Raw genomic sequence first — 53593 nt, 5'->3', positions numbered from 1 at the left:
CCCACCGCGACCGGGCGATGAAGAAGAACAACAGGGTCGTGATGGTGATCGTGCCGGTCACCGCCATGCCGAACGCGAACGCCAGCGCCGTCGAGCTGCGGAACGCGAAGACCAGCGTCAGCACCGAAACCATGAGCAGCCAGTTGATCCACGGGACGTAGATCTGGCCCCGCTCGGTCTCCGACGTGTGCGCGATCCGCAGCCGCGGCAGGTAGCCGAGCTGGGCGGCCTGCGCGGCGACCGAGTACGCGCCGGTGATCACCGCCTGGGAGGCGATCACCGTCGCCGCCGTCGCCAGCACCACCATCGGCAGCCGGCCCCAGCTCGGCACGAGCAGGAAGAACGGGCTGCTGATGTTCGCCCCGTCCTCGAGGATCAGCGCGCCCTGCCCGAGGTAGCTGAGCACGCACGCGGGCAGGACGAGGAACAACCAGCCCCGGGTGATCGCCTTCCGGCCGAAGTGGCCCATGTCGGCGTACAGCGCTTCGGCGCCGGTGACCGCCAGCACGACCGCGGCCAGCGTGAAGAACGCGATGTCGAAGTGCCCGGCCATGAAGCCGATCGCGTACGTCGGCGAGAGCGCCTTGAGGATCTCCGGGTGCCCGGCGATCCCGGCCACGCCGCACGCGCCGATCACCCCGAACCAGGCGATCATCACGGGCCCGAACACCCGGCCGACCGCGGCGGTGCCCCGCCGCTGCACCAGGAACAGCCCGATGATGATCACGGCGGTGATCGGCACGATCCAGGCGTCGAGGCCGTCCGAGACGACCTTGAGGCCCTCGACCGCGGACAGCACCGAGATCGCCGGGGTGATCATGCTGTCGCCGAAGAACAGGGCGGCGCCGAAGATCCCGAGCCCGGCCAGCACCAGTGCGGTCCGGCCGGTCCGCGACCCGCGCCGCAGCTGGGTGATGAGGGCCATGATGCCGCCCTCGCCGTCGTTGTCGGCGCGCATGGCCAGCAGCACGTAGGTGACGGTCACGATGACCAGCACCGACCAGAAGATCAGCGAGACCACGCCGAAGACGTTGTCCGCGCTCACCGGGACCGGGTGCGGGTCGCTCGGGCTGAAGACGGTCTGCAGCGTGTAGATCGGGCTGGTGCCGATGTCCCCGAACACGACGCCGAGCGCGCCGACCACCAGCGCCGGGCGCACAGTCTCCTGGTTCACGGGACCGGACCCTACTGGTCCCCTTCGGCCGGGCGCGGCCTTCCGCGCCGCGCCGGGGAGGGGTTCCCCCGATATTTACGGTTTCTTAGCGCCGGTTCACCCGCCGGGGAAGTCCGGCGCCATGGGTCGCCCCGGCGCGTTACGGTGGCCGGGGAGGTCGGGATGAGCGGGTTGAACGGGCAGACGGTCGTGCTGGTCGGCGGCAGCGCGGGGATCGGTTTGGAGACGGCGCGGCTGGCCCGCGCCGAGGGCGCCGAGGTCGTGCTCACCGGCCGCGACCCCGGCAAGCTCGCGCAGGCGGCGGACGCCGTGGGGGCGCGGAGCACGGCTGCGTTCGACGCCACCGACCCGGCCGCGGTGGCGAGCTTCTTCGCGGACCTGCCCGGGACGGTCGACCACGTCCTGGTCACCGCGGGCGGCCCGCACTACGGGCCGCTGCTGGAGATGACCGCCGACGACGTGCGCACGGCGGTCGGCGGCCACATCTCGGTCGCGCTCGAGGTCGCCCGCCACGCGGCCCCGAAGATGCGCCCCGGCGGCTCGCTGCTGCTGATGGGCGGCACCGGCGGCCGCCGCATCGGGCACGGGCTCGGCATCGTCTCGGCCGCGACCGCCGCAATGCCACCGTTCACCGCGGCCCTCGCGCTGGAACTGGCGCCGGTGCGCGTCAACCTGATCGCCGCGGGGTTCGTCGACACGCCGTTGTCGGCGACGCTGCTCGGCGACAAGCTGGAGGAGCGCCGGGCCGAGCTGCGGGCGACGCTCCCGATCGGCCGCGTCGTAGGCCCCGCGGACGTCGCCGCGCTGGCGGTCCACCTCATGACGAACACGGCCCTCACCGGCGCGACCTACGACATCGACGGCGGTCAGCAGTTCGTCTGGTGACGCTCGGGCCCGAGGGCCTCGACCAGCTCGGCCACCCGGTGGTGCGCCTCGAGCGGGTGACGCAGGCGGCTTTCGGGGTGGATCGTGTAGTGGTTGCGCCGGCCCACGCGCTCGCGTTCGACGTACCCGTCCGCGATCAGGTCCGCGAGGATCAGCTGCACGCCCCGTTCGGTGATGCCGACGCGCTCGGCGATGTCGTGCAGCCGGTGGTCCGGGTTCTCCGCCAGGCACAGCAGAACGTGCGCGTGGTTGCTCAGGAACGTCCACGTGGCCATCGTCGCAGCATAGCCGTCCACACTTGACAGACGAAGCGCAGTTCGTCATTCTGGAGGAGACGGAGGGGAGTACCCGCTCGGTCCGGCATCGTCAATACGGCTGCCTCTGCGCAGACCCGGTGCCGGCGCCACCTTCTGGGTGGTCGGGAAGACCTCCGGTTCGCCACCGAACCGGAGGAGTGTGCCGTGACCGTCCCCATCTGGGCCTGGGCCGCCGTGCTGGGCGTCATCCTGCTGATGCTCGCGGTCGACCTGTTCGCCCACCGCAAGGCGCACGTCGTCGGCGTCCGCGAAGCGCTCACGTGGTCCGCGGTGTGGGTCGCGCTGGGCGTCGCGTTCGGCGCGGTCGTCTGGTGGGTCTGGGGCGGGGAGCTCGCCGGCCAGTACTTCGCCGGCTACGTGATCGAGAAATCCCTGGCCGTCGACAACGTCTTCGTGTTCGCGATCATCTTCGGCTACTTCGCCGTGCCTCGCGAACACCAGCACCGCATCCTGTTCTACGGCGTCATCGGCGCCCTGGTCTTCCGGGCGGTGTTCATCGCCGCCGGCTCGGCGCTGCTCGCGAGCTTCGCCTGGATCCTCTACGTGTTCGGCGCTTTCCTCGTCCTCACCGGCATCCGGATGGGGCTGCACCGCTCGGAGACGGTGGACTACGACCAGAACGTCGTCCTGCGCGTCTTCCGCAGGCTCGTCCCGTCGACGGATGTCCACCACGGCAAGAAGTTCCTCGTCCGCGAGGCGGGCCGCTGGGTGGCGACGCCGCTGCTCGCGGTGCTGGTGCTGATCGAGGTCACCGACGTCGTCTTCGCGGTCGACTCGATCCCCGCGATCTTCGCCGTGACGCAGGAACCGTTCCTGGTGTTCACGTCGAACGCGTTCGCCATCCTCGGCCTGCGCGCCCTGTACTTCCTGCTCGCCGACCTCATGCACCGGTTCGTCTACCTCAAGTTCGGCCTGGCGATGGTGCTCGTCTGGGTCGGCGTGAAGATGCTGCTGCTGGAGATCTGGAAGATCCCGACGGCGCTTTCGCTCGGCGTGGTCGGCCTCATCCTCGCGACGGCGGTCGCCGCCAGCCTCCTCAAGACGCGCAACGTTCCGGTCGAAGGGAAAACCCGATGAAACGACTCACGACGGCAGCCATCGCCGGCGGTCTCCTGCTGGCTCTCGCGGGCTGCGGCCAGGCCTCCGAAACCGCCGGCCGCGTCGGCGACGCCGCCACGACGGTCAGCGTCTGCACCGAAGCGGTCCGGATCGCCACCGCCACTCCCGACCTCGCCGACCCGCAAGCCGCGGCGGACCGCGCGCACGAGGCCGGCCGGGAGCTGACGGCCCTCGCGGAACGGGCCGCCGGCACGACCGCCGGCGAGGCGATCGGCTCCCTGGCGACCACGCTGCGCGAGACCACGGTCGACGACCTGGTCACCGGCCCGGCGGACTGGGTGCGGCGCAAGTCCGAGCAGGTCGCCGCGCTGACCAAGGCGTGCGGCCTCTGAGCGGACCCGTGTCCCGAAAGGCAGCACGCGTGATCCGGCGGGCATCACGCGTGACTGGCGGGGCATCACAGCACGGCCAGCCGGTCCAGGAGCCGCTCGGCCTGCTTGATCTCCGCGCTGAGCGGGTGGTCCTCCGGGATGTGCGGGAGGCCGCCGTCGGCGAGGCGGAACGCCTCCCGCAGCGGCGTGTCCGGTAGCCGGACCCCGGACAGCCGCAGCGCGCGGATCGCGGCGAGCAGCTCGCACGCCAGCACCGTCCGGTACGCGGCGGTGGCGGCGACGGTGCTGCGGACGGCGTGCGTCGAGAAGCTCGCGTGGTCCTCCAGCCCGCGGGAGATCACCGCGGTCCCGAGCGTGACCGGCGAGGCCGCGTGCCGCAGCGTGCCCAGCGCGTCGTGGGCGACGTACTCGAGGATCATGATCCCCGAGCTGCCCGCCGGCCCCTCGGCGAGGAACGGCGGCAGCCCGCTCAGGTCCGGCTCCACCAGGTCGCCCAGCCGCGCGGTGGACAGCTCCGCGACGTGGTGCAGCGCCGCGCGCAGCTGGTCGAACGCCAGCGCCACGTGCGCGGTCGAGAACTGGCCGTGGTGGTAGGCCTGCTCGGTCTCGACGTCGATCAGCGGGTTCTCCGCGGCGGCGTTGATGTCGATGGCCAGCACGCTTTCGACGGCCGCCACGGCGTCCAGCGCCGGGGCCTGCACCTGCGGGAACGCCCGTAGCCCGAACGGATCCTGCAGCCGCCGCCCTTCGGCGGCACCGGTGAGCAGGCGGCGCATTTCGGCAGCACAGTGGACGGCGCCCGGGTGCGGCCGCGCGGCGTGGACGCGCTCCGAGTACGCCTCGGCCGAGCCGCCGAGCGCGCAGAACGTCAGCGCCGTGACGACGTGGCTCGCGGCGAGCAGCCGGCTCAGGTCGTGCCAGGCCAGGACGGCCTCAGCGAGGGTGGCGGCGTTGCTGGAGATGAACGCCAGCGCGTCGCCCGGGCTGATCGCGACCGGGTCGAGGTCGCCCGCCGCCCACGGCAGCTCCCCCGCGAGCGTCAGGGCGATCTCCGCGAGCTGGGCGAGGTCACCGGTGCCGATGGCGCCGCGCGAGTGGACGTGCGGGAGCGCCCCGACGCGCAACGCCGTCTGCAGCACCTCCAGCAGCCGCGGGTGCACGCCGCTCCCGCCGGCGGCGAGCTGGTTGAGGCGGATGGCCATCACCGCGCGCACGGCGTCGTCCGGCAGCGGGTCGCCGGTCCCGCCCGCGTGGCTGCGCAGCAGGCGCAGGCCGTGGTGGTCGGCCGACTCCGGGTCGACGACGGTGTGCCGGTTCGCGCCGACCCCGGTCGTGCGGCCGTAGACCGCGCGCTTCGCGCCCAGCTCGACGGCCAGCTGATAGCTCGACTCCGCCCTCTTCAGCGCGTCGGCGCCGAGCTCCGTCGACGCGCTGCGCCGGGCCACGCGCACCACGTCGGCGCACCGGAGGCCGGTCCCGCTGATCTCGATGCGGTTGGTGTCGGTCATCGCCACCTTCCTTAACAAGCGCTCTTGACAAGTTTTCATTCATTCTTAAGGTGACATGAAACTACTCATTCACACAAGGACGGAGACCCGGTGCCCCGGTCGCTGCACGAGCTGCTCACCGCCCACCGGCTGACCCCGGCGCAGCGGCGCATCGCCAGCTACCTCGCCGACCACGCGGCCGAGGCCGTGGCGCTCACCAGCGCCGAGCTCGCCGAGTACGCGCAGGTCAGCCAGCCGTCGGTCACCCGGTTCGTCGCGTTGCTCGGGTTCGACGGCTATGCCGGGTTCCGCCGCTACCTGCGGGAAGCGGCGGCCGAGCCCGAGCCGGAGTGCGGCGGCAACAAGTTCCAGGACGCGATCGACGCCGACGTCCGGAACCTGGGCGCACTGCGGGCGCAGCTGGCCGACGACACCCGCCTGCGGACGCTCGCGGCGGGGCTCATGGAATCCGTCCCGCTCGTCGTGGCGGGCTACCGCGTCTCCGCGGCCCAAGCGGCCGCTTTCGCTTACCTGGCCACGAAGATCCACCCGGACGTCCGGCTGCTGACCGACTCCGGCAGCGTCTTCGGCGACTCCCTGCGCCACGCCCACCGGTGCGGCGCGCGAACGCTGGTCCTGGTCGCGCTCCCCCGCTACCCGCGGGAAAGCGCCGCCGCGCTCGAGCAGGCCCGCGCGCTGGGCCTGCGCACCCTCCTGATCACGGACCGGCCCGTCACGGCGCTGACCCCCCTCGCCGACGACGTGCTCAGCGCGGGCGTCGCGTCGGAGTTCGTGTTCGACTCCCACGCCGCGGTCGTCTCGCTGACCGTGGCGCTGGTCGAGGCGATGGCCGACGCGGCCGGCGCCACGGCCCGGCAACGACTGGAAGGCTTCGAAGACTATGCCGCAGAGCAAGACCTCTTCCTCCCCGAGTGAGGCGGTCACAGCTTTCGACGACGTCCCCCTCAACCGGTTCCACCTGCGCATCACGGCGCTGACGTTCTGCGCCAACTACTCCGACGGCTACGAGCTGGGCATCATCAGCATCGCCCTGCCGGTGATCGCGTCCTCGCTCGGGTTCGGCGCGGTGTGGGAGGGCCTGCTCGGCGCGTCGGCGCTGATCGGGATCTTCCTCGGCAGCGTGCTGGTCGGCTGGGCGGCGGACAAGATCGGCCGCCAGCGACTGTACACTGTGGACTTCCTGCTGATCGCCGTCGCGTCGGCCGCGGAGTTCTTCGTGCAGGATCCCGTGCAGCTGTTCATCCTGCGGCTCTTGATCGGGATAGGCATCGGTGCCGACTACGCACTGGGGCCGACCCTCGTCGCGGAGTTCGTCCCCCGCAAGTACCGCGGCGGGCTGCTGGCGTCGTTGACGGTGCTGTGGACCGTGGGCTACGTCGCGGCGTTCTTCCTGGGCAACTACCTGGTCTCCCTGGGCGGCGACTCGTGGCGCTGGCTGCTGGCGACGAGCTGTGTCCCGGCGATCGCCGTGGTGCTGCTGCGCATCGGCGTCCCCGAGTCCCCGCGCTGGCTGCTGACGCAGGGCCGCCTCGACCAGGCCCGCGCGGTGGTGCGCCGGCTGCGCGGCGACGCAGCGGCGTTCGAGCAGCTGGTGGCCACCCACCGCCCGGAGCGGCGGGCGCGGTACCGCGAGCTGTTCGGCAAGCAGTACCGGCGCGCCACCGCGTTCGGCGCGATCTTCTACAACGCGCAGGTCATCCCGTACTTCGCGATCTACACGTTCCTGCCGCTGGTGCTGCTCAAGATCGGCATCGGCGAGGAGGACACGACCAGCGACGGCATCCTGAACCTGTTCCTGCTGCTGGGCAGCTTCGGCGGCCTGTGGCTGGTGGCGAAGATGACCCGCCGCGGCCTGACGATCTGGTCGTTCGTGGTGCTGATCGTGACGATGGCCCCGATGGCGGTCTGGCCGGACGCCCCGACGGCGCTGCTGTTCCCGCTGTTCCTGGTCTTCACGTTCACCATGTCGGCGGCGGTCAACCTCGACCAGGTGTACCCGCCGGAGCTGTTCCCGACGGACCTGCGCAGCTCGGGCGTCGGGCTCCTGAACGGACTGAGCCGCGTGGGCTCGGCGATCGGCACGTTCCTGCTGCCGCTGGCCCTGGACGGAATCGGCTATTCGCCGACGATGCTGATCCTGACGCTGGTCCTGGTGGTCGGGCTCGTGGTGTCGGTGAAGTGGGCCCCGGAGACGAAGAACTCCATGCTGGACTGACCGGGTCGTCAGCCGAGCTTGGCGCGCAGCGCCGCCGCGATCTCGCCCGCCGCCGTGATCTGCTCCGGGGTCAGCGCGTCCACGAACAGCTCGCGGACCGCCGTCAAGTGCGGCACCGTCGCACCCCGGAACGCCGCCGAGCCCTCCGTCGTCAGCACCACCTCGGCCCCCCGGTTGTCCGTCCGGCACTCCTCGCGGCGGATCAGGCCACGCTTCTCCATCCGGCCGAGGTGGTGGGACAGGCGGCTGCGCTCCCAGCCGATGTCGTCGGCCAGCTGTGACGACCGCAGCCGCTGCCCCTCGGCCTCGCTGAGCGCGAGCAGCACCGCGTAGTCCCCCGGTGAGAGCCCGCACTCCGCTTGCAGCCGCGCACCCAGCTCGGCACGCACGGCTTCGGTCGTCTCGATGAACCCGCGCCAGACGCGCAGCTCCTCCGTGGTCGGCAGCACGCGCCGCCGTGTCGTCCGGGTCACCTTGCCTCCTAGTTGACACGTCAATCATATCGGGCGGATGATTGACGTGTCAATCAAAGGAGGCACCATGATCGAGCTGGGCCTGAACTCGTTCGGCGAGGTCGCCACCGACGACGGCCGCGAGCTGAGCGACGCGGAGACCGTCCGGCTGCTCGTCGAGGAAGCGCGGCTGGCCGAATCGGCGGGGCTGGACGTCTTCAGCGTCGGCGAGCACTACCGCGAAGGGCACACCGACAGCGCGGCGCCCGTGCTGCTGGCGGCGATCGCCACGGCGACCGAGCGCCTCCAGCTCGGCACCTCCGTGACCGTGCTGAGCACGAACGACCCGGTGCGGCTCTACCAGGAGTTCTCCACCCTGGACGCCGTCTCGGCCGGACGCGCCCAGCTGGTGCTGGGCCGGGCGTCGGCGACGGAGTCGTTCCCGCTGTTCGGCTACGACCTCGCCGACTACGAGCACCTCTTCGAGGAGAAGCTCGACCTCTTCGTGCGCCTGCAGCGCGAGGAGAGCGTCACCTGGTCCGGGACGGTGCGGGCGCCGTTGACCGACGAGACGCTGCACCCCCGGATGCGCCCGGGCGGGATCCCCACCTGGATCGGCGTGGGCGGCAGCCCGGACTCCGTCGTGCGCGCGGCCCGCTACGGCCTGCCGCTCATGCTGGCGATCATCGGCGGGCACCCGCAGCGCTTCGCCGGTCACGTGGAGCTGTACCACCGCGCGCTCGAGCAGTTCGGGCAACCCGTTCAGCCGGTCGGCCAGCACTCGCTCGGCCTGGTCGCCGACACCGACGAAGAAGCCGTCGAGACGTGGTGGCGGTACTGGGAACCGGTCGTGACGCGGATCGCCGCCGAGCGCGGCTTCTACGAACCGGACCGGCGGCGCTACCTGTCCGAAGTGGACACCGGCGCTCTGTTCGTCGGCTCCCCGGAGACCGTCGCCCGCAAGATCGCGACCGTGGCACGGGACCTGCGCCTGAGCCGCTTCGACCTCAAGTACGACATCATGCACCTGCCGCGGGCCGCGCGTGCGCGGACGATCGAGCTGCTCGGCCGCGAGGTCGCGCCGCGGGTGCGCGAACTGCTCGCGAAGGAGCCCTCCCGTGTCTGATCTCCAGTTCGGCCTCGACACCTTCGGCGACGTCCCCGAGGACGACGCCGGCCGGCCGCTCTCCCACGCCGCCGCCATCCGGCAGGTGGTGGCCGAAGCCGTCCTCGCCGACGAGACCGGCGTCGACGTGCTCGCCCTCGGCGAGCACCACCGTCCCGAGTACTCGATCTCCACGCCCGAAACCGTGCTGGCCGGCATCGCGACCCGCACGTCGCGCATCCGGCTGTCGTCCGGTGTCACGGTGCTGAGCTCGGACGACCCGGTCCGGGTGTTCCAGCGCTTCGCGACGGTCGACGCGCTCTCGGCCGGGCGCGCCGAGGTGATCCTCGGCCGGGGTTCGTTCACCGAGTCGTTCCCGCTGTTCGGCTACGACCTGAGCGACTACGACGCACTGTTCGAAGAGAAGCTCGACCTGTTCGTGCGGCTGCTCGACGAGAAACCCGTGAGCTGGCAGGGAAAGCTGCGGCCGGCCCTGGAGAACGCCGACGTCTACCCGAAGACCGACTCCGGCCGGCTGACGACGTGGGTCGGTGTCGGCGGCTCGCCCCAGTCGGTGATCCGGACCGCGCACCACGGCCTCCCGCTCATGCTGGCGATCATCGGCGGGCCGCCCGGGCGGTTCGCGCCCTACCTCGACCTGTACCGCCGGGCGGCCGCGCAGTTCGGCACCACCGCCCACCCGGTCGGCATGCACTCCCCCGGGTTCGTCGCCGACACCGACGAGCAGGCGCGCGAGGTGTTCTGGCCGCGCTACCGCGTGATCCGCGACCGGATCGGCGCACTGCGGGGCTGGGCGCCGATCAAGCGCGAAGAGTACGACCACGAGATCGAGCACGGTTCGCTGTACATCGGCTCGCCCGAAACCGTCGCCCGCAAGATCGCCGGCGCGGTCGCGGAGCTGGGCGTCGGCCGCTTCGACCTGATCTACAGCTCCGGGTCGCAGCCGGCGAGCGCCCGTCTGCGGGCCGTCGAACTCTACGGCACCCGAGTGATCCCGATGGTGCGTGACCTGCTTTCGGAGACGAAATGATCATCGGCATCCTCGGCGCGGGCAAGGTGGGCACGGTCCTGGCCCGGCTCGCGCTCGCCGCCGGGCACGACGTGCTCGTGGCCGGCTCGGGCACGCCGGAGAAGATCGCGCTGACCGTCGACGTCCTCACGCCCGGCGCGATCGCGGCGACCGCCGAGGACGCAGCGGCGAAGGCGGACGTCGTGGTTCTCGCGCTGCCGCTGGGCAAGTACCGCACCATCCCGGCGGCGGCGCTGGCCGGCAAGCTCGTCATCGACGCGATGAACTACTGGTGGGAGGTCGACGGCCACCGCGACGACTTGCGCGTATCGACCAGCGAGACGGTCCAGTCCTTTTTGGACGGCGCGCACATCGTGAAGGCGTTCAACCACATGGGTTACCACGACCTGGAGGACGAGGCACGCCCGGCGGGGAGCCCGGGCCGCAAGGCGATCGCGATCGCCGGCGACGACCCGGCCGACGTGGCCCGCGTGGCGGAGCTGGTCGACGCGTTCGGCTTCGACCCGCTGCTCGCCGGTCCGCTGGCCGAGGGCGTCCGCCTGGAGCCGGGCGCCGAAGCCTTCGGCGCGAACGTCGGCGCCGCCGAACTGCGCGCCATGCTCGACCGGTTCGGCTAGACCGGGAGCACCGCCGCGGCCCGCTTCGCCCGGACCGTCAACGCCGCGATCGCCGCGGCACCGACCAGGGACACCGCGATGCCCACGAGGACCGCGGTGTTCCAGCCCGCGGTCAGGGAGGCCGGCGTCGGCGCTGCGTGGACCGCCAGGACGCTGACCACCGTGACGCCGAGCGCCGCGCCGACGTACCGGCTCGTGTTGTTGATGCCGCTGCCCATGCCGGCGCGGTGCGGCGGCACGCTCGCCACGGCTTCGCGCCCCAGCGACGCGTTCACCACGCCGGTGCCGAGTCCCGCCACCAGCAGGCCCGGGAGCAGGGACGCCGGGTTCGAGCCCGGGGTGACGAACGCGAGCGGGACGAGTCCCGCGGCCACCACGACCAGGCCGCCGCTCAGCCGCGTACCGCCGGAGAGGGTGACCGGGAGCCGGCGCGTCAGCAGGGCCGAAAGCACGCTCGTCGCCGACCAGGCCAGCACCACCAGCGCCGCCACCAAGGGGCTGAGCGCGAGGCCGTTCTCGAGCATCGTGCAGAGGAACGCCATCAGCGCGGTGACCCCGGCGCCCGCCACGAACGCGCCCGCCGTGGCCGACACCAGCGCGGGGCGGCGGAAGAGCGTGAGGTCGAGCATCCCGCCGCCGGACGAGTTCTGGTGGGCGAAGAACGCGATGAGCAGCACGACCGCCGCCGCGATCAGCGCCAGTTCGAAGGGGCTCGTCCAGCCCTGCCTGCCTTCGGTCAGCGCCGCCAGCAGTGCCGCGAGCCCGCCGCCCAGCAGCAGCGCGCCGGGCAGGTCGATCGTCCGCGCCCGCCCCGAAACGGACTCCTCCAGCAAGACCCGCCCGAGCACCGCGACGCCGAGCGACAGCGCCGTGATCACGAAGTAGAGCACTCGCCAGTCGTCGTCGAGGGCCGCGCCGGCCAGCGGGCCGATCGCGATGCCCGCGCCGAGGCAGGCACCCCACAGGCCGGTCGCCCGGGCCCGGCCGGCGGCGTCCGGGAACGCGGGCCCGAGCACCGCGAGCCCGCACGCGATCAGCGCGGCGCCGCCGAGGCCTTCGACGACGCGGCCGGCGATGAACGTCAGCGGCCCGGGCGCGACCGCGCACAACACGGACCCCACGGCCGTCACGAGGGCGCCGGCGACGAAGACGCGCCGCCGGCCGAAGTCGTCGCCGACCGCGCCGGCCGGCAGCAGCGCGACGGCCAGGCCGAGGCTCATCGAGCTGAGGATCCACGACGTCGCGACCGCGCCGGCCCCGAGGCCGCCGGCCACGGCCGGGACGATCGAGAGCGGCGCGGTGAAGACGAAGAGCGCGAGCAGGGTCGCGCCGCCGGAGGCGACGAGGACGGCTCCCGGGCGGCTGGCCATGCGGACTCCCTTTGATTCGGTCACCGAACTCTTCCGCCGGAAGGCTAGCACGGTTGGTTCGATGAACGAACTCTTTTGTGGCAGACTGGCACGCATGGCACTCCCCCGCGAATACACGAACCAGGCCTGCTCGATGGTCCGCGCCCTGGAAATCGTCGGAGAGCGCTGGACGCTGCTGATCGTCCGCGACGCCGTGTTCGGCGTCCGCCGCTTCAGCGACTTCGTCGAGCACCTGGGCATCCCGCGCGCGGTCCTGACCGAACGGCTGGAGTTCCTGATCGGCGAAGGCGTGCTGGCGCGGGTGCCGGGGCCCGGCAAGCGCAGCGAGTACGAACTGACGGCCAAGGGCCGCGGGCTCTGGCCGGTCGTCCGCGCCCTGTCGGCCTGGGGCGACGAGCACTACGCACCGGGCGGACGGCGGCGGGTGTTCGTCCACGCGGGCTGCGACGGCGAAGTGCCGCAGTCGGGCACGTGCCTGCGCTGCGGCGCCGAGGTCACGCTCGCCGAGACGGTGATGACGCCAGGCCCGGGGCTGACTCCGCCGTCGCCGGAAGAGGGCCAGGTCAGCGCCGTTCTCGCGCGGCCGCGTCCGCTGCTCCAGCCGGTGCACTGAGGGACGCCTCTGGCGTCTGTACCTACTGGTATGTACAGTGCTCGGCGTGGACACCAGGGACCAGCTCGTCGCCAGCACCCGGGCGCTGCTGTGGGAACGCGGCTACGTGGGCACCAGCCCCAAGGCCATCCAGCAGCACGCCGGCGCCGGGCAGGGCAGCATGTACCACCACTTCTCCGGCAAGCGGGAGCTGGCGCTGGAGGCCGTGCGGCGCAGCGCGGACGAGCTGCTGGCCGCCGCCGAGGCCCAGCTGAACCGGCCCGGGACCGCCGTCGAGCGGATCACCGCGTACCTGCGTCGTGAGCGCGAAGTGCTCAAGGGCTGCCCCATCGGCCGGCTCACGCAGGACCCCGAAGTCGTCGCCGACCCGGAGCTGCGCGCCCCGGTCGACGAGACCCTGACGCGGCTGCGCGCCCGGTTGGCCGAAGTCCTCGACGAAGGCAAGGCGGCGGGCGAGCTGCCCGCCGGGGTGGACACCACCGCCCTGGCCGCCACCGTCGTCGCCGTCCTGCAGGGCGGCTACGTCCTGGCTCGCGCCGCGAACGCGCCCGAACCGTTCGACCAGGCCGTCTCCGGCGTCCTGGCCCTGCTCACCCGCTGAGGAGTCCTTCGTGCACGTCCTTCCCGCTCCCCCGGCAAGCACCGCCGCCCCGGCCGAAGCGATCACCGGCAGCGCGTGGGTCACGGCGCTCGCCGAGCCTGACGGCCCGTCGCGCACCCGGGTCGACCGCGTGCAGTTCGCGCCGGGGGCCCGCACGCGCTGGCACCGGCACCCGCTGGGCCAGGTCCTCGTGGTCACCGACGGCACCGGCTACGTCCAGCGCCGCGGCGGCCCGGCCCAGCTGGTCCGGCCGGGCGACACGGTCCGCGTCGCCGCCGGCGAATGGCATTGGCACGGCGCGACGGACACCAGCGCGATGACGCACCTGGCAATCGAAGAAATCCCCGAAGACGGCACGTCGACAGAGATCGGCGACCCGGTGGGCGGCGCCGACCCCGCACCGGTCCCCGCCGCGCCGGTCACGCGGACGCTGGTGCTGGAGCAGCAGCTCCCGGCTCCGCGGGTGGTCGACCACGTCGAGATCCGGCGGATCACCATCGCTCCCGGGTACGGTTCGGGGTTGCATGTCCACAATGGACCGGTGTTCGGCAGCATCGAGGCGGGGTCGGCGATCTACCAGATCGAAGGCGAACCCGAGACGCTGCTGCGCCCCGGAGACGTGTTCTACGAGCCGGAAGCGGCGCGGATCGCCCGCTTCGACGCCCAGGACGACGGCGTCACCTTCATCGCCCACTTCCCCGCGGGGCCGGGCGAAACCCCGCGTCTCGACCCCCTGGACAGCTAGGCGAAGTAGTCGCCGGTTTCCAGGTCTTCCAGCAGGCCCGGATGCGTCGGCTCCCAGCCGAGCAGTCGCGTTCCGGCGCTGGAAACCGGCCCGTCGAAGGCGAAGACCCGGGCCATGAACGGACTCGGGAAGTGCGTCGCGGCCTCCTCCGGCGTCAGGGCAACCGTGGGCACGCCCAGCTTGCGGCCGATCGTCTCCGCGATGCTCTTGAACGGCACGTTCTCCGCCACGCCGTGCAGCACGCTCCCGGCGGGAGCCCCTTCCAGCGCCAGGCGGAACAAGACAGCCGCGTCGCGCCGGTGGACTGCGGGCCAGCGGTTGGCGCCGTCGCCGACGTACGCCGACACGCCGGACTGGCGCGCCGTGGTGATGAGCATCGGGACGAACCCGTGGTCCTCGGGACCGTGGACAGTGGGCGCGAGCCGGACGACCGTGCCGCCGAAGTCCAGGCACAGCCGTTCGCCCGGGATGCGGAAGCCCGCGATGCCCTGTGCGTCGGGCTCGTCCCGCTCGGTGCATTCCCGGCCGCCCGGCAGGACGAGCGTCCCCGATGTGCTGACGAACCGCTTGCCCACGCGGCCGAGTGCCTCGATCGCGGCCGTGTCGCGGCGGGTCAGGTCGTCCGGGTCGGCGAAGTCGCCGCCGAAGGCCATGTGCAGGACGCCGTCGGCGGCTTCGGCGCCGCCGCGCAGGCTGCCGAGGTCTTCCAGCGAGCCGCGGAGTGCGGTGGCGCCCAACGATTCCAGCCGGGCGGCGGCCGCGTCCGAGCGCGCGAGGCCGGTGACGGTGTGGCCGGCCGCGAGAAGCCCGGCGACGACGGTGGGACCGGTCTGGCCGGACCCGCCGGTGACGAAGACATGCATGCGAACACTCCCGTTAGCGCCAGTGACTGACACTACCGACCCTACGCGTAGCGCCAGTCACTGACGCAACGTGACGCCAGTCACTGACGGAATGCGGTAGCCTCGGCTCGTGCCACGAAGCGGAGCGGAAGCGCGCCGCCGCCTCCAGCAGGCGGCGCTCGAGCTGTACGGGGAACGCGGGTTCGACCGGACCACCACGGCGGAGATCGCCGCGCGGGCCGGCCTCAACGAGCGCACGTACTTCCGGCACTTCCCGGACAAGCGCGAAGTGCTCTTCGACGGCGAAGCCGACCTGCGCGACACGATGACCCGGGAAATCGCCGAAGCCCCCGACGGCCTCACGCCGTTCGAGATCCTGCTGCGCGCGTTCCGGAAGGCCGCGCGGATCCTCGAAGCCAACCGCCCGTTCTCCGAGCCCCGGCTGGCGATCATCGCCGCGACCCCGGCGCTGCGCGAACGCGAACTGGCCAAGCACGCGTCCCTCACCGACGCACTCGCGGAGGCGCTGCGCCGGCACGGCGTCCCCGGCGGGCCGGCGGGGCTGGCCGCACAGACCGGCTGGGCGACCTTCCACCACGCGGCCCAGTCCTGGATCGACAACCCGTCGCAGACCCTGGATGTCCATCTCTCGCAGGCTTTCGACGACCTGCGTGCCCTGTCCGCCACCCCGGGAGCCGACCGATGACCGACCGGAAATGCGTGCTGGTGACCGGCGGGTCGCGCGGCATCGGCCGGGCCACCGCCGTGGCCTTCGCCGCGCGCGGCTACCGCGTCGCGGTCCACTACGCGACCCAGCGCGATGACGCGGAGACGACGGTGCACGAGCTGACCGGCTCCGGGCACACCTGCCTCGGCGGCGACCTGGGCGATCCGGCCGTGGCGCGCCGGGTCGTCGACGAGGCGGTCGCGGCGCTCGGCCGCCTCGACGTGCTGGTCAACAACGCCGCCCAGGCCCCGACCGAGCAGAACCGCCACGCCGTCGCCGAAGTCGGTTACGACGAATGGCTGGCCGCCTGGCGGCGCATGATCGACGTCAACCTCCTCGGCAACGCGAATGTCAGCTGGGCGGTGGCCCGGCACCTGATCGAGCACGGCCGCCCGGTCAGCGTCGTCAACGTCGGTTCGCGCGGCGCGTTCCGCGGCGAGCCCGAGTACCCGGCCTACAGCGCGAGCAAGGCGGCGCTGCACGCGTTCGGCCAGTCGATGGCGATCGCCTTGGCACCGCACGGGATTTCGGTGACGTCGGTGGCCCCGGGGTTCGTCGCGACCGCGCGCCAGGAGGCCAAGCTCGCCGGTCCGGGCGGCGACGCGCTGCGCGACCAGAGCCCGTTCGGCCGCGTGGGAACGGCCGAGGAGGTCGCCGCGGCGATCGTCCACCTCGCCTCCCCGGAGGCGGCGTGGAGCTCCGGCGCGATCCTCGACGTCAACGGCGCCTCGTACCTGCGCTGACGCCGGTCACGCCCCGGCCGGCGGGACCAGCACCTCCACCATCCCCCCGGCTTCCCGCACCACCAGGTGCGGCAGCGGCGGCGGCGTCACCGGCAGCTGGTGCATGAGGACCGCGCCGTCCACCGCGAACGACGTCCGGTGGCACGGGCAGTTCAGCCGCCGCGCCGGGGCGTCCAGGTTCAGCCGGCAGCCCAGGTGCGTGCAGGTCGCCGAAACCCCGCGGACCTCCCCGCCCGTGCGCTGGACGAACCCCGCCACCGCACCGAAGTCGAACGGCAGCACCCCGCCTTCGGGCAGGTCGTGCGCCGCGACGACGGCCCGCCATTCGCCGTTCTCCGGCCGCAGCGTCTCTTCCGGCGCCGCCGCCGGCTCGGCGCCGGACGTCACCAGGTACTCGACGCCCGCGCCCGCCGCGGCCGCCACCGCCGCGGCCGAGGACACCTGGATGAACCGGCGGCGGTTGCCGCCCCGCGCGGGTGCCGGTTCCCCGAGCTCCTGGGCCAGCCGCCGGTGCAGCCCGGCGACGAACTCTTCGCTCGCCGCCCCGGCTCCCGGCCGGGCCGCGCGCAGCAGCACCGCGGTCCGCAGCTCGGCTTCGTCGCCCGGACCGGCCTCGAACGCGCGCGGCCGGCGCCGGCGCAGGAGGTCCTTGACGTACCGGCGGACGCCTCGAGTGGTCACGTGTCCGTCCCTTCCGCCAGCTGGGCCGCCTGCCGCAACGCCCGGTGCTGCAACACCTTCGCGTTGCCGACGGTGATGCCGAGCTCCGCCGCCGCTTCCTTGAGCGAGCACGCCTGCAGGAACCGCAGCCGCAGGATGCGGCCGTACCGTTCGGGCAGCCGCGCCAGGATCGCCTCGGCGCGGGCCGGCGTCCGCGGGTCGATCGCGTCGGCTTCGAAGGCCGCGATGTCGCGTTCCTCGTCCAGGGTGGTGATCTCCCGGCCGAGCGTGCGCCGCCAGTGCCCGGCCAGCACCGTGCGCGCGGTGGCCAGCAGGTAGGCCCGGACCTCGCCCACGCTCGCCGAGACGCGCAGCGGCCGCAACGCCGTCAGGAAGACCTCCGTGGTCAAGTCTTCCGCGTCGGGCCGGTTGCCCACCTTCGAGAACATCAGCCGGTACAGGCGGTCGACGTTGTCGCGGTAGACCGCCTCCCAGTCCGGGTAGACGTCCGCGCCGACCACGTGCAGCCGTGCGGGCGGCGCCGCGCCCGGATCGTCCTCTTCGGCGCGTCTGCGCCGGAATCGCTGTGCCACCGGCACCGCCCGCCTTCTCCCCTGCCGATTCTTGCCGCCACCCGAGGGATACGCGACCGGGTTACGCGTAACCGGCGGCCGTATCGGCAAGCGGACCATCCGCCGAACCCGGGGAGAGAAATGACCACATCGATGTCGCGCCGCCACCTGTTCGCCGCCGGCGGGGCGGCGGCCGCCGTGCTCGCCACCACCGGCCTGCCCACACCGGCCACGGCGGCCCCGGCCCCGGTTCGGCGGAGCGGCGCGGACCTCGTCCTCGCCTGGAACCGTGAGCTGCTGACCACCGTGCGCACGGCCGGTCTCCAGCCGGCGACGGTGCACCCGACCCGCAGCTTCGCCCTGCTGCACGCGGCGGTGCACGACGCCGTCGTCGCGACGGCCGGGATCGGGCGGCCGTACCTGTTCACGGTCGACGTCGCGGGCGCGGCGGCCCCGGAAGCGGCGGCCGCGCAGGCGGCGCACGACGTCCTGGCCGCGCTCTACCCCACCCGGGCCGGTGAGTACGGGACTCTGCTGGCGGGCCAGCTCGCCGCGATGACCCCGGCCGGGCGGGACGCCGGCGTGCGCGCCGGGCGGCTGGTCGCCCGGCTGCTCCTGGGCCTGCGGGCCGACGACGGCTCGGCCGCGGTGCCGCCGGTCCTGGCACCGGGGACGGCGCCGGGGCAGTACCGGCCGACGCCGCCCGCGTTCGCGCCCGCCGCGTTCACCCACTGGGCCGCGGTGACGCCGTTCGTGCTCGACCGGGCGAGCCGGTTCCGGCCCGCGCCCTACCCCGCGCTCGGCAGCGCCCGCTACGCCCAGGCGCTCGGCGACGTCGCGGCGGCCGGGCGCGACACCAGCACCACCCGCACCGCCGACGAGACGGTCCGGGCGCGGTTCTGGGCGGCGCCGATCTGGAACTACTGGAACGAGATCGCGCAGTCCGTCGTCGGCGGTTCGCGCAGCAGCCTGCCGGTGGCGGCCCGGGTGTTCGCGCGGCTGAACCTGGCGTTCGCGGACGCGGTGATCGCGTTCTACGAAGCGAAGTACCACTACCGGATCTGGCGGCCGATCACCGCGATCCGGCTGGCCGGCACCGACGGGAACCCGGCGACGGACGGCATTCCGGACTGGTCGAGCCTCGCCACCACCCCGGCGGATCCGGCCTACCCGGGCGCGCACAGCATCATCTCGCAGGCGGGCGCCCTCGTGCTGCGGCAGGAGTACGGGCCGCGGTGGCAGCTCGCCGTGACGTCCGAGGCGCTGCCGGGCACGGTCCGGCGGTTCGCGACGTTCCAGGACGTGGCCGACGAGGCCGGCCTGAGCCGCATCGTCGCCGGCGTCCACACCCGCCTCGACCACGAAGCCGGGCGGCAGCTGGGCCACGACGTCGCGGGGTTCGTCCTCCGGTCGTGACGTGGCCGAAGGCCTGGCCGGCGCCGGTCAGGCCTTCGGCCGCTTGAGAACCTCGGTGGGCAGCCCCAGGTTCTCGACGATCCGCTCGACGGCCTCGCCGAGCCGCACGAAGTCGTCACCGAGCGGGTCGACCACCAGCCGCCGCACGTTCGCCACGTGCGCGGGCGACGCGGCCGCCAGGTGCTCGCGGCCGGCGTCGGTGAGGGTCGCGATCGTGAAGCGCCGCCCCTGACCCGTGCAGACCTTCCGGGTCACCCACCCGCGATCCTCCAGCCGGGCCACCGCGTGGGAAATCCGCGGCAGGGACCCGTTGGCCATCTCGGCGATCTCGCTCATCCGCAGGTTCTCCCCCGGCACCACCGAAAGCCGCGCCAGGATCATGTAGCCCAGCAACGTCAGGTCGGCGTCGCGCAGCAGCTGGCTCTCCAGTGCTCCCGGCAGGGTGAGCAGGACCTTCGCCAGGTTGATCCACACACGCCGTTCCTCTTTGCCGAGCCGCTCGAACGGCTCCTCTGCCTGCTCGTCCACCACTTGACTTTAACACGCAACTCAATCTACTTTGGGTTTAACACGCAACCCAAGGAGGAGCGATGACCACCACCGCCACCCGGACGTCCGCTACGGCTCTCCGCCTGGGGGTCGCCGTCGTGGCGGCCGCCGCCGTCAACACCGTCATCGCCTTGACGGCGTCCTCGCTCGACGACGGCGGGATCGGGATGGGCCTCAACGCCGCGTCCTACCTGCCGGCGACCGTGGTCGGGCTGCTGCTCGGCACCGCGGGCTGGATCCTGATCGCCCGCCGGGCCCCGCAGGCGCTGCGCGTGGTCGTGCCCGCGGTCCTCGTCCTGACCTGGGTCCCGGACCTGCTGATCCTGAACATGGGCGCCACCGCGGCCAACGTCGTGGGGCTGATGATCATGCACCTGGTGGTCACGACGGCGGTCGTCCTCGCGCTGCGCCCGACCCTGCGGGGCTCAGCCGCGGTGCCAGTCGCGGAAGGCGTCCAGGAGGTCCGCGCGCACCGCGGGTGAGAGGGAATCCGGGGGCAGCTCGCCCAGTTCCGCGATCGTGGCGCGGAACTGGGCGAGGTAGCGTTCGCACCCGTCGCAGCGGGACAGGTGCTCGACGAACCGGTCCTCCGTCGCCGGGTCGAGCGCGTCGTCGAGGAACGCCGTGACCAGCTCGACGAACTCGTCGCAGGTCATCCCGCCGCCCCCAGGTAGCCGGCCAGGCGTTCCCGGACGACCGCGCGGGCGCGGTGCAGCAGCACCCGCTGGTTCGCCGCGGTGATCTGCAGGATCTCGCAGACCTCCTCGGCGGTGTGGTCGGCGACGTCGCGCAGGCTGATCACGGCGCGCTGCCGCGCGGGCAGCTCGGCCAGCGCGCCGGTGATCACCTCGCGGACTTCCAGTGCCAGTGCGGTCTTCTCCGGCGACGCCCACGCTTCGGGGACTTCCCGCCACTGCCCGGCGCCGCCCGGCCCCCGGACCAAGCCGGGATCCACCGTCGGGCCGTGGTCCTCGTCGCCGGGCAGCAGGCTCGTCCACGGGACGCTGCGCTTCTCGCGCGCCCCGCGTTTCTTGGCCGTGTTGACCAGGATCCGGTACACCCACGTCTTCACCGACGACCGCCCTTCGAAGGCGCCCAGGCCTTGCACGACGGCGAGCCAGGTGTCCTGGACGACCTCCTCGGCGGTCGCGTGCGTCGAGACGAACGACCGGGCCAGCCGCAGCATCGACGACGACCAGGCGTCGAGCACGTCCGCGAACGCCGCGCCGTCGCCGGCCCGCAGCGCCGCGACGAGCTCGTCGTCCGGGGGCAATTCGGTCACGACCCGAGCGTATCCCTTGCGGGGGCGGGAAAAGATGACCGGCATCTTACGGCCACCCGGTCCGGCACACCGCGTCGCTCAGCGGTATTCGGGGTTGACGAAGTCGAACCGGCAGCCCGCGTCCCACTCGCTGCGCTGGTTGCCGTGCGCCGGGATGCCGCCCGCGTCCTTCAGCATCCTCGCCAGGTGCAGCAGGTTCCACGTCATGAACGTGGTGTTGCGGTTGGTGAAGTCGTTCTCCGGGCCGCCGGAGCCGGGGTCCAGGTAGGACGGTCCCGGGCCCGCTTCGCCGATCCAGCCCGAGTCCGCCTGGGGCGGGATCACGTAACCGAGGTGCTGCAGGCTGTAGAGGACGTTCATCGCGCAGTGCTTGACGCCGTCCTCGTTGCCGGTGATCAGGCAGCCGCCGACCCGGCCGTAGTAGGCGTACTGCCCGGCGTCGTTGAGCAGGTGCGAGCAGGCGTAGAGCCGCTCGATGACCAGCTTGGTGACGGAGCTGTTGTCCCCCAGCCAGATCGGTCCCGCGACCACCAGGATGTCCGCCGCGAGCACCTTCTCGTAGATCGACGGCCACTCGTCGCTCGCCCAGCCGTGCTCGGTCATGTCCGGCCAGACGCCGGTGGCGATGTCGTGGTCGATGGCGCGCAGCACGTCGACGCCGACGCCGTTCTTCTCCATGATCCGGCGGCTGACGTCGATCAGGCCTTCGGTGTTGCTGCGCTCGGGCGAGCGCTTGAGCGTGCAGTTCACGAACAGGGCACGCAGGTCGTCGTAGCGGGGCATGGTCGTCCTTTCAGAGGAGTTCGGCGTCCTGCTCGACGCAGAGCAGGGTGGGTCCTTCGGCGGCGAACAGCGCGGCCATGGCCTCGTCCAGCTGTTCGCGCCCGGTGACGGCGATCCCGGTGGCGCCGCAGAGCTCGGCGTAGGCGGCCCAGTCCGGGTTGACCAGGGACGTCTGCCACACCGGGTAGTCCCCGGCGAGCTGCTCCTTGCTGATCTTGCCGAGCGCGTTGTTGTTCAGCAGCACGTGCTTGACCGGGATGCCGTACTTGACGGCGGTGGTCAGCTCGGTCGCGTACTGCCCGAACCCGCCGTCCCCGGTGACCGCCACGACGGGACGGCCCGGGGCGGCCGCCCACGCGCCGAGCGCCGCCGGGTAGCCGAACCCGATCGAGCCGAGGTAGCCCGACATCAGCACCGGCTGGCCCTTCGACTCCAGGTAGCGGCCCAGCGAGTAGGCGTGGTTGCCGACATCCACGGTGACCACGGCGTCGGCGGGCAGGTGCCGGGACAGCGCGTCGAACACCGCCGCGGCCGACACGCCCCGCCCGCGGTCGTCGGCGACCCGGCGGGCCTTCTCGGCGCGCCAGATCGCCCAGCGGGCGGCGACGTCGGCGCGCTGGTCCTCGGCCTTCGGCTCCCCCAGTTCGGCGGCGAGGGCGGCGAGGGCGAGCCGCGCGTCGCCGAGCAGCGACGTCGTGACCGCGTCGAACCGGCCGATCGCGGCCGGGTCGTCGTCGATCTGCAGGATCGGCTTGGAGGCGGCGATCCCGGTGTGGTTGCTGAACGACGCGCCGACGGCGATCAGCACGTCGGCTTCGTTCATCAGCCAGCTGGCCACCGGCGTCCCGCTGCGGCCGAGCACGCCCGCACCGAGCGGGTGGGTGTCGGGCACCAGGCCCTTGGCCTTGAACGTGGTGAGGACCGGGGCGCCGAGACGCTCGGCCAGCGCGGTGACCTCGGCGGCGGCGTCGCGGGCGCCGTGCCCTGCCACGAGCACCGGGCGCCGGGCACCGCGGACGAGCGCGGCCGCCGCGGTGACGGCGGCGGCACCGGGCGGCCCGGCCCGGCCCGCGCGCCGGCCGTCCGGTGTGGCCGGTCCGGCACCGCTGGGCTGCACCTGCACCTCGTCCGGCAGGACCAGGTGGGCGACGCCGCGCCGGTCGAGGGCGTGCTTGACGGCCAGCGCCGCGAGCTCGCCGTGGTCGCTTCCGCTGTGGACGGTCGTGGTGGACACGGCGACGTCGCGGAACACCGCGGAGAGGTCGACGTCCTGGAACGCGCCGCGGCCGAGCACCTTCGACGGCACCTGCCCGGAGATCGCGAGCACCGGCGCCCCGTCGAGCTTGGCGTCGTAGAGCCCGGTCAGCAGGTTCGTCGAACCCGGCCCGGCGATCGCGAAGCACGCGGCCGGCCGCCCGGTGAGCTTGCCGTACGCGCTCGCCGCGAACGCCGCCGCGCCCTCGTGGCGGATCCCGAAGTACGTCAGCTCGCCGCGGGCCTCGGCCCGCCGCAGTGCCTCGGCGAACCCGAGGTTCGAGTGCCCGACCATGCCGAAGACGTGCCGCACGCCCCAGGCGACGAGCGTCTCGACCAGGACGTCGGCGACCGTCCGCACCGGCGGCGCCGGGTCCGGCAGGCGGACGAACACCCCGTCCGCGCGTTCCTCGACCGGGTAGGTGGTGACGGCGTCCCCGAACCCCTCGGGCGGCTGCCCGGTCACCGGGTCGTAGTCGTAGCCGTGCCACGGGCAGCGCAGCCAGCCCTTCTCGATCGAGCCTTCGCCGAGCGGCCCGCCCTGGTGCGGGCAGTGGTTTTCCAGCGCGCCGAGCCGCGCGCCGCAGCGCGACAGGGCGATGCCGCGGCCGTCCACGGTGACGCTGCGGACCCGGCCGTCCGCGGGCACGTCCGCCGGGTCGACCCGGTGCCAGCCGTTCTCCGCCATGTAACGCCTCCAGGGTTCGGGGACACTGCTTCGACGGCAGGCTCAGTGCCCGGAACCCTCCCGGGCGTTACACGAGGAGTTCGGATGGACTGGAAACCGACCAGGCGATCACTGCACGGCGTCGCGGAGTTGCTGCTGGCGGGCCCGCAGCACCGCGCGACCGGGCACATCGAGCTCCGGGTGGTCGAGGGCGGATTCGCGACCGTGACCGGGCCCGCCCTGCGCGTCGAAGGTGCCGAACTAGTGACGGACTCCGCCCGGGTGCCGCTGGCCGGGCGGACCTACGCCGACGTCGCGGCGGAGGCCGGGCTCGAGGCGGGCGAACCCGTGGGTGTCTACTCCGGCGGTCCGGGCGTCCGGCCCGGCGAGACGATCACGTTCGCCGCGGACGCACTGAACGGCCTGCTGACCGCCTTCGCCGACGGCCACCGGGCGCTGCTCGAGTTCGCCCCGGCCGTCACGTCGGTGCTGTGGCCCGAGCACTTCGACGTCGCGATCACCCTCGACGAGGTCAACTACGGCGTCTCCCCCGGCGACGGCTACCTGGGCGAGCCGTATGCCTACGTCGGCCCGTTCGAGCCGCGGGAGGGCGAGTTCTGGAACGCGCCGTTCGGGGCCGCCCGCCCGGTGCGCGAACTCGGCGGCGAGATCACGGCGTTCTTCCGCACCGGCCGCGAACGGCTCTAGTGTCCGCGGTGGTGGTTGTAGGTGTGCCGACACCCGGAGGCCCTCCCGCACACCAAGATCATCCGATCACGCGTCGCACCCTCCCCGGACAGAACACCTAGGCCGCGGGCGACAGCCGGGGGAACAGGCGGGCGCCGTTGCGGGTGGTGAGCTCCCGCCACGTCGTCCCCGCCGGTTGTGCGGCCGCGTCGATGCTCGCCAGCTGCGCGTCGACCGCCGCCGGTGGGGTCCAGCAGAAGTCGCTGCCGTACAGCAGCCGGTCGGTGCCGAACGCACGCCCGGCCGCCGGGACCTGCTGCGGGAACGGCGTTCCCGCGATGTCGAACCACAGCTCGCCGATCTGCTCGGGGACCGTCGGCCCGCCGGCGTCCCCGGTGAACGCGGTGCGGAACAGCTCCAGGCGATCGGCCAGCAGCGGCAGCACTCCGCCGCCGTGGGTGAAGATCCACGGGATGCCCGGGTACCGCCGCAGAGTCCCGGTGAAGACCAGGTCGCTCACGGCCCGGCCGGTGTCGAAGAGGAACTCCAGCATCGGCCGCGGCCGGCCGAGCGCGATCGCCTCGGCGTGCGGCGGGGACGTCGGGTGGACGAACACCGGGGTCCGGCGGCGGGCCAGCTCCGTCCACAGGGGAGCGAACGCCGGATCGCCGGGGTAGCGGCCGCCGGCGTTGGTCTCGATCGTCACGCCGTCGCAGCCCAGCTCGTCGACCGCGTACGCCAGCTCGGCGAGCGCACCGTCCACATCGGGCAGGGGCACCGACGCGAAGTGCCCGAACCGGCCCGGGTGCGCCCGGCGGACCTCGGCACCGGCGTCGTTGACGTGCCGCGCGAGCCGTCGCGCGGCGGCGTCGTCGCCGAAGTGGACACCCGGCGAAGAGATCGACAGCAGCGAGACCTCGACGCCCCAGCGGTCCATCAGCTCGAGGTGCGCGGCGGCGTCCCACGCCGGCCACCCCGGCATGCCGTCCGGCGAGCCGTGCCCGGCCGCGATCGCGGCCTCGACGTAGCCCGGGGTGAGGAAGTGCGCGTGGACGTCGACGAGCCCGCTCACGCGACCACCTCTCCGGCGGCCCAGACCCGCCGGATCTTGGCGGTCGCCGTGATGTCCCGGGTCGGGTCGCCGTCGACGAGCACGAGGTCCGCCCGCAGTCCTTCGCGCACGGCACCGCGGTCGGGCAAGCCGAAGTACCGGGCGGGCAGGTCGGTCGCGGCGCGCAGAACGTCCGTTTCGGACAGTCCCGCCTCGACGAGCAGCGCCAGTTCCTCGTGCAGGCTCGCCCCCTGGACGACCGGGAAGGGCAGCATCGGTGCGGAGAACGCGTCGGTGCCCGCGAGGATCGGCACACCGGCCGCGTGCAGCGCGGTGACGGAGTCCCGGCTGTACGCGTAGCCGTCGGCGCCGAGCTTGGTGGTGAGCGCGGCCATCATGGTCAGCGTGGGCACGGCGACCTGCCCCTGCCCGGCCATCGCCGCCACGGTTTCGGCGTCGAGGACGCCGTCGCGCGGGACGTGCGTGATCACGTCCGCGCCCGCCCGCACCGCGCGCCGGAAGGCGTCGACCGAGGACGCGTGGGCGACGGTCAGCTTGCCGTGCGCCTCGGCCGCCGCGACGACCGCGTCGATGGTGGCCTGGTCGAGCAGGTCGCCTTCGATGACGACCTTGACGTAGTCGGCCCCCTCGGCCACGCGGCGGGCGACGAACTCCGCGGCCTGGCCGGGCGCGGTGAGGATCGCCTCCTCGGGCATCCCGGGCATCTTCGCGTGGTTGCCCCCGGGCCCGATGGCCGGAACGCCCGCGCTGCGGATGTCCGGCACCCGACCGCGGAAGGAGTCGACGCGCTCGCGCGGCCAGCAGGCCATGTCGAGCGCAGTGGTGACGCCGTGGGCGGCGAGGGCCCGCAGGTCGTCCGGGGTCAGCAGGTGGACGTGGGCGTCGAAGAGCCCGGGCAGCAGGGTGGCGCCGGCTGCCTCGACGACCTCCGCGCCGGCCGGGTCGCCCCCGATCAGCGTGCCGTCGATGACGACGGTGGTGGGTTCGGACAGGCCGGTGCCGTCGAAGACGCGGACACCGGTCAGGGCGGTCTTGGTCATGATGCCTTTCCGGGCAGCCAGGTGAAGAGGGAGTCGTAGAGCCCGGCGACCTCGGCGGGGCGGTCGTCGCCGTAGAGGTCGTCGGCGATCGGGTACCCGCGCCGGCCGAACACGTGCGCCAGGAAGCGGTAGGAGGGGCGCAGTCCCGCCAGCGAAGGCAGCGGCACCGGGGTTCCGGGCAGCACGGGCGCGAGGACGTCGCGTTCGTAGACCGGATCCATGGAGGTGATCAGCCACCGTCCACTCCGGACTTCGGCCCGGTAGAGCAGCCGCGTGTAGGACGTGAGGTCGACTTCGACGCCGTCGAGCACGGTCCGCAGCTCGATCGCCGCGGACATCTCGGCGATCGCGCGGTCCCCGTCGAGGTCCACGACGGGCGGCCCGAGCCGGTGGCGGGTGACGTCGCCGCGCCCGGCCATCTCCCGCGAGCGGGCGACGAACTCCTCGCCGCTGCCCCGGAACCAGCTCAGCCGCACGGCCGAATCCGGTGCGTAACAGGCCCCCATCCGGTCCCACCAGCCGCGGTCCCGGCCCTGCCGTTCGCGCAGGACCAGCTGGGCGACGTCGGCCGCCGTCACGATGCCGGTTCCGCGCTGAAGCTGGACTCCATCAGGATCTCCTTGGTGCGGTTGACGTGCGCCTCGAACCGGGCGACGGCCAGGTCGGCGTCGTGCGCCAGCGCGGCCTCCACCAGGCCCTGGTGCTCGCCGGCGACGTCGCGGTGGCGCTCCTCGCCGCCGGGACCGGACCAGGCGCGGTAGAGCTCGGCCGCGTCGGACAGGCGGGTGCAGATGTCGAGCAGCACGACGTTGCCGCACGCCTTGATCAGCGTGTGGTGGAACTCCAGGTGCGCGCGGGCCCACTCCTCGTTGCGCCGCATCGGCGGCCCGGGCAGGATCATCGGCTGCCCGGCGAGCCGGTGGTGCGCGGCCAGCACCTCCGACTCCCACGTGACGCCGCCGCGCCGCACCGACAGCCGCAGCGCGGAGCCCTCGTTGATCGCGCGGGCCTCGGTCAGGTCCGTCAGCGCCTGCAGCGACAGCGGCGTGACCCGGAACCCGCGGTTGCGGTCCACCTGCACGAGGTCCTGGGCGGCGAGCAGCCCCAGCGCCTCGCGCACCACACTGAGGCTGACCTCGAACTCGGCACTCAGCTCGGCGGGCTTGATCCGCTCGCCCGGGGCCAGTTCCGCATTGAGGATCGCCGAGCGCAGCCGGTGGTACACCGACACGGCCAGGCTCTCGCCACCCGCTCTCTTCGCCATGCCGAGACGATAACACACTCTTCGCGCAAGAATCGATTCTTGTCTTGACAGTCGGATATCGCACGCAGAGTATGGGCTGACCGACGCAACCCCGGTACTCGACCGGAGCGGATCACGGCGTCGGAGCTCCTCGACCGAAAGGCCTCTCGATGCGGATCGCCAACCTCGCCGGCCGGCTTGTCCTGCTCACCTCCGGCGGCGCCGTCGACGTCGAGCGCGCCGGCGGGCAGCGCTTCTCCGCCGACCCCCACGCCGTCTACGCCCGCTGGGACGAGTTCACCGCCTGGGCAGCCGATGTCTCGACCGCCGACGCCGAGGCGTTCGACGAAACCGATCTCCGGGCGCCCTCCCCCACTCCGGGCCAGGTCTTCGGCGTCGGGCTCAACTACCGCGACCACGCCGCCGAGTCCGGCCTCGGCCTGCCCGATTCGCCCGCCGTGTTCACGAAGTTCCCCAGCTGCCTGACCGGCCCGCACGGCGACGTCGCGCTTACCGGGTCCACTGTGGACTGGGAGGTCGAGCTGGTCGCCGTCATCGGCCGCGAGGCGCGCACCGTCTCCGCCGAGCACGGCTGGGACCACGTCGCCGGGCTGACCGCAGGCCAGGACCTCTCGGACCGGACGGTGCAGCTGGCCGGCCCGGCTCCGCAGTTCAGCCTCGGCAAGTCCGCGCCCGGCTTCGGGCCCACCGGGCCGTGGCTGGTCACGCCGGACGAGTTCGCCGACCGCGACAACCTGGAGCTGGGCTGCTCGGTCAACGGCGAGTCCGTGCAGAAGGGCCGCACCAGCGACCTGATCTTCTCCGTGCCCGAGATCGTCGCGCGGCTCTCGGCGATCCTGCCCCTGCGGCCCGGCGACGTGATCTTCACCGGCACGCCCTCCGGGGTCGGCATGGCCCGCTCCCCGCAGCGGTTCCTCAGCCCGGGAGACGAGCTCGTCACCACGATCGAGGGCATCGGCACGATGCGCCACCGGTTCACGGAGCCGGCATGACCACTGTGGACGGACACCGGCTCCGCGCGGTGCTGGCCGCGGTCTGCGCCCCGGTCACGGTCGTCACCACCAGCGACGCCACCGGCCGCCCGCACGGCGCGACGGTCAGCTCGTTCACCTCGCTCTCGCTCGACCCGCCGCTGGTGAGCGTCGCCTTCGACCGGCGCTCGGCGCTGCTGGCCGAGGTCCTCGCCGCGCAGCGGTTCGGCGTGAACCTGCTCGGCCAGGGCCAGGACGACCTCGCCGTCCGGTTCGCCACCCGCGGCGCCGACCGCTTCGGCGGCGAGACGGCGTGGTTCGCCGACCGCGGGCTGCCGCGGCTGCGCGACGCCGCCGGCTGGGTGGCCTGCACCCTCGACCGCGTCGTCGAGGCCGGCGACCACCTCCTGCTGTTCGGCCTGGTCACCGACCTCGGCCGGACCGACCTGCCGCCGCTCGTCTACGCCCACCGCACGTTCGGCACCCACTCCCGCTTCGCCGAGCGGCCGCGCCCGCTCATCACCGACCAGATCGCCGCCTGCGCTCGTTGACCCGCCTGGAAAGGACACCGCCGTCATGACCCTCGCGACCGAACAGCCCGCGCCCACCCTCGAGCAGATCCTCGCCCGCATCAGCGACATCCGGCCGCTGCTGGAGCAGAACGCCGCCCAGGGCGAAGCCGACCGGCGGGTCGCCGAAGAGAGCATCGCCGCGCTGACCGACGTCGGCGCGTTCAAGGTCGCCCAGCCCCGCCGCTACGGCGGGTACGGGCTGCCGGTGCGCGCGATGCTCGACGTCTCGGCCGCGGTCGGGGAAGCCGACGGCGGCACGGCCTGGGTCGTCGCGCTGAGCAACGTCTGCGCGTGGCTCGCGGGCCTGTTCAGCGTCCAGGCCCAGGACGACATCTGGGGCGCGACCCCGGACGCGAAGGTGTCCGGCGTGCTCGCCCCGACCGCCGAAACGACCAAAGTGGACGGTGGCTACCGCGTCACCGGCCGCTGGTACTACAACTCCGGCTCGTGGCACGCCGACTGGGCGGGCCTGGGCATCCCGCTGACCGACGAGCGCGGCGAGGTCGTGGACCAGGGCATGGCCCTGCTCCCCCGCACCGACCTCGGCTTCGAGGACACCTGGTTCGTCGCCGGGATGCGCTCGTCGGGCTCGAACTGCCTGATCGCCGACGACGTGTTCGTGCCCGAGCACCGGGTGATGTCCGTGCCGCCGGCCATCGGCGGGCAGTACGCGAACGGCGAGCCCGAGGAAGACCTCTTCCGCGCCGCACTGGTCCCGGTGCTGACGCTGGTCCTGGCCGGGCCGCAGCTGGGTCTCGGCCGCAAGGCGCTGCAGCTGGTCAAGGAGAAGGCGGCCCGCAAGCCGGTTTCCTACACGACTTACGCGACGCAAGCCGACTCCGTCGCCTTCCAGCTCCAGCTGGCCGAAGCCGCGATGCGGATCGACACCGCCCACCTGCACGCCTACCGCGCGGCCGACGACATCGACACGGCGTCGGCGACGGGCACGTACCCCGGCGTCGAAGCCCGCGCCCGGACCCGCGCCGACACCGGCTGGGCCGTCGAGAACATCACCCGCGCGATCGACGTCCTGCTCTCGGCGCACGGCGCGGGCAGCTTCGCCGAAGTCAACCCGCTGCAGCGGATCTGGCGCGACTCCGCGGTGGCCGCCCGGCACGCGATCGTGCTCCCCGCGGTCAACTACGAGATCTACGGCAAGGCGCTGCTCGGGCGCGAAGACCAGATCACCCCGCTCGTCTGACCGGAGGGAACCCGTCATGAGCCTGCACCGCCTGACCAAGATCGCCATCGGCGTCCCGGACGTCGACGAGACCGCCAAGTACTACACCGAGTTCGGCCTCACGCCGACCGCGTCCGGGTTCGCCACCGCCGACGGCGGTGAGCAGCTCGAGCTGCGGCAGACCCCGCACCGCCGGCTGCTCACCCTCGGCATCGGCGCCGACGACCCGGACGACCTCGGCCGGATCACCGCGTCGCTGGCCCGCCTCGAGGTCGAGAGCCGCATCGACGGCGACGCGCTGCACACGAAGGACCCGGTCACCGGGCTCGACGTCGTCGTGTCGGTCGCGCCGCGGATCCGCCAGGAACCACCGGAACCGGTGGCCTACAACGGACCCGGTGCGGTGGCGCGGGCGAACACCCGCGCGCCCGGCATCGACCGCGAGGCCGCGGTCCGGCCCCGCAAGCTCGGCCACGTCGTGTTCGGCTCCACCGACCAGGCAGCGACCCAGCGGTTCTTCACCGAGGGGCTGGGGTTCAAGGTCAGCGACGAAGCCCCGGGCTTCGCCTCCTTCATGCGCTGCTCCACCGACCACCACAACGTGCTGGTGCAGCAGGCGCCGGTGAGCTTCCTGCACCACACGTCGTGGGAGGTCGACGACGTCGACGAGGTCGGCCGCGGCGCCACCGCGATGCTCGAAGGCCACCCGGAGCGCCACACCTGGGGTCTGGGCCGGCACTACATCGGCTCGAACTTCTTCTGGTACCTGCGCGACCCCGCGGGCAACTTCTCCGAGTACTACTCCGACATCGACTGCATCCTCGAAGACCAGCTCTGGGAACCCCGCGTCGTCGCCGGGGAGAAGAGCCTCTACGCGTGGGGCCCGCCGCCCCCGCCGTCGTTCCTGGCGCCGGAGGACCTGGCGGACCTGATGACCGACGCCCACGACGGCGCCTGACCCCGGTCACTCCCCCCGGAACAGCGCGACCAGGCCGTGCGGGGTGTCGTCGCCGAAGAGCAGTTCGTGGAGCTCGTTGCCGTCGGCGGCCGCCTCGGCGGCCCTGGCGAACATCGTCTGCTCGAACTCGGCGAGGGCGGCCTCGACGTCGTCGTGCCCGGCCAGGGCCCGGCCGAGTTCGGCGCCGTCGAGCATCGCGAGGTTGGCGCCCTCGCCGTTCGGGGCCGCCAGGTGGGCGGCGTCACCGACGAGCGTCACGCCCGGCACGCGGTCCCACCGGTGGTCGACCGGCAGGCTGTAGAGCGGGCGGAGCACCGGCGGGGTGTCGCCGTCGGTGATCAGGGCGGTGAGCTCCGGGGCCCAGCCTTCGAACTCCCGCGCGGTCCGCTCGATCGCGGCGGCCGCGTCGGTGAAGTCGCCGAACCACTCCACCGGCTCGGTCAGCGCGACGTAGGTGTGCAGGGTGCCGGCCTTTTCGCGGTGGGCCTGGATCCCCTTGCCCGGCGCGAGGGCCAGCAGGGCCCCACCGCCGACCGCCTTCGCGGCGGCCGGGTGCCGGGTGTCGCCGTCGTACAGGAAGGTCTCGACGTACGAGCGGCCGATGTACTCGGGGACGGCGGCGGAGAGCAGCGGCCGGACCTTCGACCAGGCGCCGTCCGCCCCGACCAGCAGCCCGGCGGTGACGGTCGTGCCGCCGGCGAAGGTCACCTCGTGGCGGCCCTTGCCCAGCGCACGGACGCCGGTGACCTTGTGCCCCCAGCGGACCGTGCCGTCCGGGAGCGAGTCGAGCAGGAGCTGCCGCAGCTCGCCGCGGGGCACTTCGGGCCGGCCTCCGGTGCCGTCGTCGGGCTCGTCGTGGATGACCGTGCCGTCGCGGTCGAGGACCCGGGTGGCTTCGTGCCCCTCCAGGACGAGTGCCCGGAACTCGTCGGTCAGGCCGGCCGCCTCGAGGGCGACCTGACCGGTGCGGGTGTGGATGTCGAGCAGGCCGCCCTGCTTGCGGGCGGCCGGGGACGGCTCGGCCTCGTAGACGGTGACCGGGACGCCGTGGACGTGCAGGACGCGAGCGAGGACGAGGCCGCCGAGCCCGGCGCCGATGATCGTGACGTTCATGATGACTCCTTCGTGGTCTGGAATGTCATTCCATGTTGGAACAACGTTCCAGGTATGTCAAGATGGGGCATGCCACCCCGCACCCGCCGCCGCACCGAGGCCCTCAGCCGCGAACGCATCGTCGAAGCCGCGATCGAGCTGCTCGACACGAGCGGCGAGGCCGGGCTGACGTTCCGGACGCTGACCGAACGCCTCGCCACCGGCGCCGGGGCGATCTACTGGCACGTGGCGAACAAGGGCGAGCTGCTCGACGCCGCCACCGACGGCGTCCTGGCCACCGTGCTGACGACCGGCGCCACCGGTTCCCCGCGCGACGACGTCCGCGCGGTCGCGCTCGGGCTGTTCGACGCGATCGACCGGCACCCCTGGCTGGCCACGCAGCTGGCGTTGCAGCTCTCACGCGGCTCGGTGACCCCGCGGATCTTCGAAGCCGTCGGCCGTCCGGTCCACGCGCTGGGCGTCCCCGAAGGCCACCGGTTCACGACGACGTCGGCGCTGGTGACCTACATCCTCGGCGCGGCCGGGCAGAACGCGGCGAACGCCCGGATCGCGATACCCCAGGCGAGCCGCACCGAGTTCCTCGACGCGGTGGCGAGCGCATGGGAGGACCTGGACCCGGAGGAGTACCCGTTCACCCGGTCGGTGGCAGCCGAACTGCGTGAGCACGACGACCGCGAGCAGTTCCTCGCCGGGGTGGACCTCATCCTCGCCGGCATCACCGCCGTCCACCCGCCGCGGGCCGGGTGAGCTATCCACGAAAAGCGGCGTGATCGTAAAATTCCTCGCTGAATTTCTTCCGGTCCGCCACGGGAAAACCGGTCGTAGACTGTCGGGATGGGCGATCAGGAACAGCGGGCACTCGATTCCCTCTACGAGATCGACAATGTGCTCACGATCGATATCACGCTGCCGCAGGCCGGCTGGGACGCGGTGCGCACCGAGCAGCCGGCGGGCGGCGTGTGCAACTTCGACTGGGCCGGCGGCAGCCGCTACACCTGGCGGAAAGCGGCGTCGGTCGAGATATCCGGGACGAAGTTCCCCGCCCGCACGACCTTTTCCGACGTGGGAATCAAGAAGAAGTCGTTCTGCGGGTCGATCAACAGCGACAAACCGTGCCTGCACATCGACTTCGCGAAGTTCCTCGACGCCAACAAGGCACCGATCACCCGGCTGATCGGCTCGCGGTACCTGACGCTCAACAATTCGGTCCAGGACGCCTCCTACGTCCGGCAGCTGCTGGGCTACCAGCTCTTCGCGCTCGCCGGGCTGCCCCGTTCCCGCGGCAACTTCGCCCGAGTGCTCGTGAACGGCACCCCGATCGGCCAAGGGGTCGCCGGCGTCACCGCCCCGGGTGTCTTCGTGAACGTCGAGCCGATCATGCCGCGCTACATCGAGCGCAATTTCGGCAACCCGGACGGCAACCTGTACGAGCTCGAGCACAATGACGACTTCGTCGACAAGCGGTTCGGTTTCATCGGCGTGGAATCGCTGTCGAAGTTCGAGGACAAGGCCGACCTGCGGCTCGCCATCGACCACATCGCCGCGCACGGCCTGGCCGGCGCGAGCCAGGTGTTCGACCTCGACCAGTTCGTCAAGATCTACGCGATGGAGTTCTTCCTCAAACACTGGGACGGCTATTCCCGGAACACCAACAACACCTATGTCTACAACGACGTGAAGGCCGTCGCCGCGCCCGGCGTCGACGACGTCAAGTTCAAGATGATCCCGTGGGGCCTGGACCAGACCTTGCAGCCCGCCCGGCACTTCCGGCTCGACACGGCCGGGCTGCTCGCCCGGCTGGTGCGCGACGACCCGGGCCGCCGCGCGCAGCTGATCGGGCAGATCGGCACCTACCGCGACAGCGTGTTCGGCCACCGGACCCAGGAGACGGTGCTCAAGCCGCTGCTCGAGCGGATGGCGGCGCTGCTGACCGGACTCGGGGTGCCCGACGTGCCCGCGCAGGTCACCACGGTCCGCAAGCAGCTCCGGCTCGCCGCCTCCGCCGGCTACCTCTGCGGTGGCCTGCCCGGCGCCGAAGGCGCGTACGTCCGCGAAGACGTCACGAACGAGTGCATGCACGCCAGCCGCACCGAACCCGTCGCGGCGGACCCGGGGAGTTTCGAAGTCATCCACCGGCTTCGGCCCGCCGACGTCGACGAAGCGGATCTGTGGTGCTTCGACGCTCTCGGCACCGGGAAGTCACTCGCCAGCAAGGCGTCGGGGAGGGTGCTCCACGCGAGCACGACGGCGTCGCCCCAGGGCCACCAGCTGCTCGGCACGCGCGCGGCGGACGACGCCGACCACGCCGAGGAGTTCTCGGTGACCCCGGTGGATCCGCCCGGCGATCCCTTCGCCTACAGCGGCTACTTCACGCTGACGAGCGTCCGGACCGGCGCCGGTGCGGCCTTCGCCGCCGATCCCACTGCCACCGGCCGGCCTCGGGTCGTCCAGGACCCCGTCGCGTCGAAACTGTACTTCTCCTGAGTCAGAGGACCGCGTAGCCGCCACCGTCGTCGACGATGAGGAGCCCGCGCTCGAACGTCGTCACGCCTTCCGGCTTCGCGGTCCGGTGGAAGGTGACGTCGAGCAGCTCGACGGGGTCGTCGCCGCGGGTCCAGGTGCCGAGCCGGAACGGCGCGTCGCCGTCGCTGGCCGAGCGGCCGATCAGGAGCAGGAGGCGGCCGGTCCGCGCGTCCCAGCAGAGGTCGCGGACGCCTTGCCCCCCGGTCGATCGTGGGACCCGGGCGGACCGCAGGGTGGGTGTCCCCAGCGAGGCCGTCGTCCACTCTCCGCCGATTTCGGCCGGGACTTCCACGAGGGTGATGCCGCCGGGGACGGCCGGTCCTCGCAAGCCGAACAGCAGTGCGCCCGCCCGGGCGTCCCAGGCGAGGCCTTCGACGTTCAGCCCGCCCGCGTCCGGCTCCAGCCGGCCGGCGGCGGCCAGGCTCGGCACGTGCGCGAGCAGCCACTCGCGGAACCCGGCCATCGGCTCGGCGGCCAGGTCGCCGTCGGGGCGGTACCGGACGCGCACCAGGCCGTCGTTGATCCGGCCGCCGTTGCGGGCGACCGAGAGCGACGACGAAACGATGAGAAAGGTTTCCCCGTCGACGTCGGCCCGCGTGAGGCCTTCGGGATCGCCCGGCCCGCCCGCGCCGGCCAGCCGGCGCCGGTGGATCCGTTCCACCGTGTCCAGGTGGGCGTCGAACGTCATTTCGAACAACGCGGTGGGGTCTTTGTTGTCGACGAAGGTGAATCGCCGGGAGCCCGTCCGCACCACACCGGAAGCGTTGAACGGGTGGTCGCCGTTTCTTTCGCGGAACGGCGTCGGCTTGACGTTCTTCCCCTTCGCCATGGCCTCAGTGTAAACAGCGCGGGCGAAACAGTGGCACTCAGTGTCACTCAGCTGCGCAGGACCTCGCCGACCCGGGCGACGACCTCGCGCAGGGGCGTCGCCGTGGTCAGCACCGCGACCACCGTGGCTTCGTCGCCGCCCGGGGCCCGGAACGCGTCGACGACCAGTGCGAACGCCTCGGCCGCGGTGGCCTTGATGTCGCCGGTGCCGCCGGTGCGCAGCCAGCGCCGGAGGACGTGGTTGTTGGCGGCCGCGATCGCCGCCGCGGCGACGGCCGCGCGCAGGCTCGCCGTCCCGTCGCCCTGCTCCTCGTAGCGCGCCTGCAGGTAGCGCGCGAGCACCCGCTGGTAGCGGTCGACGGTCGCGACCTCCTTGTCCCGCAACGAAGGGACCGTGCGGGTCAGGGCGAACCGCTTGAGCGACACGTCGAGGTCGGTGGCGTAGGAGTCGAGCACCAGGCCGACCGCGGCGCACGCCACCTCGACCGGGTCGCGGCCCGGGTCGGCGGCGGCGAAGGCCTCCTCCATCTCCGCGACGATCTCGTCGTGGTTGGCGAAGAGCACGTCGTCCTTGGCGTCGAAGTACCGGAAGAACGTGCGGCGCCCGACACCGGCGGCGGCCGCGATGTCGTCCACCGTGGTGGCCTCGTAGCCGTTGGCCGCGAACAGGTCCACGGCCGCCGAGGCGAGGGCGCGGCGCAGCTGCCGCCGGCCCGCGGGGGTCGCCCCGACCCGGGTGGCCGGCGCGCGGCGCGGCGAATCCGTCATGGCCGGACGGTAGCAGCCGCACTTGCTAGCGGCACTCAGTGCCGTTACGCTGGCGGGATCACCCACCCCGTGGAAAGGCGCCGACGATGTCGCTCGACCAGCAGGTGCCGACGAGCACCGCCACGCCCGTCGACCGGGTCGACGCCTACTACGGCCGCCTGTTCGGCTGGCCGGTGAAGTGGCGCGGTGTCCACCCGTTCCTGGCGCTGGAGAACGGGATCTGCGCGGTGACGCTGCCCAAGCTCAGCGCCGGCCCGGTCCTGACCCGCCTGGCGGCGACGGGCTGCCAGGGCCCGGCCATGCACCTCCCCACCCAGCAAGGCCCCCGGGTGGCCCTCCTCGCGGAGACCGACGGCCTGATCCCGCCGCGCTCGGCACTGCCCCGGAACGTCGACGTGCTCGCTTGGGGCACGCTGCTCCCGTTGCCGGTCGGCGCGCACCGGGTGGACGTGGCGACGGAGTGGCTCTCGGCACCGGACCCGCAGCAACGCTGGCTCCCGAGCCTCGGCGCGGTCCTCGCGGGCATCCCCGAACGCCGGTAGCCCCGCCGGAAAACGGTTCGACGGCATCCCGGGGTCCTGACACAGTGACCGATCATGGGGACCGTCGAACTGCTGACCGCCGGGGACGTCGAGCTCATGCAGCGCCTGGCGCAGCGCATCACCGCCACCCGGCCCGACCTCGTCAACGGCGACGCGTCGTACGGCGAGCTCGCCTGGAACTGGGGCCGCGGGCACGCCGACCACAACGCGAGCTGGCCCCGCCGGCTGTGGTTTTCCGGCGGCGAGCTGGTGGCGTGGGGCTGGGCCCAGCTCCCGCGCCGGGTGCGGCGCAACGACGGTTCGGTGAAGGACGTCACCGGCGCGTCGCTGGTGCACCAGGTCCACCCCGGCCACGCCGGGCTGATCGACGACGTGATCAGCTGGTTCGACGCGACGGCCGGTGACGTCGAGCGCGCGGTGCTGCCGGGCGCGGCCGACGGGTTCGCGCTGGAGCGCTGGGCGGCGCGCGGCTACGAGACCGACCCGGGGTCCCTCGGCGACCAGGGGTCCTGGACCCAGCTCAACGAACGCGACCTCGCCGAGCTCGAGGAACCGGTGCTGCCGGCGGGATTCCGCTTCCGCACCGCCGAGGAAGCCGGGCCGGAAGCCGCGGTCGAGGCCCACCTCGCCGGCTGGACTCCCTCGGCGTACACGCTCGCGAGCTACGAAGGAGTCCGGCAGACCTCCGCCTATCGCGGCGATCTGCACGTACTGGTGGAAGCACCGGACGGGACGATGGCGGCCTCGGCGATCCTGTGGCTCGACGAGGTGAACAAGACCGTCGAGTTCGAGCCGGTCGGCACGCACCCGGACCACCGGCGCCGCGGGCTGGGCCGGGCGATGATGCTGCACGGGATGCACCGGGCCCGGGACGCGGGCGCGGTGCACGCGACGGTCGCCTGCCTCGGCGCGCCGGGCCACCCTCGCGCCCGCGGGCTGTACTTCGGCGTCGGCTTCCGGGAGCTGTCCCGGGACGCGCCGCTGATCAAGACCGCCGGCTGACCCGCGTCCGCGGGTCCACAGTGGACACAGGCGCGGCCGCACCCGGCGTTTGACGACGCCGCCGGTGGGGTATTCCCCAACCCCGCGAATCCACGCAGCCCCGTCGCCGCCCGTCCGGGCCACGGCCCGTGGTCGCCTGGGCCCGGGCGGTGAGAAGCGATGACCCGTGAAGGCACCGCCGGAACGATCCGGCTCGAAGCACCCGGTCTCGGCGCGAAGGTCTCCCGGCCGCCGTGGACGGCGTTCGCCCTGGTCCTGGTCATCGTCGCGGACCAGGTGACCAAAGCGTGGGCCTGGCGCGAAGTGCCCCGGGCGCACATCAACTTCGGCGGCAACCCGCTGGTCGGGCCGGTCGTCGGCGCCTGGTACGCCGGTCCGGTGACGGGCGCGGTGCTCGACCTCGCCGGGAGCGCGACGCTGACCGCCGCCACGCTGCTCCTCCTGCGGCGCCGGCACCCGGTGCTCCTGCGGGCTCCGGCCGCGCTCGCGATCGGCGGCTGGACCAGCAACCTGCTCGACCGCCTCGGGCTGCACCACCTCACCGCGCCGGGCAGCGTCCGCGGCGCCATCGACTTCGTCCCGGTCGGGAAGTACACGTTCAACGTCGCGGACTTCTTCATCATCGGGGCGACCCTGGTGTTCGCCCTCGCGCAGGGTTACCGGTGGGCCACGGCGAAGCTGTCCCACACCGGCGCCGACATCCCGCGCCCGCGGCCGCGGTTGCGCACCCCGGCGCGCATCCTGACCGTCACCGGCGCCGCCGTGCTCGTCGCCGCCGTGACGCTCGGGGCCACCCACTACGGCGGGGCCACGCATCCGCCCCGCCCCCACCGGGTCTCCGCGAACCGGTGAGCCGGGGGTTCAGTCCGCCGCGCGGCGGAGCCAGGCGTTCCCCATGGTGAGACGGGCGGTGAAGCCCGTCTCGTCGCGGTGGAGGGTCACCTGGCCGCAGACCTGGTGCGCGATCCACAGCCCGCGGCCGCCGATGTGGCGGCCGGCCGGGAGCAGGCCGGCGAACGGGTCGCCGGGGCCTTCGCCGGTGTCGTGCACGGTCACGACCACGTGGTCGGCGTCCGCCCAGATCCGCAGCTCGACCGGCGGCCGGCCGTGGCGCAACGCGTTGTCGACGATCTCGCTGACCGCCAGCACGAGGTCGTCGATCTCGGCGGCGGGCAGGTCGGTCTTGGCGAGGTCGAGGACCGCGCGCCGGGCCGCCGACGGCTGCGGGTCGACGAGCTCGGCGAGCGGGGCGGTGTGCTGGATCGGGTGCGGCGTCATCGGCCGCGAGCCGGCCAGGAAGGCGCGCGGGTCGACGAAACCGTCGTTGCCGAGGCGCCCGCCGCCGGGCGAGGCGAGGAACGGGTGCGTGCGGGCGACGTCGTCGAGCACGTGGCGCGGGGTGGTCCGCGTGTCGTAGGCGCAGATGCTGCGCAACGGGAAGTCGTCGTAGGCGTGGTTGACCGCGGCTTCGTAGCGGGCCCACCAGTCCCACGACGTGTCGATCTCGACGCGCGGAAGCTCGCCCAGCGCGCGGATCTCCCGGGCACCCTCGGCGACGAACCCGGCCATCAGCTCGCGGTAGGACCTGATCGTGGCGGCGGGCCGCGCGTAGACGTCGCCGGGCGCGAGGTACTGCACCTCCGCCGACGGCGGCAGGGCCCGTCGCACCAGCTCGGTCCGGTCCGGGTCGAGGGAGACGAGGGTCGGCTGCCCCGCGGCCAGGCCGGCTTCGAGGAACGGGACGGCGACGGCGACCAGTTCGGCGTCGGAGCCGTAGCGGACGGCGGCGTGGTCGTGGCCCCCGCGGGCGGTCACCGGGTCGGCGGTCATGACCCGCGCTCCGCGGCCGGCCGCCGGCATCCGTGACCGCGAACGGGCTCGCTGTCGCGCCGTGTCGGCATCTGCACGGTCCGAGAGTACGCCGCCCGCGGGTCACGAGCTCCGGCGCAACCGCGTCCGCGATGGCGGCGGGGTGCGCGGTGCTCGCCACCGTGCCACGCCGGCACCCCGGTCGAGCTCACCAGCGGCGCGCTCGTGCTCGTCGGCACCGGGCCCCTCGGTGAAGCGCCGCTTTGGGGCTAGATTGGCGAAATGGGGAGATCCGGGGCCGCGCTCGCGGCCGTTCTGGCACTGACCTGCACCGCCTGCACGCCCCTCGCGCCGCCGCTGCCGGCCACCTCGAAGACGCCGACGACCACCCGGCCGGTCACGACCGCGGTGACCACTCCGAAGCCGTCCACGCCGGCGTTCACGCCGCCGGCATCGCCCGCGAAGGTCACCGCGGCCTGCCCGTTCCTCGGTACCGCGGAGCTGCAGCGGGTGCTCGGAACGAGCGAGGACATCATCATGACCGAGAAGCCGCCGGACCCGACCTTCGTACCCGGCACCCAGTTCCAGTGCCGCTACGAAGGCAAGTACGTGTCCCCGTGGCTGCTCGATCTGTGGATCATCGCCTCGCCCCGCTCCACCCCGGCCAAGACGATGGCGAACTCCAAGAAGGACTGCACCGGGCCGGTGACGCCGCTCCCCGGAATCGGCGACGGCGCGTTCTTCTGCGCCGTGACCACCGGCGACGCCCTCGTCATGACCGGCAAGCGGAGCCACGGCCAGAACCGGACCGTGTACCTCTACCTGCGCAAGCACCGCGACGACGTCTACGCCACCCTGGCGCAGACGCTCGCCGACCGCCTCTAGCGGAGGATGTCGCGGGTCAGCTCGAGCTGGCCGTGGTGCTGCGCCAGCTCTTCGTAGACGTGCTGCAGCGCGCCCCCTTGCGAGCGGCCCGCCGGGGTGTCCGCGTACTTGGCGGGCGCCGGTGCGCGCAGCGGTGCGGCGGGTTCGGCCGCCTTCAGGTCGGCGTGCAGCTGTTCCCGGGCGACGGCGACCCGCTCGATCAGCTCCCGCACAGGGCCCGACGCCGTGAACTCGGCGTCGCGGTCGCGGTGCACCACGCGGCCGGCGACGAGCGAGCCGGCCCAGAACTCGAGCACGCCGAGGCAGTGCGTGACGATGGCGTAGGGCGTGTTCGCCCCGGGCAGGGGTGGCCGCCGGTTGGCCCGCTCGTCGCCGAGCTCCGCGAGGATCGCCGCCATCCCGTCCAGGGCCCGGCCGGCGAACCACAGGTAGTCCTCGTCGCTGATCCGCATCCGTTCCCCCGTCACCCGTCGAAGCCGGTGGCGCCGTCGACCTGCTCGCGGAGGATGTCCGCGTGCCCGGCGTGCCGCGCGGTCTCCTCGATGAGGTGGACGTAGATCCACCGCAGCGACACGCGGCCGAGCCGGGGCATCGGCACAGTGCCGTCGAGCGCGAACCGCGCGGCCACACGCCGGGACTCCGCACAGGCGCGTTCGTAGTCCGCGACGAGGGTCTCGACGTCGGTCACGTCGTCGACGTTCCAGCCGTCGCCCGCCGCGCCGGCCACGGGCCGCTCGGCCAGGACCCCGCCGAACCACTCCCGCTCGACCGACGCCAGGTGCCGCACGAGCCCGGCGAGCGTCGTCGACGACGGCACCAGCCGCCGGCGCGCCGCTTCCGCGGGCAGGCCCGACACCTTGCGGACGACGATGGCCCGGTACAGGTCCAGGAACGTCTCCAGCACCTCGCGTTCGCCGCCGGCGGCGACCTGCTCGTCCGGGGCGAGTGGTGGATCGGGAGAAGGCGTCACGACGACGACCTTACGGCCTCGCCCGCCGGCCGGGGTGGCTGTGGATCGGCTTAAGAAACGCCCGCCCGCCCACCGCGGCGACGCCGCGCGCCGCAGGATCGGGGGCATGGTCCTCTCCGAACGCGCGGCCGTCCGGCGGCTGCACGACCGGCTCGGCTTCGGGCCCCGGCCCGGGGAACTCGACCGGGGCTTCGCCGAGACCCGCGACCGGCTGCTCGGCACCGGCCCCGACGCCGGGGCGGAAGCGACGCCGATGCCCGACCTCGGCCCGCCGCCGGACAAGCCCGGCAAGAACGCCGACCAGGCCGCGAAGCAGCAGGCGAGGAAGCAGGTGCAGGCCCAGGCGACGCAGGCCGCCGGCTGGTGGCTGGACCGGATGGCCGCCGCCGACGTCGCGTCGGTGGAACGGCTCACCTGGTTCTGGCACGGGCACTTCGCCACCAGTGAACAGAAGGTCCGCAGCCCGCGGCTGATGCTCGCGCAGAACCGGACCCAGCGCGAGCACGCCCTCGGCAGCTTCACCGACCTGGCCCGCGCGATGGTGGTCGACCCGGCGATGCTCCTGTGGCTCGACGGCAACAGCAACAAGGCGGGCAAGCCCAACGAGAACCTCGCCCGCGAGTTCATGGAGCTGTTCACCCTCGGCGTCGGGCACTACACCGAGGACGACGTCCGGGAAGCCGCGCGGGCGCTCACCGGCTGGTCCGCGAAGCGCGACGCCGACGGCGCGCAACTGGTCGCCAAGCGCCACGACGACGGCGTCAAGAAGATCCTCGGCGCGAGCGGCGACTTCGACGCGGAGTCGTTCACCGACCTCGTGCTCGGCCGGCCCGACTCGGCGCGGTTCGTCGTGGGCCGCGTGTGGTTCCGGCTCGTGTCCGCGACCCCGCCGTCCGCGGACGCCCTCAACCGGCTCGTCGCCGCCTACGGGAGCCGTCGCGACCTCCGGGCGCTGCTGCGCGCGGTCACCGACGAACCGGCGTTCCACGACAGCGCGACGTCGCTGGTCAAGCAGCCGGTCGAGTGGCTGGCCGGGCTGCTGCGCGCGCTCGGTGTCCGTCCGGCGAAGCTCGACGACAAGACCCGCGCGCAGCTGCTGACCGGGCTGCGCGGGATGGGCCAGGTGCCGTTCCAGCCACCCAGCGTCGGGGGCTGGGCGGCGGGCGGCGCCTGGCTGACGACGTCCGCCGGAGTCGCGCGGCTGCACCTCGCGCAGCAGGTCACCGCGCACGCCGACCTCGGCGCGGTGACGAAGGCGCGCGACAAGGTCGCCGCGATCGGGGACCTCCTCGGCGTCGACGCCTGGTCCGACCGGACCCGCGCCGCGCTCGCGGGGGTCGCCGGCAACCCGCGTCAACTGTCCACAGTGGCCGCTTGTGCCCCCGAATACGCAGTGAGCGGGTGACGATCGTGCAGCAGGTGAACCGACGCCGGTTCCTCACGGCGACCGGCGTGACGGCCGCGGCGGCGCTCGCCGCCGGGGCCACCCAGGTCGACTGGGGCCACCTCATGTCGGCGGCCGGGGAGAACCCGCTCGACCCGGACGCGGGCGTGCTCGTCGTCGTCACGCTCTACGGCGGCAACGACGGGCTCAACACGGTCGTCCCGGCGAGCGACTCCGCCTACATCAACGCCCGGTCCGAGCTGGCGTACAAACCCGAAGAGGTGCTCGACCTCGGCGAAGGCCTCGGCCTCAACCCGGGTATGAAGGGCTTCAAGAGCCTCTGGGACGGCGGGCAGCTGGCCGTGCTGCGCGGGGTCGGCTACCCGAAGCCGGACCACAGCCACTTCCGGTCGATGGCGATCTGGCAGACCGCGTCGCCGGAGACGTCGGTGCCGACCGGCTGGCTCGGCCGCTGGCTGGACGCCACCGGCGACGACCCGCTGCGCGCGGTGTCGGTCGACCCGGTGCTGCCGCCGATGCTGGCCGGGGAGCGGACCGCCGCCGCGTCGCTGCCGGTCGGCGGGCTGAAGCTGCCGGAAGGCGCGCTGGGCAAGGCGTTCGAGGGGCTGGGCACCGCGCAGGCCGGCGAGGGGTTCTGGCAGGCGCGCGCGGCGCGGTCGGTGAACGACCTGCACCGGGCGGTCGCCACCCTGGGCGGGTCCACAAAGGACAAGGGGAAGACCCAGCCCCGCAAGGGAGAGCTGGCGGCGCAGCTCGACGTCGTGGCCGGGCTGATCGAAGCGGGCGTGCCGTCGCGGGTGTATTCGGTGTCGCTGGGCGGGTTCGACACGCACGCCGACGAACGCGGCACCCAGCAGCGCCTGCTGACCGAGCTGGACGGCGCGCTGACCCCGTTCGCCCAGCGGCTGGCGAAGACCGACCGCGGCAAGCAGGCGACGGTGCTGGTGTATTCGGAGTTCGGCCGCCGGGTGACGGCCAACGCGAGCCAGGGCACCGACCACGGCACGGCGGGCCCGGTGTTCGTCCTGGGGCCGCGCGTGAAGGGCGGTTTCCACGGCGCGGAGCCGAGCTTGACCGACCTCGACGACGGCGACCTGAAGCTGACCACGGACTTCCGGGACGTCTACGCGAGCCTGGTCGAGGAGGTGCTGGCGACGGACGCGGGCAAGGTGCTGCCGGGCCACAGCGGACGCATGGCCGGCCTGTTCGCCTGACGAGCCCGGCCGCTCACGCGGCCGGCGGTAACCCGGCCAGCCGGATGCCGATCTGCTCGCCCAACCAGCCCGGCGACTCACACGGCCGGCAGCAGCCCGGCCAGCCGCATGCCGGCTTGCTCGCCTGACCAGCCCGGCCACTCACACGGCCGGCGGCAACCCCGCCAGCCGGAACCGCGCTCCCCCGCCCGGCGCGGCCTCGCACCACAGGTCGCCGCCGTGGGCTCGGGCGAAGCCGCGGGCGATCGGCAACCCCAGGCCGGACCCGCCCGCACCGCCGCGGGCCGCGTCGAGGCGGACCAGGCGGTCGAAGATCCGCTCCCGGTCCGGCCCCGGCACGCCCGGGCCCGTGTCGGTCACCGTGATCCCGTCCGCGGTGACCTCGACGGTGAGCGTCCCCCGGCCGTCCATCGCGCGCACCGCGTTGCCCGTCAGGTTCGCCACGATCTGCGTGAGCCGCGCGCGGTCGCCGAGCACCCGTGTGTCCGGCCCGGAGACCTCGACCACGACGTCCGGGGCGGTCAGCCGCACCTGCTCGGCCTGCGTGCGCACCAGCTCGAGCAGCGGCACCGGGGCCCGCTCGAGCTCCGCGCCCGCGTCGAGCCGGGCCAGGTCCAGCAGGTCGGCGACCAGCTTGCCGGCCCGCTGCGACTCCCGGACCACCAGCAGCTGCAGCCGCTCCCGCTGGTCCGCGGGCGTGTCGGCCGGCTGCTGCAGCAACGCCTCGGCCGCCGCCTGCACCCCGGCCAGCGGCGTCCGCAGCTCGTGGGCCGCGTCCGCGACGAACCGCCGTGTGCGCTCCTCCGACGCCCGCGCGGCCCGCTCGGCGCCTTCGAGGGCGTCGAGCGCGGAGTCGAACGCGGCCGCCGCCCGGCCCAGCTCGGTGCCGGTCCGCTCCGGCGCGAGCCGGCCCCCGCGCCCGCCGGAGACGATCGTGCGCGCCAGCCGCGTCATCGCGTCCAGTGGCGCGAGCGCGAACCGCACGGCCAGCAGCAACGCGACCGCGGCGACGAGCAGCGCGCCCAGCCCGGTGCCGAGCAGGACCCACCGCAGGCTCTGCTCGGCCGCCGCCACCAGCGACTCGTCGGCGGTGAGCGTCAGCTTCGCGCCGTCGATCCGCGCCGGACCGGACAACGTCGCCCGCACCTGCCGGATCCGGGCGTCCGGCGGCAGGTCGGCCGCGCCGAGGAACGTCCCGTCCGGCAACGCCAGCGAGGCCCGCACCCCACGCGTTTCCAAGCGCCGCAGCAGGTTCTGCGGCGCCACGTTCTGCTTCGCCAGCTGCTGGGCCAGCTGCACCCGCGCGGTGAGGACGGCACTGACGTCCCGCTCGGCCTGCGCGCGGAACACCGTGTCGACGACGATCCCGACGGCGACCAGCACGACCGCCAGGACGACCAGCACGGTGACGGTGACCCGGCGGCGCAGCGACGTCGTCCGCAGGCCCGTCACGGGTCCCCGCGCAGGACGTACCCCTGGCCGCGGACCGTGTGCAGCACGCGCGGGCCGTGCGCTTCGAGCTTGCGGCGCAACGCGCTCACGTTGACCTCGACGAGGTTGGCCGCGTAGTCGCCGTAGCCCCACACGGCGGTCAGGACCTGGGTCTTGGAGACCACCCGGTCGCGGTGCTCGGCGAGGTGCACGAGCAGCTTCCACTCGGTCGAGGTCAGCTCGACGTCGGCGGCGCCGTAGCGGACCCGGCCGCCCTCGACGTCGACCACCAGGTCACCGATCTCGATGGTGGGCCGCGTGCGGCCGGTCCGGCGCAGCACCGCGGTCACCCGCGCGACGAGCTCGGCGAGCACGAACGGCTTCACGACGTAGTCGTCGGCGCCTTCGCCCAGGCCGCGCAGCCGGTCTTCGACGCCGTCGCGGGCGGTCAGCATCACCACCCCGGCGGCCGAGTGCCGCCGGACGACGCGCAGCAGCTCGAAGCCGTCGCGGCCGGGCAGCATGACGTCCAGCACGACGAGGTCGGGCCGCGCGCGGGCCAGCTCGGCTTCGAGCCCGGCGCCGTCGGCGCACGCCCGCACCGAGAACCCGGCGGTGGTCAGCGCCGCCTCGACCGGCACGCGGATCGCTTCGGCGTCCTCGATCACGAGGATGCGCGGGGCGGTCGGCTCGTCCACCCGTTCAGCCTAGTCGGCGCCCCCGCACAACGGCCGTGCTCGCCGCTGGATCTCCGCGAACAGCTCGCCGACGCGGGCGCGCATCTCCGGCCCGCCGTCCGGCCCCGACCAGGACCGGCGGACCGCGCCCACCAGGCGGTAGCACGCGTCGACCGGGACGAGGAAGCACTCCGTGATCCGGTCCGTCCCCCGGAACACGATCGCCTCGACCTCCGGCTCCGCCGCCGCCAGCAGGGGGTGGCCCGCCGTGAGGTCCGCCCAGAGGTCGAGGGGCAGGACGGTCTCGACGGCGCCGGCCGGGCCGGGCTGGAACGCCGTGACGCGCGTGCCGCGGTGCAGGACGAACGCGAACCCGGCCGGGACGTCGAGCCGGCGCCAGTCGAGGCAGGCGACCGGGTGCCCGGGGTCCCACAGGTAGCGCTCCGGCACCGCGCGGTAGCGCGCTTCCCCGCTCACGCACCGGGTGAACAGCAGGAAGCACGCCCGGCAGGAACACAGCAGGCCGCGGCGGCCGGTGTCGACCACGTGACCGTGGCGGGCGGCCACCGGCGTCCCGCACAGCTCACACCGCTCCGGCCGGACCGCGCCCCGGGGCCGCACGGCCGGGAAGAATCCACTGTGGACGCTCATGAGGCCCGCCCGGCCGGCGGTCCGACGCCGATCTCGTAGAGCGCGGTGACGAACTCGACGCCGGCGAGCTCCGGCGCGGCGTCCCGGACGGCGGCTTCGACGGTCGCCCGGGGCACCGACGAGCACCCGCCGCCGAGCCACACGCGCACGACCCCGTCGTCGAGGCCGAGGTACCCGACGTCGCCGCCGACCCGGGCCAGGGCCCGGCGGACCCGGGTGGCCGCGTCGAGGGGATGCAGGTCGTGCAGCGCGAGCAGGTCCGTGACGGCGTCGTCGGCGGCGATCGCGCCGAGCAGGTCCGGAGCCTGCTCGCGCAGGATCGCGACGACGCGGGCCAGTCCGTCGCCGTAGAGGTCCGTCAGCTGCCGGACGAGCTCCTCGGCGGGCCGCCGGTGCTCCCCGGAAAGCAGGACGCCCAGAAGTGTCCCGAGCCGGGCCCGGACGGCCGCGGTCACCGCTCCCCCGCCGTGCGGATCTCGCGCAGGATGCGGATCGCGGACCCGGCCACGCTGGTCGTCGCCGTCGGCACGCCGGCGTCGGCCGGGTCCTCCATGAACGGCATGAACTTGTCGGGGAACCCGGGCATGGTGCAGCCGATGCAGATGCCGCCGACGTTCGGGCAGCCGCCCACGCCGTTGATCCAGCCCCGCTTGGGCACGTTGCACCGGACCACCTGGCCCCAGCACCCCAGCTTCACCAGGCAGCGCGGCGAGTCGTGCCGGTCGGCGAACTCGTCCTGCTCGTAGTAGCCGGCCCGGTCGCAGCCTTCGTGCACGGTGTTCCGGAACAGCCACTTCGGCCGCAGCGCCTCGTCGACGTCGATCTCCGGCGCGCTGCCGGACGCCTGGAAGAGCAGGTGCAGGATGGTCTCGGAGAGGTTGTCCGGCTGGACCGGGCAGCCCGGCACGCACACGATCGGCAGCCCGGCCCGCGACCGCCAGTCGCGCCCGAGGTATTCGGGCACGCCCATGGCGCCGGTGGGGTTGCCCGCCATCGCGTGGATCCCGCCGTAGCTGGCGCAGGTGCCGACGGCCAGGATCGCCATCGCCTTGGGGGCCAGCCGGTCGAGCCATTCGCTCGCCGTCACGGGCTGGCCGGTGGCGGGATCGGTGCCGAACCCGCACCAGAAACCTTCGGCCTTGTTCGTCTCGTCGGCGATCGAACCCTCGACGATCAGGATGAACGGGTCGAGCTCCCCGCGGGCCGCGCGGTGCCACCATTCGATGAAGCTGTCCGCACCGCCGTCGGGCCCGCTCTGGAAATCGAGGAATGGCCAGTGCATCGCGATCTCCGGGAGCCCGGGAAGCCCGCCGAGAACGATCTCTTCGATACTGGGCTGGGTGGCCGCGGTCAGCGCCACCGATTCACCGTCGCAGCTCAGCCCGCCATTCATCCACAGAATATGGACGACGGGTGGTGGATTTCCGGAGCCGGCCTCCGTGGCGCTGACCATCGTTGACCCCTTCACCGCGGGCGCGAGAAGACGCCACCGTAGCCCCGTCCGGCAGGTGCGGCAAGACCGCCGGACACTCCTGATCGCCCCCGGCGGGACAAAACCGGGCGTTCCACGCTTCGCGTTTCCGCGACTACACTGAACACCTCGGCGGAAGGACTTTGATCGAAATGGAATCGGCCGGCCGGTCGCAGGGGACATCGATCGAGGTAGTGGCGGTCGAAATCGTCACGAAGATCTTTCCGGCCCGCCCGTCGGCGGTTCCGCGAATCCGCGAATTCGTCCAGGAGTGCCTCGGGGAGGCCCCGCTCGCCGACGCGGAAGACCGCGAAATCGGCAACACGATCCTCCGGGCCCTGCTGACCGCCGCCGGACCGTCCGGGGTGCTGGAGGTCTCCTGCCGGAAATACCCCGGGCGCGTCGAGTTCGACGTGCTGCCCTCCCGCGTCCCGCCGGCGAGCCCCGTGAGCACGCGACCGGAGCCGGCCGCCAGCTTCGCCGAGTGGCTGGCCGAGGCGCTGCGCAGCCGCGGGATCACGAAGGAGAGCGCCGCCGAGCAGCTGGACGTGTCCCCCAAGACGCTGACCCGCTGGCTCGGCGGGCAGACCGAGCCCCGGCTGCGCGATCTGCGCCGGATCGAAGACCGGTTCGGCGACGTGCGGCTGCGGCGCGGGACAGAAGTGACCTAAGCGCCGTCCTGGCCCCCGGCGGGCATCGCCAGCTCGATGGTGCAGCCCGCGGCGTCGGAGCTGACGTCGAGCCATTCGCAGATCCGGTCGGTCATCCACAGGCCGGTGCCGGCGGGCCGGAGGCCGTAGAAGGCCGGGCCGTCGACCGGCCGGTCGCTGTGCAGCGTGCACACCACCCGGCCGGCCGCCGGCCGCACCCAGACGGCCGCCCGGTCGATACCGTGCTCGAGCAGGTAGGCGATCGCTTCACCGACGGCGACCCCGAACAACGTCGCCGTGTTCTCCGACCGGAGCAGAGCGCTCGCCCGGTCCAGCACGTGCCGCCGGACGGCGACCAGGTCGCCCTCGAAGCGGAAGAGATCGCCGGCGGACCCCGGCGGCGCCGGGATGCCGGAACACTCGGCTTCCCCGGGCGCGGTGAACTCGGCGGACGGCCGGATCTCCCCGCCCACGGCGTACTCGGGGTGGGCGCGCCGGGCGTGCTCGACCGCGCCGGGGTCGAGGGTGCGGGTGTCGTACGGGCAGATCATCCAGATGCGGGTGCTCGCCAGGGACACGTTGAACTCCGCCTCGGCGCGCTGCCACGCGGCCTCGTCACGAGGGCTGCCGGTCCGCGCGGGCTCGGCGAGGACGCGGACCGCGCCGGTCGGCGCGGTGGACCGGTGCCGGTTCCAGTAGCGGTGCAGCGCGCCGGCCAGTTTCCCCGGCCGGCGGCCGATATAGGCCGATTCGGCGACGGCGATCCGGTCGGCGTCGGCGCCCATCGCGGCGTCCAGCAGCTCCAGGTTGGCCGCGGTCGTGGTGACCAGCACCGGTTCGCCCCGGCGGAGGCCGTCCTGCGCGAACGGCACGGCCATCGCGAGGAACTCGGCGTCGCTGCCGTAGAGGCACCCCTGGTGCCGGAAGCCGGCCTCCGGCACCCGTCCCGGCGCGGACCCGGCGGCCGGAGTCGTCCTGTGCTGCACGAAGCCTCCTGAAGCCGTCGCCGGACGTTCGTCATGATCGTGGTTTCCCCGGAATTCCCGCAGATCGCCGGTAGCGTACTCGACGGCGCCGGATCCGGCTATTACCAGATGAATTGATTGCACCCGTTCGGAGCAATTGCCACCACCCGGCCCCCGACGTCGCACCGCCGGGGTCGAAGGAGCTGGAACCACCGTGTTACGGCAGGTTACGGCCAGATGTGTCTTACCGGTACCGGTGGCGGACACTACTGTCCACCCGCCATCGGGAAAGCGCCGGGAAACGATTGTGTCCAGGTGTTCGAAGAACAATAACCACCGTTCCGGACGGATCGGCGGAATTGTTTCGGCCCGTGCACTCGGGAAAGTTCGCGCCGGAACGGGCGCCGTGCCTCGCACGATACGGTTTCACGACCACCGGCGGAAAGTGCCATCCGGCCCTGGTGGTGGGGAAAAATCGCGCGCCGGCCGGGCGCGCCGAGGATCCGGCCGGGGCCTCGCGCGGAAAACACGGCAGCGGGCCCGGCCGGTCAGGACGAGATTTCCATCTCCAGCCCCATGATCCGGACGGTGCGCCGGCGGCGGAGCCAGCCGCGGGCGGGCGCACCGTCCGGGAGCTCGTCGAGGATCGCCTTGCGCTGCGCCGACGTCGTCGAGCGCCAGCGCATCGCGAGCACCGGGCGGACCGGTGCGATGAACGGGCGCACCCGTTCGTGCGCTCCGGCCAGCCGGATCTCGTAGTCGCGGTCCGGCCGGTACGCGAGATCCAGGTCGATCAGCGGCTCGGCGCCGCCCGCGCGGTGGTGGCAGCGCGAGAGCACGCGGGCGAGCTCGTCCAGCGCGACCTGCAGGGTGCAGGGCATCTGGTCCTGCCAGCGGCCGAGGCGCGGGGCGTTCACCGCCGCGGCCGTGACGTCGGCCGAGAGCACGACCAACGCCCGGACCGGCGACCCCGCGAGCTCGACGCGGATCCGCCTGCCGTCCGCGTCGACGGCGAAGCGCAGCACGCGGTCGGCCACGACGGCACCCGACCGCAGCCGCACCCACTCCTCGACCGCGTCGGGCGAAGGGCAGGACGACACGAAGGTGAACGCCAGCTCTTCGCCGGCGAGGTTCATCGCGACCGGGAACAACGAACCGAGGTCGTGCATCAACGCCGTGCCGATGACGAGTGCGGCGCGGGAGCCGCCTCCGGTCATCCCCCTCTCCTCCCCCGAACTACACCTGCAGGTCGGCTTCGATGCGCTTGAGGTAGTGGCGGGCCAGCGCGAGGTTCGCCCGCTCCCGGTCCAGCACCAGGTACAGGAACAGCGAGTTCCGCGAGGTGTTGATCAGCCGGATCAGGTGGTACTGGCGGTGCAACGTGATCAGGATGTCCTCGATGCTGTCGTTGAGCGCGAGCGAGGACATCACCCGCAGCTTCGCCCGCACGACCTCGGTGTTGCCGGCGGCGGCGACCTCCAGGTCCAGCCACTCACCACCCCCGCTGGTGCCGAGCGACATGCCGCTCTCGTAGTCGACCAGGGCGACGCCGACGGCGCCGGTGATCGACATGGCTTCCTTGAGTGCGGTGTCGATGTTCATCATCATGCTGTTCCTTCCGTTGAACTGCCTTGCTACGCGGCCAAGATCGTGCCGATCCGCTCGATGACGGGCCGGGACTCGAAGAGGAGGCGCCCGACGTTCAGGCCCTTGTCCCCCAGGACGACCATCAACGCCAGCCGGCCCACCGCGTAGACGGCCATGTAGCCGTCGCTGCCGAACACGACGGTCTGGCTGAGCGTCCCCTTGCCGGTCATCTCGGCTGCCTGCCGCGCGATCCCGAGATCGGCCGCGGCGAGCGCGGAGATCTTCGCCGGGTCGATGTAGTCGTCCGCGTCGGCGATGATCGGAATCCCGTCGACCGCGGCGAGCACCGTGCCGGTCACCCCCGCCACGCTGTCCCGGAGATTTCGCAGCTCGGCGGCCAGTGCGTCGAAGTCCAATTCTCTCTTTCCTTCGTAAACCGGCAGCCGAAAAGATGATCAACCGTTCGGGTTTCCCTGCCGCCGGGACCCTACAGCCATCATCACTCCCCGCCTATCCACGGCGGTTACTCCCCCGAAGCCTTTACACGATCGGGTGAAGCACCGTCGTTGGCGTAACCGAAATAAATTCACCGGCCGCACGGATGTCCATTGATCACACCGCAGGTGGCACCGGTGTTCCGGATTTTCGGCAGGGGCCTTGAAATGCGCTTATGCTTCCGGGAGTGCTCGATCACGATTGTATCTCTGCGTAATCGGCAGTTCACTTTCGCCCATTCGCCGATACCCTCAAGCCGCTTGGTAACCGGCGGCCAACTCCGCGTGCAGGCGTTCGCGGTCGACGGCTTTCTCCCACTTGCCCACCACGAGGGTCGCGACGCAGTTGCCGGCGATGTTGGTGAACACGAACGCCGCCGAGAGGACGCTGTGCACGCCTAGGACCAGCGCGATGCTGCTGACCGGGATCGTGTGGGTCGCGGACAGCGTCAGCGCCAGGACCGCGATCGCCGAGCCGGAGACCCCCGCGCCGCCCTTCGAGGCCAGCAGCAGTACCAGGAGCAGGCCCAGCTGCGCCTGCCAGCCCAGGTCGGTGCCGGTGGCCTGGGCCAGGAACACGCTCACCGCCGCGAAGTACAGGCACGTGCCGTCGTGGTTGAAGCTGTACGCCGTGGGCAGCACCAGGCCGACGACCGGCTCGTCGACGCCGAGCTTCTTCAGCTTCGCGGTCAGCTGCGGGAACACGCTCTCCGACGAACTGGTGCCCAGCACCAGGATCAGCTCGGCGCGGAAGTAGCGCAGCACCTTCAGGAGGCTGAAGCCGCCGTAGCGCGAAACCGGCCACAGGACCAGCACGAAGAACAGCACGCAGATCAGGTAGAACACGCCGATCAGCCGGCCGAGCGGGAGCAGCGTGCCCAGGCCGTAGCGCGACACGGTGTAGGCGATCGCCCCGAAGGCCGCGATCGGGGCGATCCGCATGACCTTGCGGATGATCCAGAACAGCGCCTGCTGGACGTTTCCGACGAAGTCCAGCACCGGCTGCGCCTTCTCCCCCAGCGACGCCAGCCCGCAGGCGAACAGCACCGAGAACACCAGCACCTGCAGGATCTCGCCCTCGGCGAAGGCCTGCACCGCCGACGTCGGGACGAGGCTGACCAGGAAGGCGTCGAACCCCTCCGACTTGGCCGGCGCGGTGGCCGACCCGCTCGCGTGCAGCGTCGCCGGGTCGACGTGCATGCCGCTGCCGGGCTTGAGCACGTTCACCACGACCAGGCCGATCACCAGCGCGATCGTGGTGATCA

The 53593-nt window shown here is 72.8% G+C and carries 62 protein-coding genes (2 of these 62 running past the window's edge); 29 read left to right on the top strand and 33 right to left on the bottom strand.

The window, feature by feature from the left end:
* Window positions 1-1174, bottom strand: the 5' portion of a protein-coding gene (locus tag QSK39_RS30485) for a potassium transporter Kup (RefSeq protein ID WP_285481289.1). It extends 719 nt beyond the left edge of the window; 1174 of the gene's 1893 nt are visible here — the first part of the coding sequence; the start codon lies at window positions 1172-1174; its stop codon lies beyond the left edge, outside the window.
* Window positions 1175-1336: 162 nt separating this feature from the next.
* On the opposite strand from QSK39_RS30485, the gene QSK39_RS30480 reads away from it, so the two are divergent.
* Entirely contained in the window at window positions 1337-2059 is a 723-nt protein-coding gene (locus QSK39_RS30480) for an SDR family NAD(P)-dependent oxidoreductase (RefSeq protein ID WP_285481288.1), read from the top strand.
* Here QSK39_RS30480 and QSK39_RS30475 read toward each other — a convergent pair.
* Window positions 2041-2334, bottom strand: coding sequence for a helix-turn-helix transcriptional regulator (locus QSK39_RS30475; protein ID WP_285481287.1), 294 nt, complete (start codon window positions 2332-2334; stop codon window positions 2041-2043). The two genes, QSK39_RS30480 and QSK39_RS30475, sit on opposite strands and share 19 nt — an antisense overlap.
* A 186-nt stretch (window positions 2335-2520) precedes the next feature.
* On the opposite strand from QSK39_RS30475, the gene QSK39_RS30470 reads away from it, so the two are divergent.
* Window positions 2521-3453 carry a TerC family protein gene (locus tag QSK39_RS30470; RefSeq protein ID WP_285481286.1) on the top strand — a complete coding sequence of 311 codons (933 nt, stop codon included), beginning with the start codon at window positions 2521-2523 and terminating at the stop codon, window positions 3451-3453.
* The gene (locus tag QSK39_RS30465) at window positions 3450-3827 is read left to right on the top strand and encodes a bacteriophage spanin2 family protein (RefSeq protein WP_285481285.1); all 378 of its coding nucleotides are present in this window, start codon (window positions 3450-3452) and stop codon (window positions 3825-3827) included. Before QSK39_RS30470 ends, QSK39_RS30465 begins: the two co-directional genes overlap by 4 nt.
* Before the next feature lie 65 nt (window positions 3828-3892).
* On the opposite strand, the gene QSK39_RS30460 is transcribed toward QSK39_RS30465, so the two are convergent.
* Window positions 3893-5335: an aromatic amino acid ammonia-lyase gene (locus tag QSK39_RS30460; protein WP_285481284.1), complete on the bottom strand. Its 1443-nt coding sequence runs from the start codon at window positions 5333-5335 to the stop codon at window positions 3893-3895.
* Between the two features lie 90 nt (window positions 5336-5425).
* On the opposite strand from QSK39_RS30460, the gene QSK39_RS30455 reads away from it, so the two are divergent.
* On the top strand, window positions 5426-6250 hold the full coding sequence (locus QSK39_RS30455; RefSeq protein WP_285481283.1) for a MurR/RpiR family transcriptional regulator: 825 nt from the start codon (window positions 5426-5428) through the stop codon (window positions 6248-6250).
* Window positions 6216-7550 carry an MFS transporter gene (locus QSK39_RS30450; protein WP_285481282.1) on the top strand — a complete coding sequence of 445 codons (1335 nt, stop codon included), beginning with the start codon at window positions 6216-6218 and terminating at the stop codon, window positions 7548-7550. Before QSK39_RS30455 ends, QSK39_RS30450 begins: the two co-directional genes overlap by 35 nt.
* Before the next feature lie 8 nt (window positions 7551-7558).
* Here QSK39_RS30450 and QSK39_RS30445 read toward each other — a convergent pair whose 3' ends face one another.
* Window positions 7559-8023, bottom strand: a complete 465-nt coding sequence (locus QSK39_RS30445; RefSeq protein ID WP_285481281.1) for a MarR family winged helix-turn-helix transcriptional regulator — start codon at window positions 8021-8023, stop codon at window positions 7559-7561.
* A 67-nt stretch (window positions 8024-8090) separates the two neighbouring features.
* Between QSK39_RS30445 and QSK39_RS30440 the strand changes: the two genes are divergently transcribed.
* The 3 genes from QSK39_RS30440 to QSK39_RS30430 are packed head-to-tail and all read left to right on the top strand — an operon-like array spanning window position 8091 to window position 10775.
* On the top strand, window positions 8091-9128 hold the full coding sequence (locus QSK39_RS30440; RefSeq protein ID WP_285481280.1) for an LLM class flavin-dependent oxidoreductase: 1038 nt from the start codon (window positions 8091-8093) through the stop codon (window positions 9126-9128).
* Entirely contained in the window at window positions 9121-10158 is a 1038-nt protein-coding gene (locus tag QSK39_RS30435; protein ID WP_285481279.1) for an LLM class flavin-dependent oxidoreductase, read from the top strand. Before QSK39_RS30440 ends, QSK39_RS30435 begins: the two co-directional genes overlap by 8 nt.
* Complete coding sequence (locus tag QSK39_RS30430; protein ID WP_285481278.1) at window positions 10155-10775, top strand: NADPH-dependent F420 reductase; 621 nt, start codon at window positions 10155-10157, stop codon at window positions 10773-10775. The genes QSK39_RS30435 and QSK39_RS30430 overlap by 4 nt, the downstream gene beginning before the upstream one ends.
* On the opposite strand, the gene QSK39_RS30425 is transcribed toward QSK39_RS30430, so the two are convergent.
* Window positions 10772-12145 (bottom strand): MFS transporter, encoded by a 1374-nt coding sequence (locus QSK39_RS30425; protein ID WP_285481277.1) that lies wholly within the window; start codon window positions 12143-12145, stop codon window positions 10772-10774. The two genes, QSK39_RS30430 and QSK39_RS30425, sit on opposite strands and share 4 nt — an antisense overlap.
* Window positions 12146-12239: 94 nt before the next feature.
* Between QSK39_RS30425 and QSK39_RS30420 the strand changes: the two genes are divergently transcribed.
* From QSK39_RS30420 to QSK39_RS30410, 3 genes are read left to right on the top strand one after another with little or no spacing between them, the layout of a single operon-like run.
* A complete protein-coding gene (locus QSK39_RS30420) occupies window positions 12240-12758 on the top strand; it encodes a winged helix-turn-helix transcriptional regulator (protein WP_285481276.1) in 519 nt (172 codons plus the stop codon).
* Between the two features lie 46 nt (window positions 12759-12804).
* Complete coding sequence (locus QSK39_RS30415; protein ID WP_285481275.1) at window positions 12805-13359, top strand: TetR/AcrR family transcriptional regulator; 555 nt, start codon at window positions 12805-12807, stop codon at window positions 13357-13359.
* Between the two features lie 10 nt (window positions 13360-13369).
* Window positions 13370-14104: a cupin domain-containing protein gene (locus QSK39_RS30410; protein WP_285481274.1), complete on the top strand. Its 735-nt coding sequence runs from the start codon at window positions 13370-13372 to the stop codon at window positions 14102-14104.
* On the opposite strand, the gene QSK39_RS30405 is transcribed toward QSK39_RS30410, so the two are convergent.
* Window positions 14101-14967, bottom strand: coding sequence for an SDR family oxidoreductase (locus QSK39_RS30405; RefSeq protein WP_285481273.1), 867 nt, complete (start codon window positions 14965-14967; stop codon window positions 14101-14103). The two genes, QSK39_RS30410 and QSK39_RS30405, sit on opposite strands and share 4 nt — an antisense overlap.
* Before the next feature lie 109 nt (window positions 14968-15076).
* On the opposite strand from QSK39_RS30405, the gene QSK39_RS30400 reads away from it, so the two are divergent.
* Both QSK39_RS30400 and QSK39_RS30395 read left to right on the top strand, forming a co-directional pair.
* Entirely contained in the window at window positions 15077-15652 is a 576-nt protein-coding gene (locus tag QSK39_RS30400) for a TetR/AcrR family transcriptional regulator (RefSeq protein WP_285481272.1), read from the top strand.
* Window positions 15649-16416: an SDR family NAD(P)-dependent oxidoreductase gene (locus QSK39_RS30395; RefSeq protein WP_285481271.1), complete on the top strand. Its 768-nt coding sequence runs from the start codon at window positions 15649-15651 to the stop codon at window positions 16414-16416. The genes QSK39_RS30400 and QSK39_RS30395 overlap by 4 nt, the downstream gene beginning before the upstream one ends.
* Window positions 16417-16422: 6 nt before the next feature.
* Here the strand turns inward: QSK39_RS30395 and QSK39_RS30390 are convergent, their stop codons facing one another.
* Both QSK39_RS30390 and QSK39_RS30385 read right to left on the bottom strand, forming a co-directional pair.
* Window positions 16423-17097 carry a QcrA and Rieske domain-containing protein gene (locus QSK39_RS30390; protein ID WP_285481270.1) on the bottom strand — a complete coding sequence of 225 codons (675 nt, stop codon included), beginning with the start codon at window positions 17095-17097 and terminating at the stop codon, window positions 16423-16425.
* Entirely contained in the window at window positions 17094-17675 is a 582-nt protein-coding gene (locus QSK39_RS30385; protein ID WP_353051095.1) for an RNA polymerase sigma factor, read from the bottom strand. Before QSK39_RS30385 ends, QSK39_RS30390 begins: the two co-directional genes overlap by 4 nt.
* Window positions 17676-17789: 114 nt before the next feature.
* On the opposite strand from QSK39_RS30385, the gene QSK39_RS30380 reads away from it, so the two are divergent.
* Complete coding sequence (locus QSK39_RS30380) at window positions 17790-19064, top strand: vanadium-dependent haloperoxidase (protein WP_285481268.1); 1275 nt, start codon at window positions 17790-17792, stop codon at window positions 19062-19064.
* A 27-nt stretch (window positions 19065-19091) separates the two neighbouring features.
* Here the strand turns inward: QSK39_RS30380 and QSK39_RS30375 are convergent, their stop codons facing one another.
* Window positions 19092-19592, bottom strand: a complete 501-nt coding sequence (locus QSK39_RS30375; protein ID WP_285481267.1) for a MarR family winged helix-turn-helix transcriptional regulator — start codon at window positions 19590-19592, stop codon at window positions 19092-19094.
* 62 nt (window positions 19593-19654) lie between these two features.
* Between QSK39_RS30375 and QSK39_RS30370 the strand changes: the two genes are divergently transcribed.
* The gene (locus QSK39_RS30370) at window positions 19655-20095 is read left to right on the top strand and encodes a DUF6069 family protein (RefSeq protein WP_285481266.1); all 441 of its coding nucleotides are present in this window, start codon (window positions 19655-19657) and stop codon (window positions 20093-20095) included.
* Here the strand turns inward: QSK39_RS30370 and QSK39_RS30365 are convergent.
* From QSK39_RS30365 to QSK39_RS30350, 4 genes are all read right to left on the bottom strand, one after another.
* Complete coding sequence (locus tag QSK39_RS30365) at window positions 20039-20269, bottom strand: anti-sigma factor family protein (RefSeq protein WP_285481265.1); 231 nt, start codon at window positions 20267-20269, stop codon at window positions 20039-20041. The two genes, QSK39_RS30370 and QSK39_RS30365, sit on opposite strands and share 57 nt — an antisense overlap.
* Complete coding sequence (locus QSK39_RS30360; protein ID WP_285481264.1) at window positions 20266-20895, bottom strand: RNA polymerase sigma factor; 630 nt, start codon at window positions 20893-20895, stop codon at window positions 20266-20268. Before QSK39_RS30360 ends, QSK39_RS30365 begins: the two co-directional genes overlap by 4 nt.
* Window positions 20896-20973: 78 nt before the next feature.
* Window positions 20974-21678, bottom strand: coding sequence for a flavodoxin family protein (locus QSK39_RS30355; protein WP_285481263.1), 705 nt, complete (start codon window positions 21676-21678; stop codon window positions 20974-20976).
* 10 nt (window positions 21679-21688) lie between these two features.
* Window positions 21689-23620: a thiamine pyrophosphate-binding protein gene (locus QSK39_RS30350; RefSeq protein ID WP_285481262.1), complete on the bottom strand. Its 1932-nt coding sequence runs from the start codon at window positions 23618-23620 to the stop codon at window positions 21689-21691.
* An 84-nt stretch (window positions 23621-23704) separates the two neighbouring features.
* Here QSK39_RS30350 and QSK39_RS30345 point away from each other — a divergent pair, with 84 nt between their 5' ends.
* The gene (locus QSK39_RS30345; RefSeq protein ID WP_285481261.1) at window positions 23705-24307 is read left to right on the top strand and encodes a hypothetical protein; all 603 of its coding nucleotides are present in this window, start codon (window positions 23705-23707) and stop codon (window positions 24305-24307) included.
* Window positions 24308-24404: 97 nt separating this feature from the next.
* On the opposite strand, the gene QSK39_RS30340 is transcribed toward QSK39_RS30345, so the two are convergent.
* Genes QSK39_RS30340 through QSK39_RS30325 form a run of 4 tightly spaced genes read right to left on the bottom strand, consistent with a single transcriptional unit; the run spans window position 24405 to window position 27662 of the window.
* Window positions 24405-25358, bottom strand: a complete 954-nt coding sequence (locus tag QSK39_RS30340; RefSeq protein ID WP_285481260.1) for an amidohydrolase family protein — start codon at window positions 25356-25358, stop codon at window positions 24405-24407.
* Complete coding sequence (locus tag QSK39_RS30335; RefSeq protein WP_285481259.1) at window positions 25355-26398, bottom strand: amidohydrolase family protein; 1044 nt, start codon at window positions 26396-26398, stop codon at window positions 25355-25357. The genes QSK39_RS30340 and QSK39_RS30335 overlap by 4 nt, the downstream gene beginning before the upstream one ends.
* Entirely contained in the window at window positions 26395-26976 is a 582-nt protein-coding gene (locus QSK39_RS30330) for a nuclear transport factor 2 family protein (RefSeq protein WP_285481258.1), read from the bottom strand. The genes QSK39_RS30335 and QSK39_RS30330 overlap by 4 nt, the downstream gene beginning before the upstream one ends.
* On the bottom strand, window positions 26973-27662 hold the full coding sequence (locus QSK39_RS30325) for a GntR family transcriptional regulator (RefSeq protein WP_285481257.1): 690 nt from the start codon (window positions 27660-27662) through the stop codon (window positions 26973-26975). The genes QSK39_RS30330 and QSK39_RS30325 overlap by 4 nt, the downstream gene beginning before the upstream one ends.
* A gap of 149 nt (window positions 27663-27811) precedes the next feature.
* On the opposite strand from QSK39_RS30325, the gene QSK39_RS30320 reads away from it, so the two are divergent.
* From QSK39_RS30320 to QSK39_RS30305, 4 genes are read left to right on the top strand one after another with little or no spacing between them, the layout of a single operon-like run.
* Window positions 27812-28654 carry a fumarylacetoacetate hydrolase family protein gene (locus QSK39_RS30320; protein ID WP_285481256.1) on the top strand — a complete coding sequence of 281 codons (843 nt, stop codon included), beginning with the start codon at window positions 27812-27814 and terminating at the stop codon, window positions 28652-28654.
* Entirely contained in the window at window positions 28651-29184 is a 534-nt protein-coding gene (locus tag QSK39_RS30315; RefSeq protein ID WP_285481255.1) for a flavin reductase family protein, read from the top strand. Before QSK39_RS30320 ends, QSK39_RS30315 begins: the two co-directional genes overlap by 4 nt.
* 25 nt (window positions 29185-29209) lie before the next feature.
* A complete protein-coding gene (locus QSK39_RS30310) occupies window positions 29210-30406 on the top strand; it encodes an acyl-CoA dehydrogenase family protein (protein WP_285481254.1) in 1197 nt (398 codons plus the stop codon).
* A gap of 16 nt (window positions 30407-30422) precedes the next feature.
* The gene (locus QSK39_RS30305; RefSeq protein WP_285481253.1) at window positions 30423-31343 is read left to right on the top strand and encodes a VOC family protein; all 921 of its coding nucleotides are present in this window, start codon (window positions 30423-30425) and stop codon (window positions 31341-31343) included.
* A 6-nt stretch (window positions 31344-31349) separates the two neighbouring features.
* Here QSK39_RS30305 and QSK39_RS30300 read toward each other — a convergent pair whose 3' ends face one another.
* Window positions 31350-32456, bottom strand: coding sequence for an FAD-dependent oxidoreductase (locus QSK39_RS30300; protein WP_285481252.1), 1107 nt, complete (start codon window positions 32454-32456; stop codon window positions 31350-31352).
* Between the two features lie 69 nt (window positions 32457-32525).
* Here QSK39_RS30300 and QSK39_RS30295 point away from each other — a divergent pair, with 69 nt between their 5' ends.
* Together QSK39_RS30295 and QSK39_RS30290 are read left to right on the top strand one after the other, a co-directional pair.
* Window positions 32526-33203 carry a TetR/AcrR family transcriptional regulator gene (locus QSK39_RS30295; RefSeq protein WP_285481251.1) on the top strand — a complete coding sequence of 226 codons (678 nt, stop codon included), beginning with the start codon at window positions 32526-32528 and terminating at the stop codon, window positions 33201-33203.
* Between the two features lie 87 nt (window positions 33204-33290).
* Window positions 33291-34940: a CotH kinase family protein gene (locus QSK39_RS30290; protein WP_285481250.1), complete on the top strand. Its 1650-nt coding sequence runs from the start codon at window positions 33291-33293 to the stop codon at window positions 34938-34940.
* Between the two features lies 1 nt (window position 34941).
* On the opposite strand, the gene QSK39_RS30285 is transcribed toward QSK39_RS30290, so the two are convergent.
* Together QSK39_RS30285 and QSK39_RS30280 are read right to left on the bottom strand one after the other, a co-directional pair.
* Complete coding sequence (locus QSK39_RS30285; protein ID WP_285481249.1) at window positions 34942-35808, bottom strand: DUF3616 domain-containing protein; 867 nt, start codon at window positions 35806-35808, stop codon at window positions 34942-34944.
* A 47-nt stretch (window positions 35809-35855) separates the two neighbouring features.
* Window positions 35856-36575 (bottom strand): TetR family transcriptional regulator, encoded by a 720-nt coding sequence (locus QSK39_RS30280; RefSeq protein ID WP_285481248.1) that lies wholly within the window; start codon window positions 36573-36575, stop codon window positions 35856-35858.
* An 86-nt stretch (window positions 36576-36661) separates the two neighbouring features.
* On the opposite strand from QSK39_RS30280, the gene QSK39_RS30275 reads away from it, so the two are divergent.
* The 3 genes from QSK39_RS30275 to QSK39_RS30265 all read left to right on the top strand — a co-directional run bounded on the left by QSK39_RS30275 (window position 36662) and on the right by QSK39_RS30265 (window position 38971).
* A complete protein-coding gene (locus QSK39_RS30275) occupies window positions 36662-37117 on the top strand; it encodes a glycogen operon protein GlgX (RefSeq protein WP_285481247.1) in 456 nt (151 codons plus the stop codon).
* Between the two features lie 54 nt (window positions 37118-37171).
* Window positions 37172-38119, top strand: coding sequence for a GNAT family N-acetyltransferase (locus QSK39_RS30270; protein ID WP_285481246.1), 948 nt, complete (start codon window positions 37172-37174; stop codon window positions 38117-38119).
* Between the two features lie 159 nt (window positions 38120-38278).
* Window positions 38279-38971, top strand: coding sequence for a signal peptidase II (locus QSK39_RS30265; RefSeq protein ID WP_285481245.1), 693 nt, complete (start codon window positions 38279-38281; stop codon window positions 38969-38971).
* A gap of 9 nt (window positions 38972-38980) precedes the next feature.
* Here the strand turns inward: QSK39_RS30265 and QSK39_RS30260 are convergent, their stop codons facing one another.
* Window positions 38981-39949, bottom strand: coding sequence for an anti-sigma factor RsbA family regulatory protein (locus QSK39_RS30260; protein WP_285481244.1), 969 nt, complete (start codon window positions 39947-39949; stop codon window positions 38981-38983).
* A gap of 261 nt (window positions 39950-40210) precedes the next feature.
* On the opposite strand from QSK39_RS30260, the gene QSK39_RS30255 reads away from it, so the two are divergent.
* Window positions 40211-40813: a hypothetical protein gene (locus tag QSK39_RS30255; RefSeq protein WP_285481243.1), complete on the top strand. Its 603-nt coding sequence runs from the start codon at window positions 40211-40213 to the stop codon at window positions 40811-40813.
* On the opposite strand, the gene QSK39_RS30250 is transcribed toward QSK39_RS30255, so the two are convergent.
* Together QSK39_RS30250 and QSK39_RS30245 are read right to left on the bottom strand one after the other, a co-directional pair.
* A complete protein-coding gene (locus QSK39_RS30250) occupies window positions 40810-41265 on the bottom strand; it encodes a DinB family protein (protein WP_285481242.1) in 456 nt (151 codons plus the stop codon). The two genes, QSK39_RS30255 and QSK39_RS30250, sit on opposite strands and share 4 nt — an antisense overlap.
* 11 nt (window positions 41266-41276) lie before the next feature.
* Window positions 41277-41783, bottom strand: a complete 507-nt coding sequence (locus tag QSK39_RS30245; protein WP_285481241.1) for a DinB family protein — start codon at window positions 41781-41783, stop codon at window positions 41277-41279.
* 106 nt (window positions 41784-41889) lie between these two features.
* Here QSK39_RS30245 and QSK39_RS30240 point away from each other — a divergent pair, with 106 nt between their 5' ends.
* Both QSK39_RS30240 and QSK39_RS30235 read left to right on the top strand, forming a co-directional pair.
* Window positions 41890-43188, top strand: a complete 1299-nt coding sequence (locus QSK39_RS30240; RefSeq protein WP_285481240.1) for a DUF1800 domain-containing protein — start codon at window positions 41890-41892, stop codon at window positions 43186-43188.
* On the top strand, window positions 43185-44402 hold the full coding sequence (locus QSK39_RS30235) for a DUF1501 domain-containing protein (RefSeq protein WP_285481239.1): 1218 nt from the start codon (window positions 43185-43187) through the stop codon (window positions 44400-44402). The genes QSK39_RS30240 and QSK39_RS30235 overlap by 4 nt, the downstream gene beginning before the upstream one ends.
* A gap of 141 nt (window positions 44403-44543) precedes the next feature.
* Here the strand turns inward: QSK39_RS30235 and QSK39_RS30230 are convergent, their stop codons facing one another.
* The 5 genes from QSK39_RS30230 to QSK39_RS30210 are packed head-to-tail and all read right to left on the bottom strand — an operon-like array spanning window position 44544 to window position 48614.
* Window positions 44544-45854, bottom strand: a complete 1311-nt coding sequence (locus QSK39_RS30230) for an ATP-binding protein (protein ID WP_285481238.1) — start codon at window positions 45852-45854, stop codon at window positions 44544-44546.
* On the bottom strand, window positions 45851-46531 hold the full coding sequence (locus tag QSK39_RS30225; RefSeq protein ID WP_285481237.1) for a response regulator transcription factor: 681 nt from the start codon (window positions 46529-46531) through the stop codon (window positions 45851-45853). Before QSK39_RS30225 ends, QSK39_RS30230 begins: the two co-directional genes overlap by 4 nt.
* A gap of 9 nt (window positions 46532-46540) precedes the next feature.
* On the bottom strand, window positions 46541-47161 hold the full coding sequence (locus QSK39_RS30220; protein ID WP_285481236.1) for a DUF5947 family protein: 621 nt from the start codon (window positions 47159-47161) through the stop codon (window positions 46541-46543).
* Window positions 47158-47616 (bottom strand): NifU family protein, encoded by a 459-nt coding sequence (locus QSK39_RS30215; RefSeq protein WP_285481235.1) that lies wholly within the window; start codon window positions 47614-47616, stop codon window positions 47158-47160. Before QSK39_RS30215 ends, QSK39_RS30220 begins: the two co-directional genes overlap by 4 nt.
* Window positions 47613-48614, bottom strand: a complete 1002-nt coding sequence (locus QSK39_RS30210) for an NADH-quinone oxidoreductase subunit B family protein (protein WP_285481234.1) — start codon at window positions 48612-48614, stop codon at window positions 47613-47615. Before QSK39_RS30210 ends, QSK39_RS30215 begins: the two co-directional genes overlap by 4 nt.
* 170 nt (window positions 48615-48784) lie before the next feature.
* Between QSK39_RS30210 and QSK39_RS30205 the strand changes: the two genes are divergently transcribed.
* Entirely contained in the window at window positions 48785-49303 is a 519-nt protein-coding gene (locus tag QSK39_RS30205) for a helix-turn-helix domain-containing protein (RefSeq protein ID WP_285481233.1), read from the top strand.
* Here the strand turns inward: QSK39_RS30205 and QSK39_RS30200 are convergent.
* The 5 genes from QSK39_RS30200 to dctA all read right to left on the bottom strand — a co-directional run.
* A complete protein-coding gene (locus QSK39_RS30200; protein WP_285481232.1) occupies window positions 49300-50268 on the bottom strand; it encodes an anti-sigma factor RsbA family regulatory protein in 969 nt (322 codons plus the stop codon). The two genes, QSK39_RS30205 and QSK39_RS30200, sit on opposite strands and share 4 nt — an antisense overlap.
* 527 nt (window positions 50269-50795) lie before the next feature.
* Window positions 50796-51464 (bottom strand): hypothetical protein, encoded by a 669-nt coding sequence (locus QSK39_RS30195; RefSeq protein ID WP_285481231.1) that lies wholly within the window; start codon window positions 51462-51464, stop codon window positions 50796-50798.
* A gap of 19 nt (window positions 51465-51483) precedes the next feature.
* Window positions 51484-51849, bottom strand: coding sequence for a hypothetical protein (locus QSK39_RS30190; protein WP_285481929.1), 366 nt, complete (start codon window positions 51847-51849; stop codon window positions 51484-51486).
* 32 nt (window positions 51850-51881) lie between these two features.
* Window positions 51882-52250 carry a roadblock/LC7 domain-containing protein gene (locus QSK39_RS30185; protein ID WP_086674354.1) on the bottom strand — a complete coding sequence of 123 codons (369 nt, stop codon included), beginning with the start codon at window positions 52248-52250 and terminating at the stop codon, window positions 51882-51884.
* Between the two features lie 330 nt (window positions 52251-52580).
* Window positions 52581-53593: the 3' portion of a C4-dicarboxylate transporter DctA gene (gene dctA / locus QSK39_RS30180; RefSeq protein ID WP_285481230.1), read on the bottom strand. Its footprint extends 277 nt past the window's final position; the window shows 1013 of its 1290 coding nt (coding positions 278-1290); its start codon lies off the right edge, out of view; its stop codon occupies window positions 52581-52583.

This window comes from Amycolatopsis sp. NBRC 101858 (assembly GCF_030269325.1).
GTDB lineage: Bacteria > Actinomycetota > Actinomycetes > Mycobacteriales > Pseudonocardiaceae > Amycolatopsis > Amycolatopsis ponsaeliensis.
Note: the sequence above shows the minus strand (reverse complement) of the source record. Positions and strands in the feature narration are given on the sequence as shown.

What these genes read in the sequence shown, in the direction of transcription:
- QSK39_RS30300 (WP_285481252.1), bottom strand. Translation starts at nt 32,456, where the DNA reads ATGAACGTCACGATCATCGGCGCCGGGCTCGGCGGCCTCGTCCTCGCT.
- QSK39_RS30365 (WP_285481265.1), bottom strand. Translation starts at nt 20,269, where the DNA reads ATGACCTGCGACGAGTTCGTCGAGCTGGTCACGGCGTTCCTCGACGAC.
- QSK39_RS30425 (WP_285481277.1), bottom strand. Translation starts at nt 12,145, where the DNA reads ATGGCCAGCCGCCCGGGAGCCGTCCTCGTCGCCTCCGGCGGCGCGACC.
- QSK39_RS30320 (WP_285481256.1), top strand. Translation starts at nt 27,812, where the DNA reads ATGCGGATCGCCAACCTCGCCGGCCGGCTTGTCCTGCTCACCTCCGGC.
- QSK39_RS30295 (WP_285481251.1), top strand. Translation starts at nt 32,526, where the DNA reads ATGCCACCCCGCACCCGCCGCCGCACCGAGGCCCTCAGCCGCGAACGC.
- QSK39_RS30220 (WP_285481236.1), bottom strand. Translation starts at nt 47,161, where the DNA reads ATGAGCGTCCACAGTGGATTCTTCCCGGCCGTGCGGCCCCGGGGCGCG.
- QSK39_RS30465 (WP_285481285.1), top strand. Translation starts at nt 3,450, where the DNA reads ATGAAACGACTCACGACGGCAGCCATCGCCGGCGGTCTCCTGCTGGCT.
- QSK39_RS30270 (WP_285481246.1), top strand. Translation starts at nt 37,172, where the DNA reads ATGGGGACCGTCGAACTGCTGACCGCCGGGGACGTCGAGCTCATGCAG.
- QSK39_RS30380 (WP_285481268.1), top strand. Translation starts at nt 17,790, where the DNA reads ATGACCACATCGATGTCGCGCCGCCACCTGTTCGCCGCCGGCGGGGCG.
- QSK39_RS30440 (WP_285481280.1), top strand. Translation starts at nt 8,091, where the DNA reads ATGATCGAGCTGGGCCTGAACTCGTTCGGCGAGGTCGCCACCGACGAC.
- QSK39_RS30450 (WP_285481282.1), top strand. Translation starts at nt 6,216, where the DNA reads ATGCCGCAGAGCAAGACCTCTTCCTCCCCGAGTGAGGCGGTCACAGCT.
- QSK39_RS30305 (WP_285481253.1), top strand. Translation starts at nt 30,423, where the DNA reads ATGAGCCTGCACCGCCTGACCAAGATCGCCATCGGCGTCCCGGACGTC.
- QSK39_RS30250 (WP_285481242.1), bottom strand. Translation starts at nt 41,265, where the DNA reads ATGCGGATCAGCGACGAGGACTACCTGTGGTTCGCCGGCCGGGCCCTG.
- QSK39_RS30280 (WP_285481248.1), bottom strand. Translation starts at nt 36,575, where the DNA reads ATGACGGATTCGCCGCGCCGCGCGCCGGCCACCCGGGTCGGGGCGACC.
- QSK39_RS30290 (WP_285481250.1), top strand. Translation starts at nt 33,291, where the DNA reads ATGGGCGATCAGGAACAGCGGGCACTCGATTCCCTCTACGAGATCGAC.
- QSK39_RS30345 (WP_285481261.1), top strand. Translation starts at nt 23,705, where the DNA reads ATGGACTGGAAACCGACCAGGCGATCACTGCACGGCGTCGCGGAGTTG.
- QSK39_RS30210 (WP_285481234.1), bottom strand. Translation starts at nt 48,614, where the DNA reads ATGGTCAGCGCCACGGAGGCCGGCTCCGGAAATCCACCACCCGTCGTC.
- QSK39_RS30370 (WP_285481266.1), top strand. Translation starts at nt 19,655, where the DNA reads ATGACCACCACCGCCACCCGGACGTCCGCTACGGCTCTCCGCCTGGGG.
- QSK39_RS30195 (WP_285481231.1), bottom strand. Translation starts at nt 51,464, where the DNA reads ATGACCGGAGGCGGCTCCCGCGCCGCACTCGTCATCGGCACGGCGTTG.
- QSK39_RS30350 (WP_285481262.1), bottom strand. Translation starts at nt 23,620, where the DNA reads ATGGCGGAGAACGGCTGGCACCGGGTCGACCCGGCGGACGTGCCCGCG.
- QSK39_RS30310 (WP_285481254.1), top strand. Translation starts at nt 29,210, where the DNA reads ATGACCCTCGCGACCGAACAGCCCGCGCCCACCCTCGAGCAGATCCTC.
- QSK39_RS30265 (WP_285481245.1), top strand. Translation starts at nt 38,279, where the DNA reads ATGACCCGTGAAGGCACCGCCGGAACGATCCGGCTCGAAGCACCCGGT.
- QSK39_RS30205 (WP_285481233.1), top strand. Translation starts at nt 48,785, where the DNA reads ATGGAATCGGCCGGCCGGTCGCAGGGGACATCGATCGAGGTAGTGGCG.
- QSK39_RS30335 (WP_285481259.1), bottom strand. Translation starts at nt 26,398, where the DNA reads ATGACCAAGACCGCCCTGACCGGTGTCCGCGTCTTCGACGGCACCGGC.
- QSK39_RS30480 (WP_285481288.1), top strand. Translation starts at nt 1,337, where the DNA reads ATGAGCGGGTTGAACGGGCAGACGGTCGTGCTGGTCGGCGGCAGCGCG.
- QSK39_RS30430 (WP_285481278.1), top strand. Translation starts at nt 10,155, where the DNA reads ATGATCATCGGCATCCTCGGCGCGGGCAAGGTGGGCACGGTCCTGGCC.
- QSK39_RS30475 (WP_285481287.1), bottom strand. Translation starts at nt 2,334, where the DNA reads ATGGCCACGTGGACGTTCCTGAGCAACCACGCGCACGTTCTGCTGTGC.
- QSK39_RS30255 (WP_285481243.1), top strand. Translation starts at nt 40,211, where the DNA reads ATGGGGAGATCCGGGGCCGCGCTCGCGGCCGTTCTGGCACTGACCTGC.
- QSK39_RS30240 (WP_285481240.1), top strand. Translation starts at nt 41,890, where the DNA reads ATGGTCCTCTCCGAACGCGCGGCCGTCCGGCGGCTGCACGACCGGCTC.
- QSK39_RS30395 (WP_285481271.1), top strand. Translation starts at nt 15,649, where the DNA reads ATGACCGACCGGAAATGCGTGCTGGTGACCGGCGGGTCGCGCGGCATC.
- QSK39_RS30190 (WP_285481929.1), bottom strand. Translation starts at nt 51,849, where the DNA reads ATGAACATCGACACCGCACTCAAGGAAGCCATGTCGATCACCGGCGCC.
- QSK39_RS30275 (WP_285481247.1), top strand. Translation starts at nt 36,662, where the DNA reads ATGTCGCTCGACCAGCAGGTGCCGACGAGCACCGCCACGCCCGTCGAC.
- QSK39_RS30260 (WP_285481244.1), bottom strand. Translation starts at nt 39,949, where the DNA reads ATGACCGCCGACCCGGTGACCGCCCGCGGGGGCCACGACCACGCCGCC.
- QSK39_RS30285 (WP_285481249.1), bottom strand. Translation starts at nt 35,808, where the DNA reads ATGGCGAAGGGGAAGAACGTCAAGCCGACGCCGTTCCGCGAAAGAAAC.
- QSK39_RS30325 (WP_285481257.1), bottom strand. Translation starts at nt 27,662, where the DNA reads ATGGCGAAGAGAGCGGGTGGCGAGAGCCTGGCCGTGTCGGTGTACCAC.
- QSK39_RS30420 (WP_285481276.1), top strand. Translation starts at nt 12,240, where the DNA reads ATGGCACTCCCCCGCGAATACACGAACCAGGCCTGCTCGATGGTCCGC.
- QSK39_RS30315 (WP_285481255.1), top strand. Translation starts at nt 28,651, where the DNA reads ATGACCACTGTGGACGGACACCGGCTCCGCGCGGTGCTGGCCGCGGTC.
- QSK39_RS30460 (WP_285481284.1), bottom strand. Translation starts at nt 5,335, where the DNA reads ATGACCGACACCAACCGCATCGAGATCAGCGGGACCGGCCTCCGGTGC.
- QSK39_RS30405 (WP_285481273.1), bottom strand. Translation starts at nt 14,967, where the DNA reads ATGCATGTCTTCGTCACCGGCGGGTCCGGCCAGACCGGTCCCACCGTC.
- QSK39_RS30355 (WP_285481263.1), bottom strand. Translation starts at nt 21,678, where the DNA reads ATGCCCCGCTACGACGACCTGCGTGCCCTGTTCGTGAACTGCACGCTC.